Source organism: uncultured Thiothrix sp. (assembly GCF_937873765.1).
Lineage (GTDB): Bacteria > Pseudomonadota > Gammaproteobacteria > Thiotrichales > Thiotrichaceae > Thiolinea.
Genome location: NZ_CALMZC010000002.1, coordinates 1 through 57,671, shown reverse-complemented (window position 1 = coordinate 57,671; position 57,671 = coordinate 1). Strand labels below are relative to the sequence as shown.

Here is a 57,671-nt window from a genome sequence, read left to right as displayed (position 1 = left end):
TCAGTAGGCTTAAGCTGTAAATTAGTTAGTTTTTGCAGGTGCTGGAGCCGTCGCTTCAGTGGCCGGTGCTGCTGGAACAGGTGCACTAGGAGCCATTGGTGCCATTGGAGCAGCAGCTTTGCTTTGAGCTTCCATCATTTTACGTTGCTCTTCCATTTGCTGCTTCATATAAGCTTCGGTTTGTGCACGTTGTGCGGCCATTTGCTGCTGCATTTGTGCAAAATTTGGATTTTGCATCATCGGCTGTTGCATACCGTAAGGTGCATACATTGGTGGCATGATCGGCATCATCGGCTGTTGCATACCATAAGGCGCATACATTTGCGGCATCTGAGGCATCATCGGCATAGTGGTCTGTGGATAAGGATAATAACCACCCCAAGCTGGCATCCCACCCCATGGATTATAACCACCACCTGAGGTAGTACTATTGGTATAGCCATTTAAGTTGTTATAACCCTGTCCATAACCCGTACCTTGGCCATTAAAATTGCCATTGGTGTTACCGTTGCCACGGCCTACCACATCAGAGGCCATATCGGTATTGCCTTTACCTTTGAAGTTAATAGAAAAATCAACTTCACCGTCACCAGTACCTTTGCCTGTACCCCAACCATCTACATTGCCTTTGCTAGTGCCGTAACCAGTGCCTTGGCCAGTAGTATAGCCTTGACCTTGACCCTGGCCTTGAGCACTGCCTGTACCATTACCATTGTCAAAACCATTAAAGAAATCTGTAGCAGATGCAGTTGTTGCCGCTGCAAAAATAGCCATAGCCAGTGTCATTTTTGTAAAGTTCATGAACCAATACCTCTAGCAGGAATGCGTCAATACACAAGTAGTCAAAATCAAATATAGAGAACTATATATAAGAAGATATTAATATTCTAATTGTTCAAAAGCAAGTAAAACTTTCAATTAGCGTATCTAAAAATCTTGGTATGTTATTTGCATGAAAATTTGTGTGTCCATAAGCACTCATTAGCAGTAATCTTTTAATAAATCAATTTGAATTAATTATTGACAGCTTAAGCTTAAGCCTTTAACCTAAGTACATTAATTTTTTATTAATGATACGGTTAGTGCAAAGCGTTCTTAGGTTGACAAGTATGTGAGTTTACGAGATTATTTTTTTCGGATGTTGAAAAAATTAATGGATCAATGTGGGATAAATTTTAATAAGCTACTAGTGTTTTATGCTTCAAAGCGCTTTGGTAGTGTGTTTTAATAACCGTGTTTTTGATTGAATAGCGAAGGTAAATGCAATGAAAACCAAACTGAAATTGAGCGTTGCTTGTGGGATAGCTGCTTTATTAGTGGGCTTTAATGTTCAAGCACAAGAGAAAACTTTTAACATCGGTGGGGATGTTGAATTAGATTTGACTGCTAAAGGTGGTGATGCTGACACTAGTTACTATAACGGTGGGCGCATTAAGTTAAATGCGACTGGTGAGCTAAAGGGCGATGACTATTTCATTAAAGGTGTTGCACAACCTTTAGTACCATTTAAAGGTAGCGACTTAGGTTATGATGACGTTTATCTGCAAATGGGACGTAGCGGCTGGGATGTTCAAATCGGTCGTTTTGAAGGTGTAGATCTATTTCCAGTGGGTAAAGATACTGTAGCTGAGCACGCAGGTAGTATGTCACCTTATGGTACTAATGCAGCACGTGGTCGTAAAGACAGTGTCATTCATACGGCTGTACATTTAAAGCCAAATGATGCGATGAATTTTGAATTGGGTGTCATGGCTGCAAAAAATACTAGCGACTTTGATAAATTTGCGGCAGTACGCCCAGCTGTAACTTATAAAGCAGGAGCGGTTACTGTAAGGGCTGGCTTAGAAAGTGTTAAAAGTACAGTAGATGATGTTGAAACATCACACACTGGCTTCGGGGTTGGTGCTGGTTTTGATGTCGCTGGTGGTACTGCTAATGCTAGTCTTTCTAAAAAGAATGCAGATAACGATGGTACAGATGTAACCTCCGTTGCTTTGAATTTCACTCAAGGCCCATGGGGTGTTGGTTATGTGACTTCTAAAGAAGATTACACAGGGGCTGATGCAAAGTTAAATACTTTCTATGGTGCATATACTGTTCCTTTATTCGGCGCTAAAGATGCTACCGTCACTTTTGCAGCTAGTACCTCTAAAGCGACTGATGTGGGTGGCGTAGATGGCACTGATGATAAAGTCAATGCTGCTCGTGTGCGCTTTAACTACACCTTCTAAGTTGAGCTAGGGAAAGCCATCATGTTTGTTGTCTGTGGAGAAGCACTATTCGATGTGTTTACGACAGAGGTTGTTGATCAAGCAGCTTTTGAAGTACCGCTGAGTGCACGTGTCGGTGGTTCACCGCTGAATGTAGCAGTGGGTCTAGCACGTTTAAGCTGCCCAGTCGCGATGTTGACAGGACTTTCTACAGACTTCTTAGGTGAAAGGCTCTTAGCAAGTTTGCAATCAGAAGGGGTTAAAACTCATCTGATTGCGCGTAAGCAAGCACCCACTACTTTAGGTTTCGTCCAGCAGGATGCTGCGGGCGTACCTAGTTATGCTTTTTACGGTAACGGCGCGGCGGATCGTTTGTTAACTTTAGACGATATTAATGTCGATCTAGAGGGTACGGCGATTATTCACTTCGGTTCCTATTCCATCGTTGCACAGCCGACTGCCGATTCGTACTTTGCGCTTGCCCAGCAACATTCGGGCAAGCGCCTTCTTTCCTTAGATCCTAATGTGCGCTTGAATGTCGAGCCACGTTTAGAAATTTGGAAACAACGCATTGTTGAGCTTTTACCATTAGTTGATATGGTCAAAGTAAGCGATGAGGACTTGCACTTACTTTATCCTGAGCAGCGGCCCGAAACAATTGTGGAAAACTGGTTGCAACAAGGTCCGCAGTTAGTTGCTTTAACGCGTGGGGGTAATGGAGCTTCTTTATGGAGCCAACATGGACAAGTCGATGTGCCCGGTCAATCTGTAAAAGTGATTGACACCGTAGGTGCAGGTGACACCTTCCAAGCATCTCTATTAGATGCTGTTGCCAGCTTAAAAAATTCTAGAGCTGTTTGGTCTGAGCAGCTTAACAACGAAACCTTATTTAAGATGGGTTACACCGCTACAGTCGCGGCTGCAATTACCTGCTCGCGACGCGGTGCCAATTTGCCGACTCGTGCAGAAATTCAAGCTGCACTCTAATAACAAATAGAATTGTTAATCACCACCAAGGAAACCCAGTATTCATGAGCAGCACGGTCATTCCTGTTGATCCCTTTGATCTTGTCATTTTTGGCGGTACTGGCGATTTAGCAATGCGCAAGTTGCTGCCTGCTTTGTTTCGACGCGATGCTGATGGACAAATTCCAGCCGCTGCTCGTATTCTAGGTTTGGCGCGTACTGAGCAAGACACTGAAGCTTTCAAACTTGAGGCTCGTGACGCTTTACAGCAACATGTTGCCACTGAAGAGTTAAGCTCAGAAGCTGTTGAACGTTTCATCCATCGTTTAAGCTATTTGCATATCGATGTAACAGACTCGAGTGCTTGGGGTGAGCTAGTCAGTTACCTTAATGAACGCCCTGAGCATATTCGTGTTTACTATTTGGCGGTTGGCCCTGCTCTATTCGGTACGATTGCTCAAGGTTTAGCAAATGTCGGTTTGGCGACGGTCAAAGCCCGTTTAGTGGTGGAAAAACCGCTAGGTCATGATTTAGAAAGTGCGATTGAACTGAATCAAGCTCTCAGTAGTGTATTTAATGAAAAATCAGTTTATCGGATTGACCATTATCTTGGGAAAGAAACGGTACAGAACTTAATGGCGCTGCGTTTTGCCAACGCACTGTTCGAGCCATTATGGAATGCAACACGCATTGATCATGTGCAAATCACTGCGGCTGAGTCTTTAGGCGTAGGTAGTCGTGGTAGCTATTATGATACTGCAGGTGCTATCCGTGATATGGTACAAAACCATTTAATTCAGTTACTTTGTCTGTTAGCGATGGAGCCGCCCTATAAATTCGATGCGGATGCTTTGCGGGATGAAAAGCTCAAAGTGCTGCGCTCTTTACGACCTTTAACCGGGCGGAGTGTATTAAGCAGTACAGTGCGCGGGCAGTATATGGGGCATGGCTCAGATGCTGAGTCTTATTTAAAAGATGTGGGTAATCCAGATAGCAGAACAGAGTCTTATATTGCGATTAAAGCAGAAATTGATAACTGGCGTTGGTCTGGCGTGCCATTCTATTTGCGTACGGGTAAAAAGCTGCGTGCACAAATGACCGAAATCGCTATAGTGTTTAAAGAACCAGCCCATTCAGTGTTTGGTGATTTAGAAACACCGACCATGCCGAATGTCTTGATCATTCGTTTGCAGCCCGATGAAGGTTTGAAGCTCCATATTATGACCAAAGATCCAGGGCCAGGTGGCTTCCGTTTGCGGGATATTCCTTTAGACATGAGCTTTGCTGAGGGACGTCAAGGTAACTGGCGGATGCCAGATGCTTATGAGCGCCTGATCATGGATGTAGTGCGTGGTAATCAAACCTTATTCATGCGCGGTGATGAAGTCGAAGCGGCTTGGCGTTGGATTGATCCGATCATTGACGCTTGGGAAGCATCCGGTCTAAAACCAGAAGCTTATGATCCGGGCAGTCGTGGTCCAATTGCAGCCGTGGAAATGATGGCGCGGGATGGTCGACGTTGGCGGGAAATTGAGGCATGAACTTAATTGGCTATCCTGACCGTGCTGTACAAGCTGAACAATTAGCTCAGCTAGTTGCCGGTGAGCTGCAAGCTGCTATCCAAGCTAAAGCTAAAGCCACTGCTGCATTTGCAGGTGGGACTACGCCAGTACTTTTTTTTAAGGCATTGGCTAAACAGGCATTGGATTGGTCAAAAGTTGCTTTTACTTTAACGGATGAACGCCAAGTAGAGCCTAGCAACGAACGCTCGAATGCCCGCTTATTGCAAACTAATCTATTGAATAGTTTAGAGCCAGCCGCTAGCTTTCAGGCTTTATACCAGCTTGGGCAAACCGAGAGTGATTTAGCTAAGTTAGCACATACATTGCAGCAAGCGTTCTTACCTTTAGATTCAGTAGTATTGGGAATGGGCAATGATGGGCATTTCGCTTCTTTGTTCCCACAAGCACCAAATTTAGAGTCGGGTTTAGATCCCAATAGCGCTGCGGTTTTACTAGAAGTACAAACGCCTGACTTGCCAGAGGCGCGAATTTCGCTAAGTTTGGCTGCTTTATTGCAAGCTCAGCATGTACATTTACTTATTACTGGCGTTGATAAACAGCAATTATTAGAACAAGTGCAGGCTAACCTTGCTGCCCGACAGCCACGTCAGTGGCCGATTGAGGCTTTATTGCAGCAAGCTGGTGATAAATTGACGGTTCACTATGCGCCTTAAGGGCGCGGATCGAGACTATTATGAAAACCACAGTTCACCCAGTCATCGCCGAGGTGACAGCTCGGATTGAGCAACGTAGTCAGCAGACGCGTAATCTCTATTTAGCACGTATGCAACAAGCAGCGGTACGTGATAATCGGCATCAGCTGGCTTGCGGTAATTTAGCCCATGCGGTTGCTGCTAGCCCAGTCTCTGATAAGTTTAAAATTGTAGCCAGTAAAGCGCCTAATCTTGGAATTGTGACCGCCTACAACGATATGTTGTCAGCGCATCAACCTTTCGAGGCTTATCCCGCTTTAATTAAACAGGTTGCTCGTTCAGTCGGTGCAACAGCGCAAGTTGCAGGCGGTGTACCTGCCATGTGTGATGGGGTAACCCAGGGTCAGCCGGGTATGGAATTGTCGCTGTTTTCGCGCGATGTGATTGCAATGGCTGCTGGGATTGCCCTGAGTCATAATTTATTTGATGCCGCTGCCTTCTTAGGGGTCTGTGACAAAATTGTTCCGGGTTTAGTAATTGCCGCAGCAACCTTCGGTTATTTACCTTGTGTGTTTTTACCCGCTGGGCCTATGGTATCAGGGATTTCGAATGACCAGAAAGCTAAAGTGCGCCAGCAATATGCAGCCGGTCAAGTAGGGCGTGCCGAGCTACTAGAAGCTGAAATGCAGTCTTATCACAATGTTGGGACATGCACTTTTTATGGTACGGCGAATAGCAACCAAATGCTCATGGAGTTTATGGGACTGCAATTGCCGGGCAGCAGTTTTGTTAATCCTAACACGCTATTACGCGATGCTTTAACCGTGGCGGGAACGGAGCAAGTGCTAAAACTGACTGCAGAAGCAGGGCATTACACGCCCGCTTGTGAAGTCTTATCGGCGAAAGCTTTTGTGAATGGGATTGTTGGGCTAAATGCAACCGGTGGCTCAACCAATTTGGTGTTGCATTTAATTGCGATGGCACGTTCTGCAGGTTTGATCGTGTGCTTAGAGGATTTTTCTGATCTGTCGGCAGTCACACCCTTAATGGCACGGGTTTATCCGAATGGCTCGGCTGATGTTAACCATTTCCATGCTGTTGGTGGCTTGCAATTCGTGATTCGCGAGTTGCTGGCTGCCGGTCTTTTACATGAAGATGTGCATACTGTGGCCGGTTTTGGCCTGCATCATTACACGCAGGAGGCCAAGCTAAATGAGCAAGGCAAGGCTATTTGGGTGGAAGGGGCTGCGAGTAGTCATGATACCGACATTTTGCGCCCCTACACTGAAGCTTTCCAAGCCTCTGGTGGCTTAGTCAGTTTAACAGGGAATCTTGGCGAGGCAGTGATTAAGGTGTCGGCTGTCAAGTCTGAGCGCCGCATTATTGAAGCACCTGCCAAAGTATTCCATGACCAAGAAGAAGTGCAAGCTGCTTTTAAAGCGGGTGAGTTGACGGGGGATTTTGTGTGTGTTGTGCGTTTCCAAGGGCCAAAAGCTAATGGTATGCCCGAATTACACAGCCTTACCCCCGTTTTAGGTGTCTTACAAGATCGCGGGCAACAAGTCGCTTTGGTTACAGATGGACGTATGTCTGGTGCGAGTGGCAAGGTGCCGGCCGCGATTCATTTAAGTCCGGAAGCGATGGAAGGTGGTGCAATTGCCAAAATCCGCGATGGCGATTTGATCCGGTTAGATGCAGAAAGCGGCGAATTGAGCGTATTGGCGGCTGATTTTGACAGTCGAGCCAATGCAACTGCGAATTTAGACGCGAATGAGGCTGGTTTAGGGCGTGAGTTGTTCCAAGTCTTCCGCCAAGCGGTTGGGCCTGCTTCTAGTGGAGCCAGCTCCTTATTTGCTGCTGGAGTATAAATAGATGAAGGCAAATCTTACTAAAGATTGGCTAGCTTTGGAAATGCATGCCGAGCGTTTGAAGGCGCAGCATTTACGGGAGTTATTTGCGAATGATCCCGAGCGTTTCCAGAGCTTGGCGTTTAGTCTGGATGATTTATTAATCGATTTTTCTAAAGAAAAGATTGATAGCTTCGCCCTTAATGCCTTGGTGCAACTTGCCGCTGATGCGCAAGTGGAGGCACGCCGTGATGCAATGGTGCAGGGTGAAAAAATTAATAGTACCGAAAATCGCGCTGTTTTACATATGGCCTTACGCGATGGGATTCCCGCCGGTGTAACGGTCGATGGTCAAGATGTGCTAGCAGATGTCGAAGCAGTGCGTGAGCGCTTTTTAGAGTTTGCAGAGGCGGTACGTACTGGGGCTTATAAAACAGTAAGCGGCCAAACTTTTACCGATGTAGTAAACATTGGTATCGGTGGCTCGGATTTAGGCCCCGTGATGGTAACTGCTTCACTAGCGCCTTGGCATGATGGTCCACGTTTGCATTTCGTCTCGAATGTGGATGGTGCGCATATTGTCGATACCCTCACACCGCTGAATCCTGCCACTACTTTAGTGATTGTTGCTTCTAAAACCTTTACGACTGCAGAAACGATGCTGAATTTCAGTACTGCTTTGGCATGGCTAAAACTAGCCTTAGGTGAACAAGCAGGCCAACATGTCGCGGCGGTTTCGACTAATTTGGCCACAACGCGTACTTACGGGATTGATGATACTCGCGTGTTTGGGTTCTGGGATTGGGTCGGTGGACGCTATTCAGTGTGGTCGGCAATTGGTTTACCCGTAGCGATTGCATTAGGCAAACAAGCCTTTACTGAGTTCTTAGCAGGCGCGAAGGCGATGGATGAGCATTTTCGTTCAGCGCCTTTAAGTAGTAATTTGCCAGTTTTATTTGCCTTAATTGGGATTTGGCGGCGTAATTTTCTGAAATATCCCACGGTTGCTTTGATTCCCTATGATCAACATTTAGCACGTTTCCCCGCTTATGTGCAGCAACTAGATATGGAGTCGAATGGTAAGCGGGTACAACTCGATGGTACGCCGATTCAAGAGTCAACGGGAGCTGTGATTTGGGGGGAGCCGGGAACGAATGCACAGCATTCTTTCTTTCAGTTAATTCATCAAGGCAGTGATGTGATTCCTGTGGATTTTTTGGCAGCCGCCAATCCAAGCAGCCAAAGCGTTTTTGGCGATGTACAGCACCATCATGAAACGCTACTGACTAATGTCTTAGCACAGGCACAGGCCTTAGCTTTTGGGCGTAATGCTGAGGCTGTGCGTGCGGATATGCAGGCGGCAGGCTTAGCAGCTGAACAGATTGAGCAGTTAGTCCCCCATCGTACTTTCCCGGGTGACCGACCTTCGACTTCGATTATCTATCGCCAACTCACACCCAATACTTTAGGGCGTTTAGTTGCCTTATTTGAACATAAGGTATTTGTGCAAGGGGTAATTTGGGGTGTTAATTCGTATGATCAATGGGGAGTGGAGTTAGGCAAAAAGTTGGCCACGGCCTTAGCGCCTGCTTTGCGGGAGCGTACTGTTCCTGCTGATGTGGATGCTTCGACAGCGGGGCTTTTAAAGCATATTCACGCACTGCGTGCCTAAAGAGGATTAGCAATGTTTTCATTAAGAGACATGTGTCAGCAGGTTGCGGTGATTCCTGTATTAGTTGTGAAAGATACTGCACAGGCTAAGCCTTTGGCAGAGGCTTTGGTCGCAGGCGGATTAACGGTTCTGGAGGTCACTTTGCGCACACCCGCTGCTTTAGAGGTGATTCGCTTAATGAGCGAAGTACCGGGTAGTCAAGTGGGTGCGGGTACTGTGTTAACCCTAGCGGATGTGAAAGCAGCAAAAGCAGCGGGTGCTCAATTTGCAGTATCGCCGGGTGCAACTGCCGATTTAGTTAAAGCCGCTCTGGATGAAGGCTTGCCTTTATTACCGGGCGCTTCTACTGCTTCTGAGGTGATGCGCTTGATGGAGCTAGGTTTAGATACCTTAAAATTTTTCCCTGCTGAGGCTGCTGGTGGAGTTCCCATGTTAAAGTCCTTGCATGGCCCCTTGCCTAAGGTGATGTTTTGCCCCACAGGAGGCATTACAGAAAAAACCGCAGCCCATTATTTAGCACTACCGAATGTGATGTGCGTGGGTGGGTCTTGGGTCACACCGGATAATTTACTGCAAGCAGGCGATTGGCAAGCCGTGCAAGCCTTGGCACAGGCAGCTCAGGCTTTGAAAAAGGCTTAAAATTCGCTAATCATGCTGTTGAATCAACATTCAGCCTTGCTCAGCAAGGTTCTCTAAGAGGATAGGCGGATGCCAAACTTAGCCATTGCGATGATTGCTCATGATCGCACTAAACCCGATTTAGTGGCATGGGTGGGAAAGAATCTGGCACATCTGCAGGGGCGCTTGATTTATGCAACTGGCACGACAGGGCGCTTATTACAACATGCCTATCCTGAGTTGACGATTCATCCCTTGAAAAGTGGCCCTTTAGGTGGCGACCAGCAAGTAGGTGCTTTGATCGCTGAAGGTAAAATTGGTTGTGTTATCTTCTTGCAAGATCCAATGACACCACAGCCACACGATGTCGATGTAAAAGCCTTAGTCCGCTTAGCGACCTTGTATGAAATTCCTCTGGCTTGTAATCAAAGCACTGCAGATTATTTGATTTCTAGCCGCTATTTTACACAACCCGAATTAGCGCCGGATATTCTCTCGATTGAGGAGCGCTATGAAGCTTATCTACAGCGTTTAAATGCTAGTTTGGCTAATTGAAGCTTCGATTATTCACCGTATGGATCATGGAATAACAAACAAATGAAAAGTCCTTTTAAATTAGACAGGCGCACCAAGATTGTAGCCACTTTAGGCCCCGCTTCGAATGATGAAACTGTATTGCGCAAGTTGGTTGAAGCCGGTGTAAATGTATTTCGCCTGAATTTTAGTCATGGTAGCCATGAGGATCAACGAGCGCGTTTCAATCTTATTCGTTCGATGGAGGTTGAATTTGATCGCCCGATTGGCATTTTGATGGACTTACAAGGGCCAAAATTACGTATTGGCACCTTTGCTGAAGGCAAAATCACTTTAAACAAGGGCGATACCTTTAATCTTTATTTAGAAAAACGTGTAGGTGATCAAGAGGGTGTGAGCCTTCCGCATAAAGAGATTTTTGATGTACTCGAAGCAGGTCACGAGTTACTAGTAGATGATGGTAAAGTCCGCTTACAAGTAACTCAAGCCACTCCCTTAGTAGCGGTAACCACCGTTGTTGTAGGCGGTGTTATTTCTGACCGGAAAGGCGTGAATGTTCCGGATAAACAGTTGCCGATTAGTGCTTTAACCGAAAAAGATCGTGCCGATTTAGCGTTTGGCTTAGAGCTGGGGGTTGACTGGGTTGCTCTGTCTTTCGTGCAACGCCCAGAAGATATTATAGAAGCACGTAATTTAGTAACTGGCCGCGCAGGTATTTTAGCCAAACTAGAAAAGCCTTCTGCATTAGATCAATTGCATCGAATTATTGAATTAGCGGATGCAGTCATGGTTGCGCGTGGGGATTTAGGCGTGGAGTTACCACCTGAACGGGTACCAGCTATTCAAAAGCGCATTGTGGAGACCGCACGTTCGTTAGGCCGTCCCGTGATTGTGGCAACGCAGATGCTGGAATCTATGATTAATTCGCCAGTGCCGACGCGGGCGGAAGCTTCAGATGTAGCGACAGCAATTTATGATGGAGCTGATGCAGTCATGCTCTCGGCAGAAACAGCAGCAGGTCAGTATCCTATTGAAGCGGTTGAGGTCATGGGACGGATTATTATTGAAACTGAGCGTGATGTACGTAGTAATCATGCCCTGAAAACTTATCCACTAGAAGGTGAGCCAACCGATGCGGATGCGATTGCACGGGCAGCCTCTGATATTGCTACGGCACGGCGTTGTGTGGCGATTGTCACCTTTAGTAGTACGGGTTCAACCACCTTACGCGCCGCCCGTGCGCGCGGTTTAGTACCCATCTTAGGCTCGACGCCTTCACACCATGTTGCTCGTAAGCTCACTCTGGCTTGGGGCGTATACGCAGTGCAAACCCGTGATGTGGTGTCACTCTCGGATATGGTGGGGAAGGCAGCGCGGATGGTGCAGCGTAAAGGTTTTGCAGTGTTAGGGGATCGCATAGTAGTGACTGCAGGAGTTCCATTTGGTCAGCCCGGTTCAACTAATGTAATTCGCTTGGTTGAAGTTACAAAAGAGTATGATAAGCCTAGCGCATAGGCAGATAGCCGCAATGTTTTAACAGTGGAGGCTGTCAAGTTAGATACCAGAGGAGGTTAGCATGAGTGATATAGATAATAATTCAGGTCGTATGGACTTTTCCCGCCCAAATTTGGCGCGGGAATTAAGCCGCAACACTTTGGCTTTAGTGCTAGCAGGGGGAGAAGGTTCACGCTTAAAGAATCTGACTCACCGTCGTGCTAAACCAGCAGTGCCTTTTGGTGGCAAATACCGCATTATTGATTTTGCTTTATCTAATTGTGTCAATTCGGGAATTCGTCGGATTGGTGTTTTGACACAATACAAGTCGGATTCTCTTATTCGCCATATGCAGCGTGCATGGAATTTTATGCGGGCTGAGATTGGTGAGTTCGTAGAAATTCTCCCTGCCCAACAGCGCACGGAAAAGAAAGAGTGGTATCAAGGTACAGCCGATGCACTTTATCAAAACTTAGATATCCTGCATCGGCATGATCCTGAATATGTCATCGTCTTAGGGGGTGATCATATTTATAAAATGGACTACTCCGATATGCTGGTGAAGCATGTGCTTTCAGGGGCTGATTTCACAGTGGGTTGTATTGAGGTTCCCGTGGAAGAAGCAACTGGATTTGGGGTGATGTCGGTGGATACCGATATGCGTATCACCAAATTCACTGAAAAGCCTAAACAGCCAGAGCATATGCCGGGAAAACCCGGCGTTGCACTCGCGTCAATGGGTATTTATGTGTTCTCCCGCGAATTTTTATTTAGAACGCTAAGTGAAGACGCGTTGAGTGATGATTCTTCGCACGATTTCGGCAAAGATATTATCCCAAATCATATTCATACAGCTAAAGCACAAGCCTATGCTTTCCGTAATGAAAGAACGGGTGAGCCAGCTTACTGGCGTGACGTGGGTACAGTATATTCCTACTGGAAAGCTAACATGGAGCTGTGTGCGGTTGAGCCAGAGCTAAATCTGTATGACCGTTTGTGGCCTATTTGGACTTACCAGCCTCAATATCCACCTGCAAAATTCGTATTTGATGAAGATGGACGGCGGGGAGAGGCGATTGATTCTTTAGTCTCCGCAGGTTGTATCCTGTCTGGGGCACGCATGAAGCGTTCAGTGACTTTCTTTGCAGTTACGATTGGCAATAATTCTTTGGTCAAGGACAGTATTATTTTGCCGAAAGTGAGTATTGGAAGTAATTGTCGCCTCACTAAAGTGATCGTTGATAAAGGCTGTGTGATTCCAGATGGTACGGTGATTGGTGAGAATCTAGAAGAAGATAAAAAACGTTTTTATGTCACTGATGAAGGTATTGTGCTAGTAACGCTCGAAATGCTCGGGCAGTCTTTAAGTAGCCGCGATAAAGAACATATTTGGCGGATGGATACTTAAGCTTGCAACGCTTAGCCTTTTGGTTGGTGATCAGTGGTTTTTTTGCCTTGGGTGCTATTTTCGGCTCTTGGCAAGTCATGATGGCTGATTTGCAGCGTTCTTTTGAGTTAAGCTCAGGTCAACTGGGCTTAACCTTGACTTTAGGCGTGGTGGGATCTTTTCCTGCCATGCTTCTTACAGGGCGCTTAGCGGATCGTTGGGGTGCGCGCCGTTTAATGTTGATTAGTATCTTCTGCTCTGCTTTAGCCTATGCGTCCTTTCATTGGGTGAACAGCTATCCGTTACTACTGATTTCCATTATCTGCTTAATGGCCTCTTCAGGTGCTTTAGATGTAGGTATCAATGCGGCGGCGGTTAATTACGAGCAGAACACCGGTGATACGCGCATGAGCTTTTTTCATGCTGGATATAGCGGGATGGCAGCAGTAGCGGCTTTGACGACTGGTTTTCTCTTATTTACAGGTTTAGAGTTTCGCACAGTTTATTTGCTAGTCGCGGGTTTACTCATTCTCTTAGGCTTCATTTATGCCTTGAGTGCTAAGTTAGATCGTTTAATTAGTCACCATCAACAAGAGTCTCAGGCCGAAGTCACGCTTACAAGTCGTGCGGTTTTATTTAGGACTCCTATTTTACTTCTATTAGCAACTATCACGGGTCTAACCTTTTTCTCGGAAGGCACTTTAGAAATGTGGTCAGCGGTGTATTTACGCTTGTCTTTAGATTTGCCAACGATGATTGGGGCGGCAGGGCCTGCAGTATTTCATTTTGCCATGATGATCGGACGCTTAGGCTCAGGTTGGATTTTATTGCATTGGCGGCGGCGTTGGGTGTTAAGGGTTTCAGGGATCATGGCAGCCGTAGGCATTTTGCTTTCTGTGAGCACTTTATATCCGCTGATTATTCTGACGGGCTTCTTAATTGCTGGCTTAGCACTGGCAGCAGTTGTGCCCATTGTCTTTTCATTAGCCGGTGATATTGCTCCCAAACAAGCAGGGCAGGTGATTTCAGTCATTACTATTTTGGGTTATATCGGCTTTTTATTAGGCCCTTCTTTGATTGGTCATTTGGCTGATTTCATTGGTTTACGCTTAGCTTTGTTGGCGTTAGGAGTCGCTGGAATGGGTGTGGTCTTAATGAGTTTTAAAATTCAGCACTCTGCTTTGGATCAACGCTAAGTCTAAAGTAAAACTACCGAGTTCAGACTTAAAATAATGCCCTTTGAACCGCATTCCACGTGAGTTTCAGCCGTGTATTTTGTCCTTTTTTAAGCTTTTTCTGGTACAATAGCCGCCTCTATCTTGAACGGTCGAACAATAAATATGGCTGCTTTTGCCAAGGAAGTTATTTCGGTTAACCTCGAAGATGAAATGCGTCAGTCCTATCTGGACTATGCGATGAGTGTTATCGTTGGACGTGCGCTGCCGGACGTGCGTGATGGCTTAAAACCGGTGCATCGTCGTGTGCTGTATGCGATGAGTGAGTTGGGCAATGATTGGAATAAACCCTATAAAAAATCAGCACGTGTCGTCGGTGATGTGATTGGTAAATACCATCCACATGGTGACACTGCTGTTTATGATGCGGTTGTGCGCATGGCTCAACCCTTTTCCTTGCGCTATATGCTCGCGGATGGTCAAGGTAACTTTGGTTCGGTGGATGGTGACGCGCCAGCGGCAATGCGTTATACCGAAGTACGAATGTCTAAGATTGCGCATGAGCTATTAGCCGATATTGATAAAGAAACCGTTAATTTTGTCCCTAACTATGATGGCGCTGAACAAGAGCCAGCCGTTTTCCCGACCCGTGTGCCGAATCTCTTAGTGAATGGTTCTTCAGGGATTGCGGTAGGGATGGCGACCAATATTCCACCTCATAATCTTACCGAAGTGGTCAATGCCTGCTTAGCACTCATCAATAATCCAGAGTTGGAAATTGATGATCTGATGGAATATGTACCAGGGCCTGATTTCCCCACCGCAGGGATTATCAATGGCTCACGTGGGATTCGAGAGGCTTACCACACAGGGCGTGGGCGGATTTATGTACGTGCCCGTGCTGAAGTCGAGACTCATGAAAAGACAGGGCGTGAAACGATTGTCGTCCACGAACTGCCTTACCAAGTGAATAAAGCACGGCTCTTAGAAAAGATTGCTGAGCTGGTTAAAGATAAGAAAATCGAAGGCATTTCTGAGCTACGCGATGAGTCTGATAAAGACGGTATGCGTATGGTCATTGAAGTCAAGCGTGGCGAATCGGCCGAAGTGCTGCTGAATAATCTGTATAAGCAAACGCAGATGCAAACCGTGTTCGGGATTAACATGGTGGCTTTGGTCGAGGCTCAGCCAAAATTACTCAATTTAAAACAGATTCTCGAAGCGTTCTTACGGCATCGCCGCGAAGTAGTGACTCGCCGCACGATTTTTAATCTACGCAAAGCACGTGAGCGCGCACATATTTTAGAAGGTTTAGCCGTTGCGCTTTCAAACATCGATGAGATTATTGATTTAATCAAACGTGCAGCCAGTCCTGTCGAAGCGAAAGAGGGCTTAATGAAGCGTGGTTGGAGTCCGGGGATTGTATCGGAGATGCTCATGCGCTCAGGTGCAGAACTGTCCCGACCTGATGATTTAGATGCTGCTTTAGGTTTGCGTGAAGGCCAATATTGGCTCTCTGAAGAACAAGCCCAAGCGATTCTTGATCTGCGCCTGCATCGCTTAACAGGCTTAGAGAAAGATAAAATCCTTGAAGAGTATCGTGAGCTTCTAGAGCGGATCGCGGATTTACTGGATATTTTAAGTAATCCTGAGCGTTTAATGCAGGTGATTCGTGATGAATTGCTAGAGCTGCGTGAGACTTATAGTGATAAGCGCCGCACTGAAATTAATGTAATTGGTGAAGATTTAAGTCTGGAAGATTTAATCGCTGATGAAGAGGTAGTCGTTACGCTATCGCATGAAGGCTATGCAAAAGCGCAGCCTTTAGATACTTATCGTGCCCAACGCCGTGGTGGACGTGGCAAAACGGCGACGACCATGAAAGAAGAGGATTTCATTGAAAAACTCTTTGTCGCCAGTACGCACGATACGATTCTGTGTTTCTCTAGTCGGGGGCGCATGTATTGGCTCAAGGTTTATCAATTACCCCTTGCTAGCCGTAATTCACGTGGGCGACCCATGGTCAATCTATTGCCTTTGGAAGAGGGCGAGCGTATCAATGCGATTCTGCCGATTCGAGAGTATGCAGAAGACAAGTTTATCTTCATGGTGACCTCGAATGGCACGGTGAAAAAGACACCACTTAAAGAATTCTCGCGGCCACGTAATACGGGGATTATTGCGATTGATTTACGCGATGATTACTTAGTCGATGTGGCTCTCACCAATGGCTCGAATGAAGTCATGCTATTTACTTCAGCCGGTAAAGCGATTCGTTTCCCTGAAAGTGATGTGCGCGCAATGGGACGGGGTGCTGCCGGTGTACGTGGGATTAAATTAGAAGATGATCAACAGGTTAATGCTCTGATTATTCTGGGTGAGGGTGAGATTCTAACGGCAACCGAAAATGGTTATGGTAAACGTACTCGGGTGGATGAATTCTTAGCACAAGCTCGTGGTGGCATGGGCGTGATTGCCATTCAAACCTCTGAGCGTAATGGACGGGCTATTGGTGCGGTACAAGTCACTGAGGGTAATCAGATTATGCTCATTACCAATGGCGGGGTGTTAGTCAGAACGCCCGTCGCACAAGTGTCTTTAGTCGGGCGTAACACGCAAGGTGTGACTTTAATTCGCTTAAATGAAGGCGAGAAATTAGTACAAATTGCTCCGATCTTTAGCACCGGTGATGAGGATCCTGATTTAGAAGATACCGAAGGTGACAGCAGCGAATAAGCTAGTTTTAGAGGCATCTATAGCTCAATAGATGCCTCGGGTTTCAATTAAGTCCTTTCAAGCAGCTTTAGCTATAGGCTGGTCTAATGTACTAAAATCTACCCCTAGCATATGCAACAGATTTAAAGTCATCCTTGCTGTAGCACCCCACAACAGTTCGCCATCATATTCTTTGAAGTAAACTACTGGAACATTAGTGCCTTTTAATTCACGCAAATGCAGTTCATGATTACGCGGGTCAGCTAACCAAGTTAAGGGAATCGTAAATGCACGGTCGACTTCACTGTGCTGCAGTTGTAGAGAGTAAGGCCAAGGTACTTGAGCAACGACAGGAGTGATTTTGAAATTGCTAATGCTATGGTGAGCGCTTAAATGCCCTAGAATGCTCACATCTTGCGGGTTAATCCCAATTTCTTCTTGAGCCTCGCGTAGAGCGGTACTGTATAAATTAGGGTCATGTGGGTCACGTTTTCCGCCTGCAAACGCTACCTGTCCACTATGTCGGTCACGTTCCGAACACGCGCGCCGAATATACAATAACTGCCATTCATCCCGTAGGCGCACAAACGGTACTAAGACCGCAGCCTCGCGAAACTGGTCGCTGATTAAATTGCTGGGTACATCAAAACTACGCTGAGGGTTCACTGCTTGTAAGCGCCTACTAATGTCCTGCGCTGTTAATTTATTTAAAGCCTGCATGCTTAATCCTAATAAGTGGGTGCTAGTTCTAGTTGTTCTAGACCGTTGTGATGGTCGATATAGGTCTTAGGTGTAGGGGGAGGCTGGTACATATTCCAAGCCGAGGATGCTACTGTTACACTGCCTACGCTTTTTCTTACCCTTCCAATGGGTACTTATTCCTATTGTATTTTGTTAAGGATCAACTTTATGAGCCACATTGAAAATGTCCGCCTCCAAACTACTGCTAATGTGTATTTTGAGGGTAAATGTATCAGCTATATCTTTTTTACAGCCGATGGCACACGTAAAAGTGTAGGGGTTATTTTGCCTGCTACTTTAACTTTTGGTACTGCTGCTCCGGAAGTGATGGAGATTCAGCAGGGACATTGCCGTGTGCGCTTGGCAGGCTCTGAACAATGGCAAGACTATACAGGTGGGCAAGCATTTTCGGTGGGTGCGAATACTTCATTTGATATTGAAGTCATTGAACCTACCCACTATGTCTGCCATTACAGTTAATTATCGCAGAGCCACTGCATCCTTGCAGCTAAACCTTTAGTAAGGATGCAATTATTTTGCCACCACCTCTAAATTTTTCTCTAAAAACTTAATAATTTCTGGCTCATCCCATTCTAAGCCTCCAAAGTACATATAGCGCAGCTGTCCTTTGCGATCAATGACATAAGTGCTAGGGAAAGCTTTCAATTGCCAAGGTTCAGTGGAGCTACTGGTACTATCCACCAAAACCGGATAGTCCGCAGGTAGATGCTCTAAGAAGGCTTGAATATCTTTTGGTTCCTCACCCACATCGACACTCAGCACGACGAACTCCTTTTGAGAGAATCGCGTCTGCAAATTATTCAATGATGGAATTTCTTTGATACAAGGTGGGCACCAAGTAGCCCAGAAGTTTAGAAGCACGATTTTGCCACGATAATCCTTTAAATCCTGCATTTTTCCATTGAGGTCAGTCAAACGCAGTTCAGGTGCTATTTCTTTGGTTGGATGTTCTTGTAGCGTTTGCTCATCGGTTGTTTCTGTTTTAGCCACAGATAGTTGGCTAGCAGCTTCACCTAGTTTATCGAGCGCTTGAGTGAATTGAGCTGGAAATACACTAGCTTGTAAAGCTTCTTCTTCTGAACTTGCCTCACGCTGCAGATATCCGGCTGCAACATCATTCACCACTTCGGCATAGACTATGCTGCCTGCTTTTTCAAACGCAGCAACTAAACCTTCAAGCGCTGTTAAATTAAGCTTTTTAGTGGGCTGGAATAGATAAATCGGTAGCTTTAGTTGATAGGCAGCTTCAATAAATTGTGGATCTGCTTGTTTAGTTTTACCCAGCGTTAGTTCAGGATAGGCAAGGATCAGCCCCGCTAGCTGCTTAGAGCTACCGCGTGCGTCTTGCCAAGTTTTTAAACTTTCTACGGCTGCTTTGGCTTGCTCGCCAGTGCTGAAAATATAAAGTTTATTCTCGGTTTTACTAGGTAAGGATTCCTGAATTAATTCAGCCAGTTGGGCTGAGGACAGTTCTTTAGGTGTTTGAGAAGTCTTGCTTGTGCCCTGTAAAGGCGTTAGCCAAATTTCTAAATCAGCCGCTGCCAATTGTTTGGCTAAACTAAAGTCTACAGTTTGTGTTTCAGTACTAGAGATCCACAGGATGCGGCGTGGAGCTTCACCAAAACGATGAATTGAGGTTTCTAATTGCCCTGATAAAGTGACTTTTACGCTTTCATCAGCTTGTTCAATCGCAATAGCAGGTGTTAGCGATTGGCTGAACAGAAGTACAGCAATTGCTAACCAGTAATTTATTCGGATCATTTACTTTTCTATAGAGTTATGCAGCCCAGCAGGTAGCCTAGAGTAGGCTACCCTATGGAATTGTAAATTATCCCTGATGCCTGCAGGGAGTAAATTAAGAGTTATTGTGCTTTACTGACTTTTTCAGGTAGCACGTCAGAATTACAGAGTTCTTTGACGTTCTTCTCAATTTCAGCAATTTTATCAGCACGTTCTTTGGCACTTAGAATTTTTTCTTCGTTCTCGGTGGAGCGCCAGCGAATGACCGGATTGGATAGTAATTGCTTCAGAGAGGATTTTTGCTGTTCACAGAATTGACGATGCTTCTCTGCATTTTTAGCGCCTTCATCCTTAGCTCGTTCCATTTCATCTTTAGACGGGTCTTTATCTTGCTCCTCAGACTTAGTCATCGCATCAGTTTTGGTGGCATGGGTTGCTTTACCAGTCGATAAGCTAATATCTTGAGCAATATCTTTGGCTTTAGATAAATCAGGCGGTGGAGTTTGTGTGTAATGCACAGCGCCTGAAGCATCAGTCCATTTATAAATCTCCGCCTGTACGTTCGCTATCATGCAGGATAACAGAGCAGATAGTGCACAGAGTCTAATTACTGTTGTTTTCATAATGCATATACCTCTGCGTGACTTCCTTTGATTTTTAAGTATATTAGAATTTTCTAAATATCTTATGCTATATTTGATGAGTTTAAATTATTCTAGCGGGTAATTATCACATGAAGTTAGCTCAGATATACATGCTAATCGTCGGATTTTTTATTTTTAATAAGTATGCTTTATCGGATGACTTAGCGCTAAAAACCATGCAAGTCTCTGAACAAATTGTTCCAGAGCTTCTATATTTAGACGGACATCTTGAGGCTGTCAATGAATCGACCGTATCGGCACAAACCAATGGTGTCATTGAAGAGTTGCCCTATGATGTAGATGATCGTGTCGAACGGGGGAGCGTGATTGCAAGAATTCGCTCTAAAAATCAGCAAGCCGGTGTACAGCAAGCTAAGGCTGGCATTAGCGAGGCGACTGCGGGGGCTAATCAAGCCAAAGCGAGTTTAGGTCAAGCTCAAGCAGGTTTATCAGAGGCTAAAGCCGGTTTAAGCCAAGCTAAAGCGGAAGAGCAGCGTGCACAAGCAGCTAGTCAACAAGCCAATGCTAACTTGCAACAAACGCAAGCGGGGGTACAAGAGGCTCAAGCTTTGCTGAAAGAGGCTCAAGCCGATTTCAATAGAATCAGCGAGATTTATGCACGGCGTTTAATTCCACGTGCCGATTATGATCGTTCAGAAGCTGCGCTTTCAACTGCAAAAGCACGGGTTAATTCGGCCCAAGCTCAAGCGGCGGCGGCTCGAGCACAAGCAGAATCAGCCAAAGCCCAAATTGCCTCAGCACGTTCCTTGACAGAGGCTGCCACTGCACGTGTAGGTTCAGCCGATGCTGCTTTAGCGGCTGCTTCGGCGACTGTCGATGCATCCAAAGCCAATCAAGAAGCCGCCAAAGCCCAAGCCACTCAAGCGACTGAGGTATTGGCTTATACCAGTTTAATTGCTCCCTATAGCGGTATTGTGACCAAGCGCCATGTGCAGCTGGGTGAAACGGTCAATGTGGGCACTCCAATCATGACTGGACTTTCGTTGGATGAGTTACGGGTGGTGGTAGAAGTACCGCAACGGATGATTAATCAAGTACGTGCACGTGGTAAAGCGGTAGTGCAGGCAGATGATAGCGGTGATTATCTCCCCGTCAAATCAATGACAATTTTTCCTTATGCCGACCCGAAAACCAATGCTTTCCAAGTACGAATTAATTTAGAAACAGGACAAGAAAAACTCTATCCCGGGATGTTTGTAAAAGTAGGCTTTGTGATGGGTGATGCGAAAAGTCTAGTGATTCCCAAACAAGCTGTGGTGGTTCGCAGTGAAGTCATTGGCGTGTATGTGCTCAATGCGCAAGGCTTACCCTCTTTGCGCCAAATTCGCTTGGGAAAAGATGTGGATAGCCAACAAGTGCAAGTGCTAGCGGGTTTATCGGCTAGTGAAGCAATTGCGCTCGATCCAGTGCAAGCAGCTATTTATTTAAAAAAACAGCGCGAGTCAGCCTTAACTGAGGGCAAAGCGCATGAATGAACAGCCCTTAGGTATTTCTGGACGAATTGCTAAACAATTTCTCACCACACAAATCACGCCTTTATTGGCATTAGTAGGCTTGTTGCTAGGTTTATTTGCAGTCATGGTGACCCCACGTGAAGAAGATCCCCAAATCAACGTGACCTTTGCGAATATTTTCATTGCCTTTCCGGGGGCGAGTGCGCAGCAAGTCGAAGATTTAGTCTCTACTCCAGCTGAACAAGTCCTCAGCGAAATTGAAGGTATCAATCATATCTACTCCGTGTCGAATCCGGGCATGTCAGTGGTCACCGTTGAGTTTAAGGTTGGGGAAAATCGCACTGAGGCTCTAGTACGTTTATACAATAAAATAGCAGCTAACCAAGATTGGTTACCTAGTAACTTAGGTGTACTCACCCCGTTGATTAAGCCGAAGGGGATTGATGATGTGCCGATCGTGACTTTGACTTTATGGACAGAAGATCCAGAGCGTGGCTCATTTGAGCTTAAGCAAGTCGCCCATGCGATTGAAGCTGAGTTGAAGCGTGTACCCGGCTCTCGCGATATTTATACGATTGGTGGAGCTGAACAAGTCGTTAAAGTTCTATTAGACAGCGAGAAATTAGCAGGTAGTAATATTTCACTGGATGACTTACGGCGTGCCCTTCAAGCCAGTAATTCTGCGCGTGATGCGGTCAATCTTGTTAATAACAATGAAGAGATTCAAGTCATTGCAGGAACTTTTCTCACTCATGCTGACGAGGTGGGGGAGTTAATCGTTGGCGTCAATGCGGGTAAGCCAGTCTACTTGCGTGATGTGGCCCGTGTCGAGCGTGGTGCCGATTCACCAGAAACTTATGTCAGTTTTGGCACAGCCAAAGGTGCTAAAGAAAAAGGTTTAACTGTGGGGGTGCGTACTCCTGCAGTCACAGTAGCGATTGCCAAGCAGCCGGGTACCAATGCCGTCGATATTGCGAATAAGGTGATTGAGCGTTTTGAAAAATTGCGTGGAACCGTTGTCCCTGAAGGTGTGAATGTGACGGTTACACGTAATTATGGGGCGACCGCTCAAGAAAAATCTGAAAAACTGATTGTCAAATTGATGATTGAGACAGTTGCTGTTGCTACCTTGATTTGGTTGGTTTTGGGCTGGCGTGAAGCTTTTATTGTTGGAACGGCAGTGGTGATCACTTTAGCGATTACCCTGTTTGCTTCTTGGGCTTATGGTTTTACTCTGAATCGCGTATCGCTATTTGCGTTGATTTTCTCTATCGGTATTTTGGTTGATGATGCGATTGTAGTGGTTGAAAATATTCATCGGCACATGCAAGAGGGTGGCAAGAAGCTATTAGAGGTCATCCCCACCGCAGTGGATGAAGTCGGTGGCCCGACGATTTTAGCAACTTTCACAGTGATTGCAGCTTTGCTTCCGATGGCGTTTGTTTCGGGCTTGATGGGACCTTATATGAGTCCAATACCAATTAATGCCAGTATGGGGATGCTGATTTCTTTAGCTGTTGCTTATATCTTGACGCCATGGATGACCGGTAAAGTCTTAGGCAAAGTAAATTTCAGCCATCATCAATCCAGTAATGACAATAAGCTCAAGTCCTTTTTTACGCGCTTAATGAGTCCATTTTTAGATGATAAAAAAGGTGGGCGGTGGCGGATTGGTTTGTTAGCGGTTATCACCTTATTGATTTTCCTATCAGCCTCATTAGTAGTCGTAAAATTAGTCGTGCTGAAGATGTTACCGTTTGATAATAAGGGCGAGTTTCAAGTGGTCGTGGATATGCCAGAGGGTAGTTCCTTAGAACAAACGTCCCGAGTACTGAATGAATTAGCCGATTATTTACAGGGTGTTGAGCAAGTCATTGATTATCAAATCTATGCGGGTACGGCAGCCCCCATTAACTTTAATGGTTTAGTGCGCCAGTATTATTTACGTGAAGGCGCTGCGGTTGGGGATATTCAGGTCAATCTCACGGACAAACATCATCGCTCGGAGAAAAGCCATGAAGTTGCTTTAGCGGTACGTCCACACTTGCAGAAAATTGGTGATCAATACGGAGCGAGTGTCAAGGTAGTCGAAGTACCACCCGGACCACCTGTCATGTCCTCTTTAGTCGCCGAAGTTTATGGGATGGACTATGCCGGTCAACTGAAAGTGGCTAAGCAAGTGCAGAAAACCTTTGAGACTACTGCTGATATTGTCGATATTGATACTAGTGTGGAAGCCGCGCAAAAGCGTTTAGTGGTGGAAGTAGATCGGCAGAAAGCAGCACTCTTAGGTGTTGCCCAAGATTCCATTGCTTCAGCGATTGATACTGTGCTACGTGGTGAGGATGTAGTTTTTTTACACGGGCAAGGTATCAAATATGCAGTACCCATTCGTGTCGAGTTTCTGCCTGAGTTGAAAGATAAAATGAGTTCGGTATTAGCTTTGCGGGTGCGCAGTAGTTCAGGGGCGCTAGTGCCCATGTCTGAGTTGGTCAAAGTACAACAGGCCGCCCGCGAGCATTCGGTTTATCACAAAGATCTCTTGCCGGTGGTGTATGTCATGGGCGACATGGCCGGAAAAACCGATAGCCCCTTATATGGTATGTTTGATATTTCTAAAGGCTTAGATGCGATCACGGTCTATGGGGATGCTTTGCGGCAATTCTTCTTTAGTGCGCCGGATGATCCTTATTTCTATAGCATCAAATGGGATGGTGAATGGCAGATCACTTATGAAACTTTCCGCGATATGGGCATTGCCTATGGTGTAGGGATGATTTTGATTTATTTGCTAATTGTGGCGCAATTTCGCTCTTATATGGTGCCATTGGTGATTATGTCGCCAATTCCTTTAACCGTGATTGGCGTGATGCCGGGACATGCTCTATTGGGTGCGCAATTCACCGCAACTTCAATGATTGGCATGATTGCTTTAGCGGGAATCATTGTGCGTAACTCGATTCTGTTAGTGGATTTTATTAATGAGCAAGTGCGTGCCGGTATGGGTTTAAAAGAAGCCGTGATTAATGCCAGTGCAGTACGAACTAAACCGATTGTTTTAACCGCTTTAGCGGCGATGGTGGGTGCTTTCTTTATTGTCGATGACCCGATCTTTAGTGGTTTAGCAGTCTCGTTGATTTTCGGGATTCTGGTGTCAACCCTGTTAACTTTGATCTTGATTCCGCTAATGTACTATATGTATGCGAAAAACCGAGTTGGGCAGATTTTGGCAGGATAGTAACAGGCTTAGGTGGAGCAAAATGCTCCACCTAAAAACAGTCTTACATGCGCTCAAATACAGCAGCAATACCTTGACCGCCACCAATACACATAGTGACTAAGGCATATTTGCCATTGATGCGTTGTAATTCATACAGTGCTTTGGTTGCAATGAAGGCGCCAGAACAACCGATAGGGTGACCTAAAGCGATTGCGCCACCGTTTGGATTGGTCTTATTCATGTCTAAGCCTAAGCCTCTAGAGACTGCAATGGCTTGCGAGGCAAATGCTTCGTTAGACTCAATCACGTCCATTTGATCTAAAGACAAGCCAGCTTTTTTCAGAGCTTGCTTAGACGCTGGGATTGGGCCTTCACCCATCACATCATTCGGTACACCCGCAACAGCATAAGATACTAAACGTGCAATCGGTTTTTGACCGGCATTGGCAGCGACATCGGCTGCTGCTAAAACGAAGAATGCAGCACCGTCATTGATACCAGAGGCATTACCAGCGGTAACAGTGCCGTCTTTCTTAAACGCTGGACGCATTTTGGCCAAAGTTTCAACAGTCGTATCCGCTTTAACGTGTTCGTCCGTATCAAATATGACTTCACCTTTACGTGTTTTCAGCGTAATGGGCAAAATTTGAGATTTGAAGCGACCTTCTTTGATGGCATTCGCAGCGCGGCGCTGTGATTCAGCGGCTAAAGCATCTTGCTCTTCACGAGAAATGCCCCATTTAGCGGCTAAATTCTCTGCAGTGATACCCATGTGACCCACGCCGAATGGGTCAGTCAAAGTAGCAACCATCATGTCGACCATTTGTGTGTCGCCCATACGTGCGCCATTACGCATAGCCGTTGACAGATAACCAGCACGTGACATGACTTCAACGCCACCACCCACACCATAGTCATAATCGCCGAGCATAATGCCTTGAGCGGTGGTGACAATTGCTTGCAAACCAGAGCTACACAGACGATTGACTGCCATGGCGACAGATTCCATAGACAGGCCAGCTTGGATAGAAGCTACGCGTGCTACATACGGGAAACGTGATTCAGTAGGGATGGTGTTGCCTACTGTTACATAATTGATTTGCGCAGGATCAACACTAGAGCGTTGTACTGCTTCTTTCATGACTTGACCAGCTAATTCTGCTGGCTCCATGCCGCTTAAACTTCCGCCGAAAGCACCAATTGCGGAGCGTACAGCACTTAATACAACAACATCACGACTCATTAGACTTCTCCTTGCATGGGTTATTCTGACCCGTCCTCAACGCTCGCACAGCATAGCCGAAAAACTTGCGCATTGCAGCAACTTAAAAACGCTTAGTACTGACGAGCATGACTTAGCTCACACCAATAATCTTCGAATATCGCTGAGCATTTTGGCAAGAAAAGTCGTAAAACGTGCACCGTCAGCACCGTCAATCACGCGATGATCATAGGAGAGCGACAGTGGCAGTATCAAGCGTGGCGCAAATTCTTTACCATTCCAAATGGGCTGCATATTCGATTTGGATACTCCTAAAATCGCCACATCGGGCGCATTAATAATTGGAGTGAATTTAGTACCACCAATCCCGCCTAGACTAGAAATCGAAAAGCAGCCACCTTGTAAATCAGCCGGTTTCAAGCGACGTTCACGCGCTTTAGTGGAAACTTCCTTGAGATCATCAGAGAGTTGCAGAAGGGATTTTTTATCTACATCGCGAATAATGGGTACGACTAAACCATCGGGTGTATCGACTGCAATCCCAAGATGATAATACTTTTTCTGAATCAGCATTTCGCCTGCGGGATCGAGCGAAGTATTAAAGCGTGGGTAAGCTTTTAAACCGGCCACCACTGCTTTCATAATAAAAACCAAAGGTGTGATTTTAGAAGCTTTGATTTTTTCCTGTTCAAGATTCAGTTCTTGGCGAAAAGCTTCTAAATCGGTGATATCGGCTTGGTCAAATTGTGTGACATGCGGCACATTCAACCAATTGCGATGCAGGAATTCACCAGTGAGTTTATTGATCCGGTTCAAACGCACGGTTTCGACCTCACCCCATTGGCTAAAGTCAATTTCCGGCATGCTTGGAATCACCATACCACTATTAACTGTTGCGATATTTTTCGCTTGTAAGCCAAATCCCATCACATCTTTGATATAGCTTTTGACATCTTCTTGCGTAATTCGTTGTTTACGTCCAGTCCCCACCACACGACTTAAATCAACGCCTAATTCACGCGCAAACTTACGTACCGAAGGGGTGGCGTAAGCTTTTTTAAAAGCCTCATGGTCAATCACGCTAGGTAGAGTTGGGCGTTTAGCTACAGGGGAAATTGAAGGGGGGGTGTTCACTCTAGGCGCAAGTGGTAGATTAGATTTTCCCGAGTCGAGTGCTAAAGCAGGTGGTGGTTTGGCTGGGTTTGTTACAGTTTCCAAGTTCAGAATTAGGCTGCCTGTAGAGACCCGATCACCTTGCTGGACGCGCAACTCTTTGACAGTGCCCGTAAGTGGCGAGGGAATTTCCATTGAAGCTTTATCCGACTCGACGGTAATCAGTGAGTCTTCCGCTTGAATGCTATCACCGACTTTTACCAGCACTTCAATGATTTCTACTTCTTTAAAGTCACCAATATCTGGGACACGAACTTCTTGGATCGCCATGATGTCGCCTCCCTATACATATAAGGGGTTAGGTTTATTGGGGTCGATTTGATATTTCTCCATTGCCTCCACCACTTTGACTGCTGGCAAGGAGTTTTCATCGACTAAGGATTTCAAGGCAGCCAGCACAATGTAATAACGATCAACTTCAAAATATCTGCGTAATTGAGCGCGGGTATCACTGCGTCCAAAACCATCCGTACCTAAAACTTTATAGTGCATTGGAATCCAAGCACGGATTTGGTCGGCGTAACTGCGAATATAATCGGTAGCCGCGATGGCAGGGCCACGTCGGTCTTTTAAGCATTGAGTAAGATAAGGTGTGCGTGTATCTTCCAACGGATGGAGTAAATTCCAGCGCTCAATATCGCGGGCTTCTCGAGCAATCTCATTGAAGCTAGTAACACTCCAGATATCTGCATCCACCCCCCATTCTTTATCCAAGATTTCTCCAGCCGCAATCACTTCCCGCAAGATCGCGCCCGAGCCTAAGAGTTGCACCTTCTTGCGCTTTTTGCCGCCACCGCTGAAGAGATACATGCCTTTGATAATGCCTTCTTCCACGGCATGCGGCATAGCAGGGTGATGATAATTTTCATTCATGGCAGTGATGTAGTAGTAAACATCTTCCTGATTTTCATACATGCGTTTCATTCCATGCTGAATAATCACCGCAAGTTCATAAGCAAAAGTCGGATCATAAGAAATACAGTTTGGAATTAAACCTGCTTGCACTAAGCCATGCCCATCTTGATGCTGTAAACCCTCACCCGCAAGGGTAGTGCGTCCTGCTGTACCACCAATCAAAAAGCCTCGGGCGCGACAATCCCCCGCTGCCCACGCTAAATCGCCAATCCGCTGGAAGCCAAACATGGAGTAGTAAATATAGAAGGGCACCATGCACACGCCATGTGTACTATAAGCAGTAGCGGCTGCAATCCAACTAGAAATCGCCCCCGCCTCATTAATACCTTCTTCCAGAATTTGTCCTGATTTATCTTCTTTGTAGAACATCACTTGATCTTTATCTTGTGGCTCATACAACTGACCGACCGAAGAGTAAATCCCTAATTGGCGGAACATGCCCTCCATACCAAAAGTACGTGCTTCATCCGGTACAATTGGCACGATATGCCGTCCAATATTTTTATCACGGGTCAGAATGGTAAGTAGGCGTACAAAAGCCATGGTCGTGGACATTTCCCGATCACCACTGCTATCCAATAATGTTTGGAGGAGACTTAACTCGGGGACTTTTAGTGGAGCTGCATGCGTTTGGCGCTGTGGTAAATAGCCACCTAATGCTTTACGCCGCTCATGTAAGTATTTGATTTCTTCACTATCAGCAGCAGGGCGATAATATTTCGCTTCCGCTGCCTCCTCATCGCTTAAAGGAATATTGAAACGATTTTTGAAAGCAATCATTTCCTCATTCGTGAGCTTTTTCTGCTGATGGGTACGGTTTTGCCCCTCGCCCGCAGCACCCATCCCATAGCCTTTTACGGTATGCGCGAGAATAACCGTAGGCTGGTTTTCGTGATGCACGGCTGCATAGTAGGCTGCATACACTTTATGTGGATCATGCCCACCCCGGTTTAAGCGCCAAATATCTGCATCACTCATGCGGGCGACCATTTCGCGCAATTCGGGATAAGCCCCAAAGAAATGCTCGCGCACATAAGCGCCATCTTTAGCTTTATAGTTTTGGAATTCGCCATCCACCACTTCGAGCATACGTTGCTTAAGTTTGCCATTTATATCTTTAGCCAGTAGCGGATCCCAATACGACCCCCAGATCACTTTAATGACATTCCAACCTGCGCCTCGAAAAACAGCTTCTAGCTCTTGCACGATTTTGCCATTGCCACGTACAGGGCCATCTAAGCGTTGCAGATTGCAATTCACTACCCAAATTAGGTTATCCAACTTTTCGCGCCCGGCTAGTGAAATAGCGCCTAAAGTTTCTGGCTCATCGACTTCACCATCGCCGACGAATGCCCAAACATGGCGATTTTCAGTATCGGCAAGCTTGCGGTCTTGCAGATATTTCATGAAGCGTGCTTGATAAATCGAAGTGATCGGCCCCAAGCCCATCGACACGGTGGGGAATTGCCAATAATTCGACATGAGCCACGGATGTGGATAGGAGGATAAACCCTTGCCGCTGACTTCTTGACGGAAATTATCTAAGTCTTCTTCAGTAAAACGGCCTTCCAAAAAAGAGCGTGCATACATTCCCGGGGCTGCATGCCCTTGGATATAAATCACATCACCACCATTTTGCGGAGAGGGTGCATGCCAGAAATGATTCATGCCTACATCATATAAGGTGGCTGCTGAGGCAAAAGTGGCAATATGCCCACCCAGCTCGGTACTTTTCCGATTGGCACGTACCACCATTGCGACCGCATTCCAACGAATCCATGAGCGCAAACGTAATTCGAGTGCCGGATTACCGGGGGTATATTGTTCTAAATGGGGCGGAATGGTATTGATATAAGCAGTATTTGCGGAATAGGGCAGGTTAGCGCCGTTTTGCCGTGCGGTGCTAATCAGTTGCTCGAGCAGAAAGTGTGCGCGTTCTAAGCCTTCGCTTTCAATCACCGCTTCGAGGGAGTCGACCCATTCAATGGTTTCTTGTGGATCAATATCTTGCGGGGTTTTGTCTAAGCTCATGGTAGAACTCCTTGCCAGCCGTAGCGCACATTAGCAGTTGCGCGAAATGATGTTTAAGGTTTTGAACATAACATTATCCTTTTTGAAAGGAAAGCTGCCTTGAACCCATGAAATAAATAAATTTATAAATCAATGTCTTATAAAAAACAAATTAAATTGATTGTAATTTTCTACCTATTTTCAGCTGCATCCGGTAAGCTCAACGCCATGAGTGATGAAATTGAGATTATTCCTCTCGCTAATCGGTTTCGTGGGTTTTTGCCGGTAGTGGTGGATGTAGAAACTGGCGGATTTAATTTTCGTAAAGACGCTCTGCTGGAAGTAGCAGCGGTGATTTTGCGCATCGATGAAAAAGGTGAGTTATCTCGGCATCGCACTTATCATTGGCATATCGAACCTTTCCCCAATGCCAATCTTGATCCGAAGTCTTTGGAGGTGAATGGCATTAAGCCATTTAGTCCTTTGCGCTTAGCTATTCCTGAAACACGGGCTCTAGATGAGTTCTTTAAAATCGTGCGTCGCGAAGTGAAGCTGAATCGTTGTAATCGTGCGATTTTAGTTGGGCATAACGCACCTTTTGATCTCAATTTCGTCAATGCAGCTTCTGAGCGCAATGACTGTAAGCGCAATCCGTTTCATCCCTTTAGCACGCTTGATACGGTTACTTTAGGTGCAGTAGTCTATGGTCAAACGGTGTTAGCCCGGGTTGCCCAAGCCGCCGGTATGAATTGGGATGGGGAGCAAGCACATTCAGCCGTCTATGACGCCGAGAAAACGGCGGATATTTTCTGTCATATCGTCAATACTTGGCAGACGTTCGATGCGGCCTTCAAAGCAGTCGAAAACTAAATGAAACCCTATGCAGCCTCTTGTGATGAAAATCGCGAGCCGATTTTAGTGGTACTCAACGATTTATTACATGATTACCAATCTTTGCTCGAAATCGGTAGTGGTACAGGTCAGCATGCGGTGTATTTTGGTGAGCAATTTCCACGACTGACTTGGCAAACTAGTGATCAGCTTGAATATCATGCAGGCATCAAGGCTTGGTTGCAGGATGCGAAGCTTGCCAATGTTTTAGACCCTTTGCTCTTAGATGTACGTCAAGTAACTTGGCCTAATCTCACAGTCGATGCCGTTTTCTCAGCAAATACTTTGCATATTATGAGCTGGGAGGCCGTGCAAGCTTGCTTTGCCGGGGTTGGACGCTTATTAATCAGCAATGGCTTATTTATTGTCTATGGCCCCTTCAATTATGCAGGTCAATTCACTAGCACAAGTAATGCACGCTTTGATCAATGGCTCAAACAGCGTGATCCTGACAGTGGGATTCGCAATTTTGAGGATTTGAATCTACTCGCGGCTAAGGCTGGTATGGAGTTGCAGGCAGATTATGAAATGCCGGTTAATAATCGGATTTTGGTTTGGCGGAAGACAAGGACAACTATTGGCTGACTGTCTAGTAGTGCTCTAAGCTTAATCTAGTTAAGTAATCTGTAGCCAACTACTAAGCAAAAGCTTAGTAGTTTTCCTAGCGCTGTCATTTAAAGGGCTTTGACTGTAATATTTAAAGTTTTGGTTTGATTCGCAGCTACATCTTCCACAGTCCAAAGCCCAGTCAGCTCATCAAAGACATCTTTAGCATAAACACTTTGTCCATCATCACTGACGTATACCAACCCTGCTGGTAAGGCATCTTTAACCTGTACAGCAGTAGCTGGGTTAGCGCTTTCATTGGTAATGCTTAGGGTATAAATAAACTCCTCACCGCGCCCGACTGAAGATTTACTAACAGTTTTAGTCAGTTTTAAATCAACCTTCTTTGGTAAGGGGGCAAAGCCAAAGTCAATAGAATGGTTATTTTCCCCCGGTTGCCCTACCGTAAAGTCAACCCCCTGTTCTGCAGCTGCATCTGAGTCACGCACATCGACTAAAGGATGATTAGTGGTATCAATTTGCACATTTGCCACGGTAGCTTCGTAGGTATCTGTGGTGGACGGTACTATTCCCGGTGTTAAGGTGCACAACATACCTGTTTTTAAGAAGGGCGCATTGCCATTTTCAGCATTAGAAAAATAATAAGTACCATCACTAGCCGTCGTAGTTTTAGCGGTATTTACACCACAACTTAATGTGATTTCCACATTAGCTAACCCCGCTTCACTCGGATCTTGAATACCGTTTTTATTATTATCCGACCACACGCGGTTACCAATTTGCACAGGCGCAGGCAAACATAAGGCTTCAATATCACCTAAGCCGGCTGACTTACTAAAGGATTCTGGGCTAGAGCTGTCATATGCTACATAAGCCCCAGTCGGTGCACCGTTATTATTATCCATCCACACAAAACCAGAACTTTGGTCATAGCCCACCCCTAATGAGTTAGGCGGGGTTAAGGCACTCATAATAATAGGACCAGTCCCAATTTGTGCTAAGCCACCTTGAGAAATTTCATAGTGACGAGCAGTAGTCCCGTAGATAGGTGCACCCCCATCCCCCCAATAGAACTCCCCATCATCTAGTGAGGTGTTGTGGTAACGGGTATCCGCATTGTTTAAGTCATAATTAGTATCGGGATGAACATAGCCAGAATTACTAGCGCTACGACCTGCACATACGCCTAAATTATTCGTGTGATCATTGCTTTCCCACATATAAGATTGGGTCGCGCTGTCATAGCCCACACAAACAATATCACCAACCGTATTCGTGGTGTAATTCAAGGCAGCTATCACTGTAGGCGTAGTCCGCGAATAGGGTAAATCAACGCCCCATTGGTCAGCTAAACGCCCTCGGAAACCTAACACTATATCATTCCCTACGAATTCAATATCTGTCAGCATTTGAGAGTTATCGGTTACCCAGTTACGTGGTGTCCCTTTGGCAAAGCGGGAGACAGCAATTTGATCCATACTGTTTAACCAAGGGTCAAGCTGCGTTTTATAAATACCATAGCGCTGTTTGCTCCAGTCATAATTCAAGACCTCTGACCACGCATTGGTAGTCGTGTCTAGGGAGTAAACATAAGCCCGTAATTCATCGCGTGCGGTGGCTAAGTTTGCTGCACGGCTAATCTCACCCGAACAAATTGCCCCGACATACAATAAACCATGATGGTATTTCAGACCGAAGGGGCGCACGTCATCCGGCGCATTTTTACAACTGGCTTGATTAGTCGGAAATGCCCATTGTCCGACTTTGACTTGTTTAACTGTATCAATTCCGATGATTTCTTTAGTGCTTAGGTTAGTTACAAATAAGGTTTGCCCATCTTCCGACAAGTCTAAATCGCCTAAACTACATTTGCCGACTTGATTGAAAGTAGTGGTATCATATTGATTGAGTAAATCATTACCATGGCTCCCACAGACAGTAACACCTAAATCTGTTTCCACGTTTACCCATGCTTCTGGTTCTTGAGTTGGCATACCTGTTTTAGGGTCGATTGCAAGTCGATAAATTTGCCCACGTCCACCCGGCCCATAACCTGATTGCATCTTGTGGTAAGCGGCTGCATAGAGATAATTATTCTTTCTGTCCCAAGCGATCCCGTAAATTGATCCAACTTTATTGGCAATAGCGACTGAGCGTGGTTTTTTATCAACAGGTTGCCAGAAAGCCAAATCAGATTGATGAGGATTAGTATCTTTGCCTGTAGCGTATTGCCCCCAACCTGCGTTAATGGAAATCAGCGTATTTTTAGTTTGGTTAGATCCCATTAACTGATCACCTAATACGAAGCGCGAGGTCACCAATTCAGGTGCAGCTTGGCAGTATTGTAAGGGATTACTCACTCCAAATTTGACATCGCAACGGGCAGCCGCTGTTTCAAAACGTACAGTGGTTTGGGAGTCAATCCCTTGGGTGCTAGGTTTGTCGGTGTCTGCCAAACCGGAAAATTCTAATCGATAGGCTGTCCCATTACTGACACCAGCTAGCACATAAACCCCATTATCACCCGTTACTGCCGAACTCACTGCTTGATTGTTGGCATCAAAGGCTTTAATGGTAATACCGGCTACCCCCGGTTCTAGTGAATCTTGTTGCCCATCGTCATCATAATCACGAAAGACTAATCCACCGAACTCGTTTTTACTGATATCGCAGACTGTATCGGTTGCATAAGCTGGAATACTAAGCCATAAGCTGAGTAAGGCCAGCCCGAGGCTCATACGTTTGATAGATTGTTTCATAATAATTTATGCATAAGCCCTATTATTAGTTTTTATGGCTTATCTTAAGCAACTCTAGCCTGATGATGCCTGAATCTAGGCTAAGTTATGTTAATGAAATCTGTAGGAAATAAGGTAGATAAGACTAGTGTTCAACACGAGAGCCTAGAGCGAGCTGTTTATAAAAGTTTAGTTAAATCACTACTGGCTAGAACGAACGTATACTCTCGTAAAGCTTGTCCACAGGGTAGGATCAAGTCTGGGTGAAGTTCATATAGAGGATAAACTACAAAGCTACGCTTACTTAATTCAGGATGCGGCACTATCAAATTAGCCTCTTGAATAACCGCAGCACCAAACAGCAATAAATCCAAATCTAAAGTCCTTGGCCCCCAACGTAAATTGGGATCGCGTACTCGCCCGTGTAAGCGCTCAGTTTCTAATAAAACAACTAATAATTCTTGAGCATTCAAGCTTGTGCTTAGGCAGGCTACTGCATTGATATAATCAGGCTGACCTACTGGGCCAACCGGCTTGCTTTGATAAAAACTAGAAACATCTGTGACTTGAATAGCCGTGTGTTGGTTTAAAGATGTAAGCGCTGATTGCAGAGTGGCGCGTGAGTCGCCCTGATTACTCCCTAAACCAATATAGGCAACAGTGTTCATTCAGAGGCCGCTGGGTTAGTTTTTTTGCGCTTAGTACGCCGCTTTTTACCACCATTTTTGCACAGGCCTAAGCGGTCTTCGGGTGACGCTTCTTGAAAATGGGTCCACCAAGCGGCATCCTCAGCGACCCTAGTTTCGCCGGCTGCTGCCCGTAGGTAGAGAAAGTCATAAGCAGCCCGGAAGCGTGGATTACTTAACAGAATATTTGCGCGGCGTAAATCACGATGGTGGAAGCGCGATTGTAAGCCCCAAATTTCACGGGTGATATTACTAAAGCGGCGCGGGATCGCGGTCACTTTCACTTGATCACGCAGCACATCAGTCGCTGCAATGTGCAAAGCTTGCAATTCTGGATGGCCTTTAAGTTGCGCTTGCACCATTTGCGAATGGACTTGCTCCCATAAAAGTACCGCAAACAAGAAGGCAGGCATCACCGATTTACCTTCAGCAATACGATTATCAGTATTGCTTAAAGCGGACTGGATGAGTTTCCGATAAATCCCTTGATCATCTTGCGCAAGACTTGCGGCAGTAATTGGTAAGAGGATAGGCAGCAGCTTATACTGTTCTAATAGGCAAAAGGTTTTCCAGCCTTGGCCGCTATGTAACAGCTTTAAAAGTTCATCAAATAAACGAGCAGGAGCCACATCATTAAGGAGTGGTACCATCGCTTCGATCAAGTCACCCGTTGGGCCATCTAATACGAAATCCAATTTAGCGACAAAGCGTAAAGCACGCAGCATGCGTACCGGATCTTCACGATAACGCTGCTCAGCATCGCCGATTAAATGCAAACGCCGCTTGGCTAAGTCCTGCATACCACCGACATAATCGAGTACATCACCACGAACTGGATCATAGAACAGGGCATTGATGGTGAAATCACGCCGCCAAACATCTTCTTCTAAAGTCCCATAAACATTATCGTGCAAGATACGACCCTGTTCATTCACTTGACCTTGAGAGCTTTCATCATGTGGTGCGCGGAAGGTAGCGACTTCAATATAATCCCGCCCATAATAAATATGCGCCAGACGAAAACGCCGCCCGATCAAACGGGCTGAGGAAAAGAGTTTGCGCACTTGCTCAGGATTAGCGCTAGTAGCAATGTCGAAATCTTTAGGAGTTAAGCCGAGTAAGAGATCACGCACGCAACCACCTACTAAATAGGCTTCAAAGCCCGCTTTTTGTAGCTTGCGGATAATGGCATCAGCACGTTCGCAAATTTGCTCTTCTTGTATTTTATGCTCAGACGCGTGGATGCGCACGGGTTGTGCTGATCCTCTCAAGTTGTCGGAAGCTCCCTGTTTTAGCCCAGTCGCAGACATTAATAGCTTAAAGATGTTGCCAAAGACCGCAATAATAGCACTGCTAGAGCTTCACCACTAACCCCTTGAAGGAATTTAAACTAAAGTTTTTGCCATGAGTAGGGCATGCTCACGCCCATTTTTAGCAGGATAATAGTTTTTACGTAAACCGACTTCATTAAAACCTTGCGCTAAATACAAATGAATTGCGGCTGTATTCGAGGGGCGAACCTCTAAAAAACAATCCTGTGCACCTAAGCCACTAGCAATTTGTTCGGCTGTTGCCAGTAAGCGTCTGCCTAAGCCGCGCTTTTGCTGGCAAGGTTCAACCGTGATATTTAAAATATGTAATTCACCCACCGCAATGGATAAGACACAATAGGCGAGAATTTGCTGATCCAGCTCATAAATATAAGCATGATAAGTTTTGTGTTTGAGGCAATCTTGGAAAATCCCTAAAGTCCAAGGATAAGGATAAGCGCGCTCTTCAATCGGCATAATCCGCTCAAGATCAGCCAAGTTCATCGGACGCAAAGGTAAAAAAGGACTGAATTCAGGCATGAAACAATTTACGCTTTAACGCCTAGGCTAGCTAAAAAATCCCGAGCTAATTGTAAATCCTGCCAAGCTCGCCGCTTTTCAGTGGGTTGGCGCAGCAAATAAGCAGGGTGATAAGTTACAATCACGGGCACGGTACTATTGGGTAAGGTATGCACACTGCCCCGTAAGCGGCCTAGTGGGGTAGTCGTTTGTAATAAATTGTGTGCCGCAATTCTTCCAACCACTAAAATCAGCATTGGCTGAATTAAAGCAATTTGCCGCTCTAAATAGCCACGACAAGCAGCGGCTTCTTCCGGTTTTGGGTCACGATTATTCGGTGGACGGCATTTAAGAATATTAGCGATATAGATGTCTTCACGTGCAATATCGATAGCTGCGAGCATATTCGTTAGGAGCTTGCCCGATTTACCCACAAACGGTAGGCCTTGACGATCTTCTTCTGCCCCCGGTGCTTCGCCAATGATCATGCACCGCGCTTGCTGATGACCTGTACCAAACACTGTTTGGGTGCGGGTTTTGTGCAGTTCACATAACTTACAAGCCGCAACGGCAGCTTCTAAGTCTAGCCAATTGAGTTGGCTGCAATTAGGCGCATGACTAGCAATCACTGGCTTAGCAGGGTTTGGTATGACTTTAGGTTTAGCAGGTTCAGCAAATAACTCACTGAGCGCTCTCGGTGAACTAGCAGGTTTACTGATGGATGTTAGTGGCTCTAGTGTTTCACTAGTCAGTGTGGCAGGTAGTTCTGGATTCGGCGTAGTTTCATCGTCCACAGCCAAATCTTTGGGTATCCACAGGGGAATACCCATTGCCTTTAGATAACGACTGCGCGTCGGCCAATCCAAAACTAATTACACTCCATCATGTTGTGGATGGGCGCGATATTGACTAGAAGCAAGTTTATTCAGGCCATCAACATAAGCTTTGGCCGAGGCAATCACAATATCGGTATCCGCGCCATGTCCATGCACTAGTCGGCCTGCTTGCTCTAGGCGAATGGTGACTTCACCTTGTGAATCCGTACCGCTGGTAATCGCATTCACGGAGTAGAGCTGCAATTCAGCTTCTTCACGAGTAATTGCTTGGATTGCTTTATACACAGCATCCACAGGGCCACCGCCCAACGCTTCCGATCGCTGCTCAATGCCACGTACTTTTAAAGTCACGGTCGCAACGGGCGCTTCACCGGTTTCTGAGCAAACTTTTGAAGAAACCAACTCATAAGCCGCTTGTTCTTGTGCAGAGCGTGACTCTAGGATCAACATTTGTAAATCTTCATCGAAGATTTCGTGTTTGCGATCCGCTAAATCCTTAAAACGCGAGAAAGCAGTATTGATTTCTTCTTCGGTTTTTAACTCAATGCCTAAATCCTGTAAGCGGGTGCGGAAAGCATTCCGGCCTGAGTGCTTGCCAAGGACAATCTTATTATCTGACCAGCCTACGTCTTGAGCACGCATGATTTCATAGGTTTCCCGATGCTTCAATACGCCATCTTGATGAATCCCTGATTCATGCGCAAACGCATTCGCCCCGACAATCGCTTTATTCGGTTGCACGGGAAAGCCGGTGACGCTCGAGACTAAGCGCGAAGTGGGGACGATTTGAGTGGTATCAATCTGGGTTTCTACCGAGAACACATCGTGACGAGTACGAATCGCCATCACAATTTCTTCTAAAGAGGCATTACCCGCACGCTCACCTAAACCATTGATCGTACATTCCACTTGGCGAGCACCTTGCATCACTGCAGCTAAAGAGTTGCCCACCGCTAAACCTAAGTCATTGTGGCAATGCACCGAGAAGACCGCTTTATCCGCATTCGGAATGGTCTGAAGCAAACGTCCGACCATATCACCGAAGACATGCGGAATTTGATAGCCAACGGTATCTGGGATATTAATGGTGGTTGCACCGGCGGCAATCGCTGCTTCAATCACGCGACATAAAAATTCAAATTCAGAGCGCCCGGCATCTTCACAAGAAAACTCAACATTATCCGTGTAATTACGGGCTTTTTTTACCGCATACACGGCTTGCTCGACGACCTGATCGGGTGTCATACGCAATTTGTTTTGCATATGAATCGGGGAGGTCGCAATAAAAGTATGAATGCGCCCAGAGTTCGCACCTTTCAATGCCTCAGCAGCTCGTTCAATATCGGCATCTAAAGCGCGGGCTAAGCCACAAACGGTACTTTCTTTAATGAGGCCGGCAATTGCTTTGACCGACTCGAAATCGCCGGGGCTGGCTATCGGGAACCCAGCCTCAATGACATCCACTCGCATTTTTTCTAGCATTTTGGCGATGCGGATTTTCTCAGCTTGAGTCATGGATGCGCCGGGGCTTTGCTCGCCATCCCGTAAAGTGGTATCAAAAATGATTAAACGTTGTTTAGACATGGGTGTCTCCAGAGATTCTGCTAGACCTAATGATAAATTAAAACAGAGGACGCGTGTTAAGCTCGCGAGGCTTCAGTTAGCTTTATTCTGCCTATATAGGCAGTCGGTAGAGCAGAACAGTAGGCAGGAAGCAGCGGCGGCTTAGATAGCCAGTCGACAAATCAAGTGTCAGGCTGCGTGTATTCATTGAGTTTCAAATCTAAAAAGATGCTGGAGAAACTACAGTAAATCTAAGCGAAGCTCAAGTTTTCTCAGTGATTTTTGTGTTAGCTTAAAGTTTGAAACGGGAGCCTCTAACGACGAGAGACTCCCGAAATGATCAAAGCTGTGGTGGGGTAGGTGGAGTAATTTGACCTTCTTTTTTGCGTCTTTGCATGCGGCGATAACGACGTATTCCCCAAATGATAGGCCCCGATAAAGTATAAGCCACAAACACGGTGAATAGGACTTTAGGTGGGTCGATAGTGGTTAGGGCAAACAACAATAAGACCGCAATCATCACCACAAAAGGCACTCGATTACGCAAATCGATTTCTTTAAAACTGTAATAACTGACATTGCTGACCATCAACAAGCCTGCTGTAAGTGTCATCAACAGTGCAGGAAACTGAAAATTATTCCCAGAAATACTTAAGTCATTGAACACCCAAACCATGCCAGCCAGCAAAGCAGCCGCCGTGGGGCTGGGTAAACCAGTAAAGTATTTCTTATCACCTTTGCCAAGATGCGTATTAAAACGGGCCAAGCGTAAAGCCGCACAAGCGACATAAACGAAAGCCGCTAGCCAACCCACTTTACCCCAGCCCGTACCCATTTCCCCGAAATGGACTAAAGACCATTGATACATGGTTAAACCGGGAGCGACCCCAAAGGAAATCAGATCCGACATGCTGTCATATTCAGCACCAAAGGCCGTCTGGGTATTGGTTAAGCGGGCAACACGCCCATCTAAACCATCTAAGACCATAGAAATAAAAATCGCAATGGCGGCTGCTTCAAAATGGCCTTGCATAGCCGCAACGATGGCATAGAAGCCACTGAACATGGCAGCAGTTGTGAACAGATTAGGGAGTAAATAAATACCCCGACTGCGTGGGCGCTCGGGGGTAGCGTTAGGCTCAGAGCTAACAGCCTGATTTTCTGGTTCCATTGCTTTATTTCCTAGTAGTTTTGTGATTATCGTGCTTGAGCGGAAAAGTATTATGGCAAGCGTGGGATAACAGGGTCAATTGCTGTTCTGCGTGTTAATGAACAGGTAATCTAAAGCAAAAAGCCGCTTTGAAAGCGGCTTTAGTTAGAAAAAGCAGGTTTTGCTTAGGCTTGAGTGAAATTTAAACCTAACTGCTTGGCTAAATTATGAATTAAAGTGTTTGCACCTGCTAATTGCTCTTGCAGTTTTAAACCCTCCTGCATATGCACCAATAAATTCTCAATAGCACTGATATGCTTTACCCGCAATTCAAGAATTTCTACACCCGTTTTAATGGGCGCTATTAATTGCACCGCGTGTTGACTATCTTGCTGAATCACTTCATTGATTTGGCTAATCGAGCGGATCAGGTACTCACAACTATCCACTTGCACTAATTGTCGGCCTTGATCTAATCCGATCCAAGTTTCAGACATATCATGCCCACGTGCATTCAGTTGGCGCATTTGATTACGTAAAGCTGCAATAGCTTCGCGCTCTGCACTAATTAAGGTTTGATGAGCAACTAGTCTTTGTTGTAAATCAGTATACGCATCAACAATAGGAGCTAGCCCTGCACGATCTAAAGACTTCAATACAGCTAGTCTTTCTGGTGCATTCGCAGTAGTTTCTACTAAAGCTGGTTCTGCGTGCAGCTCTGGCTGATCGGGGTGTTCAGCAGATACTCCCTCTAGTCTTGTAACGGGATCAGCGGTAATTTCTGGCTCTGATTCTGTCTGTAAAGCAGCCGTTAGTTCTGGTAGTACAGATTCATGCTCAGTTGGTTGTGCAGTGAAAGCCTCTGGTACAGGCGTCAATTGAGTAGGTTCTGGTGGTTGTGTGCTGGTGAATATAGCATCAACTACCTTATCGCTCTCCTCAACTAGTTCTGTATGCTTAGACGGAATGGTGGTAGGTTCAGTGAGCGTGGTAAGGGGATTAGCAGTGTCAGTTGTAAAACCAACTTGCAGAAAATCATCGGTTGGAACAGGGTTCAGGAGGGGGGCTTGGGGGCTTAACCCCATGTCGGCAAAAAGTTTTTCGCGCGCGCTTAAATTAGGACTGGACTTAGTTTCAGGAAAAGCTTCAAAAGGATTATTCTCAGGCATAGCGGCTACTTCTTTATAGTTATTTGGGATTTGGTTGAAGTAAGTCTTTACACAACGGGAGTCAAAACTGTTATCTTCGGTTTTGACTCTAAAAGAGGCCGCTGCGCGGGTCAAGTCAAGAGGATAGTTGGTCGCTTAAGGCTTTAGTAAGCGATAGCCTTGCGCTTCTAAGCGACCAACTTCAGCCACACCAGAAGGAATCACATCTTCTACTTTAGCGTCGTAAAGATCAGTAAGTTTGATTTCACGCCCGACTAAGGTGTTGTAGCAGATTTGGAATTTCACACCCTTGGCTTTGAGATTCTCTAATTGTGTGGGGAGCTTAGCCTCATTTTCCAATTCGAGGTCTTTGGCTAGCTTTAGCAGGCCTAAACCTTCGCCATTCATCACCACAATAGCTTCAGCTTTTTTGCCAGTACTATCCAAGGCTTTAATATAGTTATTGATATTGGCCAAAATACCGAGGTATTTTTTCTCGTCACCGTCGACAGAGACATGTACTACCACTTTTTCTGCACCCGCATAATAATCAGTAGGGACTTTAGGTGCAGGTATGCCCGGGTCAAAACCCTCAGCGAAACTGAGTGGACTGATGAACGATAAACTTAAGCCTAAACCGATAACAAGCTTCTTCAACATGAATGATCTCCTCCTAGCAATTTAGAATTAAGCTAGCATCTTGAATAGAGATTGCAAATATCTCTTTAGCTGGCCTAGCCTTAGTCACTAAAGAGATGAGCGGATTGGTGTGCTTAAGAGATATTTAGGCGCGTCGCCAAGTGGTAGCACCGGCTTTATCTTCAAGCAGGATTCCTTTGGCTTTCAACTCATCGCGAATTCGATCTGATTCAGTCCAGTTTTTAGCGGTGCGAGCGGTTAAACGTGCTTGGATCAAAGCTTCAATCGCAGCATCCTCCAAACCATCTATCGCTTCACCTTTAAACCAGTTTGCAGCGTCACGTTCCAATAGACCTAAAATACCCGCAAGTTTTTTCAGTAAAGCGCCCGTTTCAGCCGCAGCCGTTTGATTCTGCTCCATGCGTAAGCGATTAATTTCGCGTGCCAGTTCAAATAAAATTGCGATGGCCTCCGGTGTGTTGAAGTCATCATTCATCACCGTGCGGAAACGCTGTTCTAGCTCTGTATTCTCAGGCGCTGCTGCTTGGGGCAAATCGCGTAATGCGGTATACAAACGGGTTAAGGAGGCACGAGCATTATCAAGTTGCTCAGTACTGTAGTTTAAGGGGCTGCGATAATGGCTATTCAACATGAAATAGCGAATTTCTTCCGCTTTATAGGTCTTAAGTACATCGCGAATCGTGAAGAAATTATTCAAGGATTTTGACATTTTTTCGTCATTAATCCGAATAAAGCCATTGTGCATCCAGTAGTTTACATATTGGTGACCATTGCAGGCTTCACTTTGTGCAATTTCGTTTTCATGATGCGGGAATTGCAAATCATGCCCACCGCCATGAATATCAAACTGTGTACCTAGTAAAGTGCTCGACATGGCTGAGCATTCAATATGCCAACCCGGACGACCTAAACCCCAAGGGGATTCCCACGCAGGTTCACCTTCTTTCGCCGCTTTCCATAAGACGAAATCTAATGGGTCATCTTTCACTTCATCAATCGCAATGCGCTCGCCCGCACGTAAATCCTCTAGCTTGCGGCCTGATAATTTGCCATAGCCTGCAAATTTGGACACATCGTAGTAAACATCACGATTGCTACCCACATAGGCATAACCTTTCTCAATCAAGGTGCTAATCATGCTGAGCATTACTTGAATGTTTTCAGTTGCACGCGGTTCATAACTTGGTGAGAGAATACCTAAAGCCTTTTCATCCTCATGCATGGCATCAATAAAGCGCTGCGTGAGGGTGGTGAAAGGTTCAGCATTTTCATTCGCCCGCTTAATGATCTTATCGTCAATATCAGTGATATTGCGCACATAAGTCACTGCATAGCCTGCTGCTTGTAAATAGCGATAGACCATATCAAACACGACCATGACGCGTGCATGCCCTAAATGACAATAGTCGTACACCGTCATTCCGCAGACATACATGCGGATTTTGTTCGCTTCTAAAGGAATAAAGTCTTCTTTGCGATTGTGTAAACTATTATAAATTTTTAGCATAGGAGAATGATTTTATTGACAATTGAGTTAGTCGATCAGTTTACTTAGGATGGTAGCACCATGGCTTAAGGTCTTGTGGACAGGGCAGCGATCTGCAATTTCGAGTAAGCGTTGTTTTTGCTCATCATCTAAATCGCCAATCAGCTTAATATCACGCTCAAACACACTTTCTTTATTGCCATCGCGGCTATGACGTAAGGTAACCATTGCGTCTTGCAGCGGCCATTTCTTACGTTCAGCATACATGCGAATCGTCATCGCCGTGCAAGCCCCTAAAGCAGCTTTCAAGTAAACATAAGGAGTAGGGCCTTGATCAGTACCACCTAACGGGATGGGCTCATCAGCAACAAGTTGATGATTACCTGCTTTGATATCACAGATGTAACCATCGCCCCCGCGTAAATTGACGGTGACGCTATGCGGATCCTTGGCATTACTATTCATGATATTGTCCCTCGAACGCGGTCAGTTGATGGCTGGTTATGGTCTGTTGCACTCGCATGGTAGCGGAAAGGTGTTTGTCCTGCTAGGGTTAGCGCAACAGCAAATCAGTTATCTGGGCTAAATAATGAACTATCTACCGACTTATAAACTCGTCTTAAGTTTATTCCTGAGTGTATGGCTCTTGAGTGCTTGTACCACTGCAAGTGTGCCTTTGGGGTCGGACAAACTAGAACCTAGCCTCATTCAACAGCCGGTATTTCGGGCGAGTGATGGTACGGAGCTAGTTGCACAAAGCTGGCTGCCTCAAGGTAAGGTGAAGGCCAATTTACTGCTTTTGCATGGCTTTAACGAGTATCCCGGTGCTTTTGCTGAAGTGGGAGCCTATTTTGCTAAACAGGGGGTAGCGGTCTGGGCGTATGATCAACGCGGCTTTGGGCGTTCACCTTATCGTGGCTTATGGTCAAGCGCAGAGCGTATGGCGGAAGATGCACGAGAGTTTACTAAGCTCTTACGTAAATTACACCCCCAGCAGCCTCTTTATATAGCGGGGACCTCCATGGGTGGGGCTGTCGCTTTGCTAGCTGCAGGTAGTGGTGACTTAGCCGCAGATGGCATTATTCTGCTCGCACCGGCTGTGTGGATTAGCGAGACCCAACCTTTTTATCAGCGCTGGTCTTTGGAGTTTGCTAAACGCTTTACGCCCGCTTGGTCACCAACGGGCGAAGGCTTAAATATTCGCCCGAGTGATAATACCGCCATGCTCAGACGTATTTGGAAAAGCCCGTGGATGATTCGCAAATCACGCATTGACACGGTAGCAGGTTTGGTCGAACTAATGGATAAAGCCTATGCCTCGGCGGATAAGGCTAAACTTCCCGTTCTACTTTTATACGGGGAAAAAGATCAGCTAATTCCGAAGAAACCGACTGATATGCTCTGGGCGCGGTTACCGAAAATTGGAAAAGCTCAACAAATCCGTTATCCGAATGGCTGGCATATGCTGATGCGTGATTTACAAGGCTCAAAAGTGATTGCTGATATGGTTCAGTGGATAGGAAAAGCAGGTTAACTTGAGTGGATTGTGTATTTTTTATACGATTTTATGCTAAGGTGGCAGTTAATAAACCATTAAAATGAAGTGCCTCTGGGGACGTATGACAACAAGCAGCTTAATAAAAATATCAGCTGACGAACTAAGTGCTCAGCATGTCACATGGTATAGCTATGCGCGCATGCTACGACGCTATCGCTGGGTTTATTGGGTTTGTTCTGTACTGGCAATTTTAATCATTGCTAAATTGTATAGCTTCACATGGGAGCGTGGCTTAGATCAAGCCTTGCTGATAAGCTTACTTTGTTTAATTTTTCTAACGACAAGTTTTAACCTGTTCATTGATTCTAGTTTTCCGCTCGCCAAGTATGGAGCTGAGCAAGAAGCGCGTAAACTCATAGACTATAACTTCTATCTCACTAGTCTAAATAGTGCACTCTGGGGTTGTTTAAGTTTGGTGATTATTTATCATCAGCATACGGTTGATTATGAGTTGTTAGCGTTATTGGGAGTGTTGGTCTGTTTGAACATTCCACGTGCAGCTATTTTACAAGCAGTGTTTTATGTTCAAACCGCTATTATTACTTTGCCGGGTATCTTTTTCATGCTGTTGCAGGGGCGTTGGACTAGTGCAGTGGTCATGTTGTTTGCTGCTTTGACAGTCACGATTACTATCAATGCCCTAGCAATGTTGCTTAAAGCTCATCAGGATCACGAGCACTATCTATTAGTCGAAATGCGCCAGCCCCAGAAGAATAATCTTCTCAATGCAGCCGAATTCGATGTGCTGCTTAAGCTAGAGTGGCAATATGCAGCACGTGAGCATCAATATTTGTCAGCGCTTAAATTAGAGTTAGAACCTGCCGGCTCCAAACAGCTACCACATTTTATTAGCGTGATTAAAACAGCCTTATATCGTTCCTCAGATTGTTTAGCTCATGTAGATACTTGTGTATTCAAAGTTTTATTGCCAAATGCTTCTGCAGAGCAGGCTTTGTTAACTGCTGAACGTTTGCAAGGACGCTTAGCTCAAGCGGATTTAGATACAGAAGAGGATCTTCAACTCAGTGTAGGTTTAGTCACGGCTAGTCCACCATTAGGCAGGCGCGATGCTAAAGCTAGCTCTGTTTTAGAAACTTTTAATACTCAATTAGATGCTGCTTTAGAGGAAGCTAAGCAAGAACAAGGACGCTTCATTGTAAAGGCGTCTAAATTATGAATATGCTAATCTTCTTTAGGTAAATGCTTCAAGGCATAATCAATAAAAGCTCTGACTTTAGGATTAAGGTAGCGATTGCTCGGATATATAGCATGAATTTCAACTGCAGCCGCTGCCCAAGCTGGCAAGACTCTGATTAACCGCTGAGTTTGTACATAAGGTTTGGCGATTAATAACGGCAATTGTGCAATCCCTAAGCCAGCTACGGCAGCTTCTCCAACTGCAAAACTATTATTGATTTTCAAAGAAGTTTGCTGATGCACTAGCTTAAATTGCTCTTGCCCATTGCTCAAATCCCAATGACTGGGATAGCGTTGTTCGCCCGAAAATACTATCAGGGAGTGTTGATTTAACTCCTGAGGATGCTGTAAAACAGGGTATTGTGCTAAATAGTGTGGTGAGGCAAACAAACCATAATGTAGTTCTCCGAGTTTACGAGCAATCAAACTAGAATCATTTAAAGGCCCTAAGCGAATCACTAAATCAAAGCCTTCGCCTACAATGTCCACTAACCGTCCAGTGAAGTCTGCTTCTATGCGCATTTGAGGATATTCTTGCAGATAACCACTGAGCCAGTGGCTCACTACCATCATGCCAAATTCAATCCCACAGCTTAGTTTGAGAGTGCCTTGCGGTTCGAATTGTGAACTTTGCAGGGTTTGTTGGACATTTTCTATAGCTTGCAAAATGTCGAGCGCGCGCTCATATAGCTCCCGACCCGATTCGGTGAGGGAAATAGAGCGGGTAGTACGTTCAAGTAAGCGCACACCTAAAGCTCGCTCTAATTGTGTCACGCTGCGTGAGACATAGGCTTTTTGTTTGTTGAGGCTATCAGCCGCACGAGTGAAACTACCTAGCTGCACCACTTTGACAAAAATTTGTAGGCTATCAAAATCCATTGTTGCTTTATTAGTTAACAGTATTTCTCAAATTCGTTAATTTATCCTTTTTTACGAGATAATCATACTGTGCTCCTATTAATCAACCTAGGAGCTTGAGATGAGTTTAAAAGATCCAAATTTAGTTCAACAACCTAAACGTGTAGCCATTGTGCTTGCTAATTCGAGTGTTTCCACAACTACTGGTTGGCCAGTAGGCTTTTGGTGGAGTGAACTGACCCATCCGTATTATGTTTTCACGGAGCAGGGGTATCAGGTCACGATATTCAGTCCCCAAGGTGGAGCTTGTGTAGCGGATGCTATGAGTGATCCGAATGATCAAAGTGGCTACAGTAAAACCGATTTGATCAGCCAAGGCTTTATACATACGCCAGAGTTAAAAGCTTTAGTTGATCATACCCGAGCCATCAGCGAACTATCTTTAGATGAGTTTGATGCTTTATTGGTAGCCGGTGGGCAAGCACCCATGTTTAGCTTTGAACAAGAGCAGGGTTTGCAAACTAAGTTTGTTGAATTTTATGAAGCGGGTAAAGTAGTAGCCGCTTTATGTCATGGTACAGCTTTACTAGCTTTTGCCCGTTTAAGTAATGGTGAATATTTAGTGAAAGGAAAAACCGTCACTGGGTTTGCGAATGTTGAAGAGGATTTTGCCGATCAAGCGGTTTGGAGTTATGGTCTATTGTCACGTGATCAACATATTATGCTATGGCGCATTGAGGATAAGCTCAAAGCTTTGGGCGCTAATTATGTGCAAGCCGGGTTGTGGCGCAGCTTTGCCATCCGTGATGGTAACTTAGTGACCGGGCAGCAAAACTTTTCAGGTGAAGCGACTGCACGTTTGGTCATCGCTGCTTTGGGAGGTGTTTAGTCATGAAAATTGCTTTTTTAGGTTATGGGCAGGTAGGTGCACCTTTAGCTGATCATTTGCAGCGTTTAGGCCATCAAGTGTCTTTGGCAGCTAAGGATGCTGAATCCGCTAGTGTGCTTAAAGCGCTTGAGCGAAATCCTCATTTGCGGGTAGCTGAGCCAAACAGCGCCGTGGGTCAGGCAGAAATTATCTTTCTAGCCACACCCTATGCAGCGAATGAAACTGTATTAGCTAGTGTGAGCACAGAGTTAGCGGGTAAAGTTTTGATTGACTGCACCAATCCGGTCGGTGCACAGCTCAGCCATGGCCTAAATAACCAACAATCAGGTACACAAGTCATCCAAAACCAATTACCAACTACAGCGGTGGTAAAAGCTTTTTCTATTTATGGCTTTGAGAATTTTGAAGATAATCAGTTTCCCAACGCGAGTCTGAAGCCAGCGATGTTATTTTGTGGAAATAGCCAAAGCGCTAAACAGCAAGTCGCACACTTAATTGCAGAACTGGGTTGGGATCCGGTGGATGTGGGTGGTTTAGAGCAAGCCCTGCATTTGGAGCATATGACTTTGCTTTGGATTCGCTTGGTGCGTTTACAAGAGCGCTCAGCACATTTAACTTGGGCGCGTTTAGAACGTTAAAAATGTTATTTAGTTTTAAAGCTTTGTAAGCTGCTGTTGATAGGCTAGCTGGTGGGTTTTACTGAGCCACACCAGCAGTCAAGTCTTTAAATCACCCCAGCTGCCTTTAAAGCAGTTTGCTGGGTTGCATCAAGCCCAAGTAAATTTTGCAGAACACTAGCGGTATGTTCACCTAATAAAGGTGGAGGTTTATCTGCATTTAAAGCCTGATTATCAAAACGAATCGGATTACTGACTAATTTCACCTGACCTGCTTCAGGATGTGGTAATTCAATTTCTAGTTGGCGATGTTTAACTTGTGGATCGGCAAAGACGCGATCCAAGGTATTAATAGGGCCGCAGGGTACGCCCACTTTTTCTAAAGCTAATAACCAGTCGTCGGTGCTACGTTGTTTAAGCACAGGGATTAGTAAGGGTACTAAAGTTTGACGATGTTCAACCCGTTTAGCATTCGTTAAAAAGCGTTCGTCTTGAGCTAATTCAGTACAACCGGCGACTTCACAAAAGCGCTGGAATTGCGCGTCATTACCTACAGCGAGAATCAAGTGTCCATCTTGAGTCGCAAAGGCTTGATAAGGAACAATATTCGGATGTGCATTGCCTAAACGCTCAGGCACTTGACCCGAGGTCAGATAATTCAAAGCTTGATTAGCGAGCACACCCACTTGCACATCCAGCAATGCTAAATCGATATGGGTTCCAATCCCTGTTTGCTGGCGTTGGAATAGGGCAGCAAGAATAGCATTTACCGCATACATTCCGGTGAAAATATCGGCAAAAGCGACACCGACTTTTACAGGGCCACCACCTAGTTCAGTATCGGGCTGACCGGTTAAACTCATTAAGCCACCCATGCCTTGAATCATAAAATCATAACCTGCACGTTGGGCATAAGGACCGGTTTGACCGAAGCCGGTAATGGAGCAATAAATTAGATCGGGTTTGAGGTTTTTTAAGCTGTCATAATCTAGCTTATATTTTTTCAAGCCACCCACTTTGAAGTTTTCCAAAACCACATCGCAGTGTTTGACTAATGCATGCAATAAGGCTTGTCCTGCGGGTTTAGCCATATCAATAGTCACGGACTGCTTGCCGCGATTAGCACAAAGATAATAAGCCGCTTCCTTCGAGTTCTCTAACCAAGGCGGCCCCCAACGGCGTGTATCATCCCCTTCATTCGGTTTTTCGATTTTGATGACTTCAGCACCGAGATCTGCAAGCTGTTGACTGCACCATGGCCCTGCTAAAATGCGCGAAAGATCGAGAACACGAATACCTTGTAGTGGTTTTGGGGACATGAACACACCTGTTAAAACGAGCGAAACAAGGGATGTTCGCCCCGACTATTTGAGGAGTCAAGAAAACGTTTAAGAAAAAGCCTGAATACCAGTCTGGGCGCGACCCAAAATTAAGCCGTGCACATCATAAGTCCCTTCATAAGTATTCACGGTTTCCAGATTGACCATATGACGCATCACACCATATTCATCCGAAATCCCATTGCCGCCGTGCATATCACGTGCCACTCGCGCAATATCCAAAGATTTTCCACAATTATTGCGTTTGATTAGAGACACCATTTCAGGTGCCCAACTCCCTTGATCCATTAATCGCCCGACCTGTAAAGCTGCCTGCAGACCTAAAGTAATTTCAGTTTGCATATTCGCAAGTTTCGTTTGCACTAACTGAGTCGCGGCTAAGGGGCGGCCAAATTGGATACGGTCTAGGGTATATTGCCGTGCAGCCTGCCAACAGAATTCAGCCGCACCTAAAACACCCCAAGCGATCCCAAAGCGGGCTTTATTCAAGCAACCAAAAGGGCCGGCTAAACCAGAGGCATTCGGTAGGAGGTTTTCTTCAGGCACAAAGGCTTCATCTAAGACAATTTCACCAGTAATGGAAGAGCGTAAAGACAGTTTGCCGTGAATTTTCGGGGTACTAAAACCTTTAGTTCCACGCTCAACAATGAAGCCACGAATCTTATTACCATGTGCCTCAGATTTTGCCCAAACGACCGCAATGTCCGCGATAGGACTATTGGTGATCCACATTTTCTGCCCGTTTAAGCTATAGCCGCCTTCGACTTTTTTGGCGCGCGTAATCATCGAACCGGGGTCTGAGCCGTGATTCGGTTCGGTCAAGCCAAAGCAGCCGACGATTTCGCCCATGGCTAAGCGTGGCAGATATTTACGTTTTTGCTCTTCGTTGCCGTAGCTTTCAATCGGGTACATCACCAGTGAAGATTGCACACTCATAGCTGAACGATAGCCAGAATCAACCCGTTCTACTTCACGAGCGATTAAGCCATACGCCACATGGCTTAAACCAGCGCCACCATATTCTTCAGCCACGGTCGCGCCTAACATACCTAATTCGCCTAATTCATACATGATTTCACGATCAAAGCGCTCTTCCCGCGAGGCACTGAGTACGCGCGGTTGGAGTTTTTCTTGGCAATAGGCATGGGCAGCCTCCCGAATTTGCCGTTCATCATCACTAAGTTGCTGATTAAAGAGTAAAGGGTCATCCCATTGAAAGGTTTGCATGCTGATTCCTCCAAATACTGCTGAAGTCTAAAGGTAATTATGCTATTTATTATAATAAATAGGAAAAATCAAGTTTTCTTTCAACTTTAAACTAAGTTTGGGTTAGCATGACAGTGATCAGAAAAGAATGAAGCCAAATGAATAAAAGTGTTGAAATTGAACTGACAGATAAGTTGCTAGCCAGTGGTGGTTCAGCGAAGCGGGTCAAACGAGCTGATCAGATTGTGGAGGCTGTCAAGCGTTGGGTGGTGGTGAGTAATATTCAGCCCGGTGAGCGCCTGCCGAATGAAAAAGCTTTAATGGAGCTATTTGATTGTTCTAAAGGCACGGTGCGTGAAGCGCTTAAGTCTTTAGAAGTGCAGGGCTTAATTAGCATTAAAACCGGCCCAAATGGTGGCGCGGTGCTAGTGCAAGTCCCTTATCCTTTGGCTTCGCAAATGCTGCGTAATTATCTGCATTTTCAGCACCCGACAGGGCCCGATATTTACGAGCTACGCAACTTGGTCGAACCTGAAATAGCTCGGTTAGTGGTCGGGCGTTTAGCAGAAACAGATTTAATTGAGCTAGAACGCCTAACCAGCTTATGTGCCCCCGTTGCTGACAGCATGGAACAACGCTTAGAGCAACGAATTGCGGAATTAGATTTTCATAGCCTGTTAGCCGAGCGCTGTGGCAATCCCCTGTTAGGGTTTATTGGGCGCTTCTTAAACGATTTGCTCAAAGATTTAGTGATTTTCAAAAAAGTACAATTACCGGAGCAACGCGAATTTTCTAAATCGAATCTACATTATCATCAAGAACTAGTTGCCGCATTTCATATGCAAGATGCGATGGCAGTAGAGCGTTTGATGCGTGAGCATATGAAATGTGCACATGCTTTTAATTTAGAATTAGAAGCGCAATTATCTAAGCAGTTGCTGGTTGCAACATGAGTTTGCACTATGCTTAAAGCATGGGTCTAGGAGATGATTGCTGTTGCTATGCACCAACATCAGTATTTTCCAGCAAAAACCACGTGAAATCCTTAATGATGCTGAGCATTTGCAAGTTTATAATGAGGTCAGCCAATTTATTCAACAGCATTTACCTTAAGTCCAAATTCTTGAAATCTAACTGGTTACAAGTATTCTTAAGTAGCTATTGCTAATATCAACTTCAGTTAACTTCAGGCTAGTCGTGCATGTATTGGTTTCGTAGCCATTGGTATTATTGGTATACCGGCAGAAGGAAAGTTGCCATTATCAGCATAGGCTTAAACTTTGTGCTGCTGACCCTAATCCTCAATGGTTTTTTTAGTTTTTCAATTTGGGCTGTGCTTTTGGCCTTGTTATTGGATGCGGTGGGTTTCATAGTGATCGCCATTTATGTAATTTCCCTACGCTCTTTTGTTCCTTTAGCCTTAGTTGATCAAACCGATGCTTTAGTCCTGCATTATTTCGTCCTGCCGATTTGCATTGCTTTTGTCTTGAGCCGCTTTGTAACTTTTTTGGTGGCAAAAGTGTTTAGTACTATTTAATATAAATGCTGTTGCATAATGCATTGGATAAGCAGCTCTGAAATGCAGCAAGCCCGTCTTCGCCGTGAGTTATTAGATGATGGTATGCTTTGCTCTCTAATTTGTCTCTAATTGTAGATAAGTTTGGTACACATTCTTAGCATGTAAGTCGTCAGAAAGTTTTAGGAAATGAAAGTGTTGATCAGCAGATAAACGCTTTACAGCGTCACCTAAATCTTCCATTTCTTCAATAGACTGACCGACTTCATCCACTAACCAATCTAAATAATCGCCCGTATTGTTTTGTGCATATGACCAAGGACTAGGATTGCCATGCCCCGGAATCACTTGCTCCGGTTTTAGGTCTGCGACTTGATTAAAAGTTGCTTGCCAAGCTTTTACCTTAGAAATTTCTGGCAGCACGCCTAACATCCGGTCATTGAATACGATATCGCCAGCAAAGACTATTTTTTCCTTAGGCAACCACAGCACTGCATCACCCGGAAAATGCGCATCACCCAAATAGCGCAAGGACATTTCTACGCCACCGATCTTCAAGGCTTTTTCATTACCAGTGAAGATTTCATTGGCATATTCGACTTTAAAACTGTCGGGTTTGACGCCTAGCGCATTGGCTAGACGCATACGATTAGCCATTTCTTGGTTTTTCTGATTGTCAATGGTTGTTGCTAAGACACTAACCGGAATGCGTTGGGCGAGAAAATGGCTATTGCCCATCCAATGATGATCTTGTACACCGATATTAATGACTCGCTTAATCGGCTTGTCGGTGACTGTTTTGACAGCGCTTTCCAACATTTTGGCACTGCTTTCCGTCGCGCCAGAGCCAACTAATACCACACCCTCATCGGTGATAATAAAGCCAGAGGTATTATTTAAGCCTTGGTTGTCTGCGCTGCGCTGATCCAATTCGCCCACAATGGCATACACATTGTCGCTGACTTTTTGTGTGCTAGGCTCAAAAGCATAACTGTTGGAAATCAGTGTCAAACCCAACGCAACACTCGTTATTTTCGCAAAAACCATGTTTTCATCAGCCCTCCAGACCAGACTTTAACGTAATCTCTAATGCACTCGATACGCGCTATGACAAGCCACACATTGCTGAGTCACTTTGCTCAAATCACCCAACGCACGTTTCACATCACCCGTAGCGCCTACATCCACCACATTCACTGCAAATTGGCTAGCGGCTTTATGCATGGCTGTACCAATTTCCTGCATTTCTTTGGGCATCATCTGCGCCATGTGCGACGCGCCATGATTATCCAATGACGACAAACCCAAACGCTTTTCAGCTACATCTGCCGCCTTGTCATAGTCAGCCACCGCCATAAATGCTTGAATCTCACTAATCGCTAGCAAATGATCACGCATATTCGTCATCATGTGTTGCTGCATCATCTCGGGAAAATCAACTTTCTGGCGTTTGTCATCCTCGGCAAAACTAACTGGAGCAAGGAATGACAATAAGAGTAAAAGCTTTAAATTCAGTTTCATAGCCGTTATTTTGGGAAGTTGTAAAATCTGCAGCTTGCCAGCTTGATGAGGTTACTGACATGATAGCGATCATGTTGAGTCCATTCTTTATAGCTTTACAAAACTTTGCCGATGCTAAAGAGCGTAAACTGGCTGAAGGTCAGGTGCTATTCCAACAAGGAGATAAAGTCGAGGCTTTATTCTTGGTGGTAGGTGGGGAAATACGCCTAATTCGTTATCAAGCCGATGGTAGCAGCATTACCCTGCAACGTACTCAAGCAGGCAGCGTGTTGGCTGAAGCATCTTTATATTCTAATCACTACCTTGTCATGCGCTGGCACAGCAGCTCACAACAGTTTATGTGCTACCCAAAACTGCAGTACTGCAACACTTACAAACTGATTCGGAACTCGCCCAACACTGGAGCAGTTATCTAGCCCGCGAAGTACAGCAAGCGCGGTTTCGCAGTGAGTTATTATCTTTAAAAACAGTTGCTGCGCGTTTGGATGCTTGGCTAAATTGGCAGGGACAAACCTTACCTGCTAAAGGTGAGTGGAAAACTTTAGCGGAGCAGTTGGGAGTAAGTGCCGAAGCTTTATATCGGGAGCTGGCTAGGCGTTAATAAACTTGAACAAGATAAATGTTCTTTTAGTGGTTTTGTCTATTTAGCTCTAGGGGCTTTGTTATACTGGCTAAAAATTGAATCATTACTGACTCATTTATCTTCGAGGTACAGCATGTCCAACATCCGTTTCATTGTCCAAGGCTCGCCAGACACCGCAGCCGATACCGCTTATGAACTCCAGCAATACTTAGAAACTGCGTGGCAAGTGCAGGTAGAGGCTACACCTGCTGATACATCAACCTTGAATGCCACCGATGCGAACAGTAGAGGCATCGAGTTTGGTTCTGATGTCAGCCAAATTCTATTGATGCTATCTGGTATCAAACTGGCAATAGATAGTGCTCATGGCTTGCTCGAAACCAGGAAGAAACTGGAAGAATTAGCTGCTTGGGCAACACCTATCTTGACCCGTGACCACGAATACATCTGGCTGGAAGTCAACGGCATCCCCTACCCGGTCAAAGCCGAAAATCTGGATGACATCATCAAAGCCATGCAAGTACAGGAATAATCCCCATGAAAACCACATCAAGCGCGGAGCTACGTTTAACCTTCTCCAATCCGCGCTTGATGGTGCGGGACGATAACACCGACCGGGTAGCGGCTGATACCCAAATGGTGTTTACCTTAAATGGTATGGCAGTCGCCCAAAGTGAGCCATTTCCGTTTGTTGCGCCCATCGGCTTGCTGGAAGCGGATGACATCAAGTGGTATCTGGAAAGCTACTACATCTGGCCTGTCGGCTTATTCAAAGAACGGGCAGAACGAATTGAACGGTATTTTCCGCAATGGGGTGACAAACTGCTGATAGCGATAACGGCTTCACCTTCAGCACAAGCTGTTTTCCAACAATGGCTTGACGCATCATCAAACCATGAACCTGTTTTCAGCCTGCATGTGCAAGTCAGCGATACACCCGAATCCAAAACAGCCGCCAGCCGTTTGCTGGGGTTTCCGTGGGAATTGTTACGCTGTCACGATCAATATTTGCTTACCCGTAATCCCCCTGTGCGGATTCGGCGTAATTTGCCAAGTTTAGATACACCCTCTGTTATTTCATACGCTCAAAACCAGACTGTTCTTCGTGTCTTAGCGGTGAGTCCGCGCCCTTCTCAAGCGGGCTACATTGACCACCGCGCCAGCATCAAGCCATTAGTGGAGGCAGTGGAAAGTTTGGGAAAACGGGTGGAACTGGTTCGTGTAAATCCACCGACATTTGAGCAACTGAAAACAGAACTTCGTCAGGCGTAAGCGGCTGGCAATCCCTTTCATGTGCTGCATTTTGACGGACATGGTGTGTTTGATACCAAAACGGGCAAAGGTGCATTGTGTTTTGAACATCCATTGGACAATAAGAAATTGCTACCAGAGTTTGTGAAACGGATTTACGCCGATGATTTGGCATCACTCCTAACCGAATTTCCCCTGCCATTGGTATTTCTGGAAGCCTGCCAAACCGGACAAAGTGAGGCAGAGAAACAAGAACACACCGACCCTAACGCATCGGTAGCGGCAGCCTTGTTACAAGCGGGTGTGGCTTCTGTCATTGCCATGAGCCATAGCGTATTGGTGGAAACGGCGCGGCGGTTTGTCAACGCGTTTTACCAACAACTGGCAGAGGGGCAACGGATTGGATCAGCCGTATTAGCGGGTAAACAAGCCCTGATGCAATCCACTGACCGTATCAATATTGCCGGAGCAGGAACGTTGCAAATGCAGGACTGGTTTGTGCCAGTGCTGTATCAGCGGGAGGACGACCCACGCTTATTCAGCCATGCGCTACAATTGCCCGATGAAACAGAACCGGAATGGTTGTTGGGTGATTTACCAGAAACGCCCAAACACACTTTCATCGGGCGTAGCCGTGACCTGCTAAAACTCGAACGCTTACTGGACAGGCAACTTTACGCCGTCATCCGGGGTATGGGAGGTATCGGTAAAACAGCCGTGGCGGTAGAACTGGCTCGCTGGCTGGTGCAATGCCGCCGTTTTGAGCGTTGTGCCTTTGTGAGTGTGGAAACCTACACTCATGAGCGTGCTATTGTGGACATTCTTGGCAAGCAGTTGATGGATGAAAAATACAGCGTAGCGGAATACGGTGATGATCTGGATGCAGCTTTGCAGCCGATCATGCAAGTGTTGCAAACCCAGCGAACCCTGCTAGTCATCGACAATATGGAGTCGTTGCTGGCAGATGTCGGGAATACTGAACCTGTATTAGCTCTAGCTGATAAGCTGCTGAAATCCCACCCCCAAACTCGTTTACTATTCACAACCCGCGAACCGCTTCCCACCCCATTCAACAATAACATCTGCGATATTGAACTCGGCGCATTGAGCGTGACAGATGCCAAGGCGTTGGTGATGCAGGTAATGAACAACGAAGGCTTGAGCCTGCACCCTGATGATCAGGGCAATACGCCGCAGGAAGTGGATGATCTGGTGGGTGCTGTCGGTTGCCATGCGCGGGCGTTGGTGCTGCTGGCGCGGAAACTAGCACAAACTGGAGTAATAGCCACTACTGAAAATTTACGTCAGATAATCATTGCGCTGGAAAAGAATCATCCAATAAACCGTGAGAATTCATTGTTTGCGAGTGTAGAGTTATCTTGGAGGCGACTACCTCCTCTATCGCAAAAATTACTTAAAGGATTAGCAGTTTTTCATGATGGTGGAACTTTTGGTTTGCCGCACGTTTTAGGGGTTGATAATAACTTGATGTGGCAATTACAAAATGAACTATTGAAAACAGGTTTGGTTTCGATGGTGGTCATGCACCAGAGGAGTTGAAGAGCCACTAAAGCGGTAGTAACTTAA

50 protein-coding genes are annotated in these 57,671 nt (G+C 45.7%); 27 read left to right on the top strand and 23 right to left on the bottom strand.

The window, feature by feature from the left end:
• Positions 1-21 precede the first annotated feature (21 nt).
• Positions 22-801, bottom strand: coding sequence for a hypothetical protein (locus Q0307_RS00625; RefSeq protein WP_298654941.1), 780 nt, complete (start codon positions 799-801; stop codon positions 22-24).
• Positions 802-1,265: 464 nt separating this feature from the next.
• On the opposite strand from Q0307_RS00625, the gene Q0307_RS00620 reads away from it, so the two are divergent.
• From Q0307_RS00620 to gyrA, 12 genes are all read left to right on the top strand, one after another.
• Positions 1,266-2,231 carry a carbohydrate porin gene (locus Q0307_RS00620; RefSeq protein ID WP_298654938.1) on the top strand — a complete coding sequence of 322 codons (966 nt, stop codon included), beginning with the start codon at positions 1,266-1,268 and terminating at the stop codon, positions 2,229-2,231.
• Positions 2,232-2,252: 21 nt separating this feature from the next.
• Positions 2,253-3,197, top strand: coding sequence for a carbohydrate kinase (locus Q0307_RS00615; protein WP_298654935.1), 945 nt, complete (start codon positions 2,253-2,255; stop codon positions 3,195-3,197).
• A gap of 44 nt (positions 3,198-3,241) precedes the next feature.
• Positions 3,242-4,717, top strand: coding sequence for a glucose-6-phosphate dehydrogenase (gene zwf, locus Q0307_RS00610; RefSeq protein WP_298654933.1), 1,476 nt, complete (start codon positions 3,242-3,244; stop codon positions 4,715-4,717).
• Positions 4,714-5,412, top strand: coding sequence for a 6-phosphogluconolactonase (gene pgl, locus Q0307_RS00605; protein ID WP_298654930.1), 699 nt, complete (start codon positions 4,714-4,716; stop codon positions 5,410-5,412). The genes zwf and pgl overlap by 4 nt, the downstream gene beginning before the upstream one ends.
• 20 nt (positions 5,413-5,432) lie before the next feature.
• On the top strand, positions 5,433-7,259 hold the full coding sequence (gene edd, locus Q0307_RS00600; protein WP_298654928.1) for a phosphogluconate dehydratase: 1,827 nt from the start codon (positions 5,433-5,435) through the stop codon (positions 7,257-7,259).
• Positions 7,260-7,263: 4 nt separating this feature from the next.
• The gene (gene pgi / locus Q0307_RS00595) at positions 7,264-8,910 is read left to right on the top strand and encodes a glucose-6-phosphate isomerase (protein ID WP_298654925.1); all 1,647 of its coding nucleotides are present in this window, start codon (positions 7,264-7,266) and stop codon (positions 8,908-8,910) included.
• A 12-nt stretch (positions 8,911-8,922) separates the two neighbouring features.
• On the top strand, positions 8,923-9,549 hold the full coding sequence (gene eda / locus Q0307_RS00590) for a bifunctional 4-hydroxy-2-oxoglutarate aldolase/2-dehydro-3-deoxy-phosphogluconate aldolase (RefSeq protein ID WP_298654922.1): 627 nt from the start codon (positions 8,923-8,925) through the stop codon (positions 9,547-9,549).
• A 69-nt stretch (positions 9,550-9,618) separates the two neighbouring features.
• Complete coding sequence (locus tag Q0307_RS00585; RefSeq protein WP_298654919.1) at positions 9,619-10,083, top strand: methylglyoxal synthase; 465 nt, start codon at positions 9,619-9,621, stop codon at positions 10,081-10,083.
• Positions 10,084-10,125: 42 nt separating this feature from the next.
• Positions 10,126-11,577, top strand: a complete 1,452-nt coding sequence (gene pyk / locus Q0307_RS00580; protein WP_298654916.1) for a pyruvate kinase — start codon at positions 10,126-10,128, stop codon at positions 11,575-11,577.
• 91 nt (positions 11,578-11,668) lie between these two features.
• Complete coding sequence (glgC, locus tag Q0307_RS00575; RefSeq protein WP_298655027.1) at positions 11,669-12,964, top strand: glucose-1-phosphate adenylyltransferase; 1,296 nt, start codon at positions 11,669-11,671, stop codon at positions 12,962-12,964.
• Complete coding sequence (locus Q0307_RS00570; RefSeq protein WP_298654913.1) at positions 12,946-14,139, top strand: MFS transporter; 1,194 nt, start codon at positions 12,946-12,948, stop codon at positions 14,137-14,139. Before glgC ends, Q0307_RS00570 begins: the two co-directional genes overlap by 19 nt.
• Positions 14,140-14,283: 144 nt before the next feature.
• Entirely contained in the window at positions 14,284-16,854 is a 2,571-nt protein-coding gene (gene gyrA, locus Q0307_RS00565; protein ID WP_298654910.1) for a DNA gyrase subunit A, read from the top strand.
• 57 nt (positions 16,855-16,911) lie between these two features.
• Here gyrA and Q0307_RS00560 read toward each other — a convergent pair whose 3' ends face one another.
• The gene (locus tag Q0307_RS00560; protein WP_298654907.1) at positions 16,912-17,553 is read right to left on the bottom strand and encodes a CoA pyrophosphatase; all 642 of its coding nucleotides are present in this window, start codon (positions 17,551-17,553) and stop codon (positions 16,912-16,914) included.
• Between the two features lie 189 nt (positions 17,554-17,742).
• On the opposite strand from Q0307_RS00560, the gene Q0307_RS00555 reads away from it, so the two are divergent.
• Entirely contained in the window at positions 17,743-18,054 is a 312-nt protein-coding gene (locus tag Q0307_RS00555) for a pyrimidine/purine nucleoside phosphorylase (RefSeq protein ID WP_298654903.1), read from the top strand.
• A 51-nt stretch (positions 18,055-18,105) separates the two neighbouring features.
• Here Q0307_RS00555 and Q0307_RS00550 read toward each other — a convergent pair whose 3' ends face one another.
• Positions 18,106-19,356 (bottom strand): TlpA disulfide reductase family protein, encoded by a 1,251-nt coding sequence (locus Q0307_RS00550; RefSeq protein WP_298654900.1) that lies wholly within the window; start codon positions 19,354-19,356, stop codon positions 18,106-18,108.
• Between the two features lie 101 nt (positions 19,357-19,457).
• On the bottom strand, positions 19,458-19,958 hold the full coding sequence (locus Q0307_RS00545; protein ID WP_298654898.1) for a DUF4124 domain-containing protein: 501 nt from the start codon (positions 19,956-19,958) through the stop codon (positions 19,458-19,460).
• 110 nt (positions 19,959-20,068) lie between these two features.
• On the opposite strand from Q0307_RS00545, the gene Q0307_RS00540 reads away from it, so the two are divergent.
• Entirely contained in the window at positions 20,069-21,475 is a 1,407-nt protein-coding gene (locus Q0307_RS00540; RefSeq protein WP_298654895.1) for an efflux RND transporter periplasmic adaptor subunit, read from the top strand.
• Positions 21,468-24,692 (top strand): efflux RND transporter permease subunit, encoded by a 3,225-nt coding sequence (locus Q0307_RS00535; RefSeq protein WP_298654891.1) that lies wholly within the window; start codon positions 21,468-21,470, stop codon positions 24,690-24,692. The genes Q0307_RS00540 and Q0307_RS00535 overlap by 8 nt, the downstream gene beginning before the upstream one ends.
• Positions 24,693-24,735: 43 nt before the next feature.
• Here the strand turns inward: Q0307_RS00535 and Q0307_RS00530 are convergent, their stop codons facing one another.
• From Q0307_RS00530 to aceE, 3 genes are all read right to left on the bottom strand, one after another.
• On the bottom strand, positions 24,736-25,917 hold the full coding sequence (locus Q0307_RS00530) for an acetyl-CoA C-acyltransferase family protein (RefSeq protein ID WP_298654889.1): 1,182 nt from the start codon (positions 25,915-25,917) through the stop codon (positions 24,736-24,738).
• 117 nt (positions 25,918-26,034) lie between these two features.
• Entirely contained in the window at positions 26,035-27,339 is a 1,305-nt protein-coding gene (aceF, locus tag Q0307_RS00525; RefSeq protein ID WP_298654886.1) for a dihydrolipoyllysine-residue acetyltransferase, read from the bottom strand.
• Positions 27,340-27,351: 12 nt separating this feature from the next.
• Positions 27,352-30,015 carry a pyruvate dehydrogenase (acetyl-transferring), homodimeric type gene (gene aceE, locus Q0307_RS00520; protein WP_298654883.1) on the bottom strand — a complete coding sequence of 888 codons (2,664 nt, stop codon included), beginning with the start codon at positions 30,013-30,015 and terminating at the stop codon, positions 27,352-27,354.
• Positions 30,016-30,222: 207 nt separating this feature from the next.
• On the opposite strand from aceE, the gene rnt reads away from it, so the two are divergent.
• Together rnt and Q0307_RS00510 are read left to right on the top strand one after the other, a co-directional pair.
• Positions 30,223-30,864: a ribonuclease T gene (gene rnt, locus Q0307_RS00515; RefSeq protein ID WP_298654880.1), complete on the top strand. Its 642-nt coding sequence runs from the start codon at positions 30,223-30,225 to the stop codon at positions 30,862-30,864.
• On the top strand, positions 30,865-31,470 hold the full coding sequence (locus Q0307_RS00510) for a DUF938 domain-containing protein (protein ID WP_298654877.1): 606 nt from the start codon (positions 30,865-30,867) through the stop codon (positions 31,468-31,470).
• Between the two features lie 89 nt (positions 31,471-31,559).
• Here the strand turns inward: Q0307_RS00510 and Q0307_RS00505 are convergent, their stop codons facing one another.
• The 11 genes from Q0307_RS00505 to Q0307_RS00455 all read right to left on the bottom strand — a co-directional run bounded on the left by Q0307_RS00505 (position 31,560) and on the right by Q0307_RS00455 (position 44,013).
• The gene (locus Q0307_RS00505; protein WP_298654874.1) at positions 31,560-34,211 is read right to left on the bottom strand and encodes an SdrD B-like domain-containing protein; all 2,652 of its coding nucleotides are present in this window, start codon (positions 34,209-34,211) and stop codon (positions 31,560-31,562) included.
• Positions 34,212-34,369: 158 nt separating this feature from the next.
• Positions 34,370-34,858 carry a 2-amino-4-hydroxy-6-hydroxymethyldihydropteridine diphosphokinase gene (gene folK, locus Q0307_RS00500; protein ID WP_298654872.1) on the bottom strand — a complete coding sequence of 163 codons (489 nt, stop codon included), beginning with the start codon at positions 34,856-34,858 and terminating at the stop codon, positions 34,370-34,372.
• Positions 34,855-36,147: a polynucleotide adenylyltransferase PcnB gene (gene pcnB, locus Q0307_RS00495; protein WP_298654869.1), complete on the bottom strand. Its 1,293-nt coding sequence runs from the start codon at positions 36,145-36,147 to the stop codon at positions 34,855-34,857. Before pcnB ends, folK begins: the two co-directional genes overlap by 4 nt.
• A gap of 114 nt (positions 36,148-36,261) precedes the next feature.
• Entirely contained in the window at positions 36,262-36,726 is a 465-nt protein-coding gene (gene rimI / locus Q0307_RS00490) for a ribosomal protein S18-alanine N-acetyltransferase (RefSeq protein ID WP_298654866.1), read from the bottom strand.
• An 8-nt stretch (positions 36,727-36,734) separates the two neighbouring features.
• Complete coding sequence (locus Q0307_RS00485) at positions 36,735-37,571, bottom strand: uracil-DNA glycosylase (protein ID WP_298654863.1); 837 nt, start codon at positions 37,569-37,571, stop codon at positions 36,735-36,737.
• 6 nt (positions 37,572-37,577) lie between these two features.
• On the bottom strand, positions 37,578-39,125 hold the full coding sequence (locus Q0307_RS00480; RefSeq protein ID WP_298654861.1) for a 2-isopropylmalate synthase: 1,548 nt from the start codon (positions 39,123-39,125) through the stop codon (positions 37,578-37,580).
• A 319-nt stretch (positions 39,126-39,444) separates the two neighbouring features.
• Positions 39,445-40,275, bottom strand: a complete 831-nt coding sequence (pssA, locus tag Q0307_RS00475) for a CDP-diacylglycerol--serine O-phosphatidyltransferase (protein WP_298654858.1) — start codon at positions 40,273-40,275, stop codon at positions 39,445-39,447.
• 164 nt (positions 40,276-40,439) lie between these two features.
• Positions 40,440-41,423 (bottom strand): hypothetical protein, encoded by a 984-nt coding sequence (locus Q0307_RS00470; protein ID WP_298654855.1) that lies wholly within the window; start codon positions 41,421-41,423, stop codon positions 40,440-40,442.
• Positions 41,424-41,558: 135 nt separating this feature from the next.
• Complete coding sequence (locus Q0307_RS00465) at positions 41,559-42,062, bottom strand: DsrE family protein (protein ID WP_298654852.1); 504 nt, start codon at positions 42,060-42,062, stop codon at positions 41,559-41,561.
• A gap of 124 nt (positions 42,063-42,186) precedes the next feature.
• Positions 42,187-43,569, bottom strand: a complete 1,383-nt coding sequence (gene cysS, locus Q0307_RS00460; protein WP_298654850.1) for a cysteine--tRNA ligase — start codon at positions 43,567-43,569, stop codon at positions 42,187-42,189.
• Between the two features lie 27 nt (positions 43,570-43,596).
• Entirely contained in the window at positions 43,597-44,013 is a 417-nt protein-coding gene (locus tag Q0307_RS00455) for an OsmC family protein (protein WP_298654847.1), read from the bottom strand.
• A gap of 124 nt (positions 44,014-44,137) precedes the next feature.
• Here Q0307_RS00455 and Q0307_RS00450 point away from each other — a divergent pair, with 124 nt between their 5' ends.
• Together Q0307_RS00450 and Q0307_RS00445 are read left to right on the top strand one after the other, a co-directional pair.
• Positions 44,138-45,082 (top strand): alpha/beta hydrolase, encoded by a 945-nt coding sequence (locus tag Q0307_RS00450; protein ID WP_298654844.1) that lies wholly within the window; start codon positions 44,138-44,140, stop codon positions 45,080-45,082.
• A 163-nt stretch (positions 45,083-45,245) separates the two neighbouring features.
• Positions 45,246-46,283, top strand: a complete 1,038-nt coding sequence (locus Q0307_RS00445) for a hypothetical protein (RefSeq protein ID WP_298654842.1) — start codon at positions 45,246-45,248, stop codon at positions 46,281-46,283.
• 5 nt (positions 46,284-46,288) lie between these two features.
• Here the strand turns inward: Q0307_RS00445 and Q0307_RS00440 are convergent, their stop codons facing one another.
• Positions 46,289-47,182 carry a LysR family transcriptional regulator gene (locus Q0307_RS00440; RefSeq protein ID WP_298654839.1) on the bottom strand — a complete coding sequence of 298 codons (894 nt, stop codon included), beginning with the start codon at positions 47,180-47,182 and terminating at the stop codon, positions 46,289-46,291.
• A gap of 100 nt (positions 47,183-47,282) precedes the next feature.
• Between Q0307_RS00440 and Q0307_RS00435 the strand changes: the two genes are divergently transcribed.
• The gene (locus tag Q0307_RS00435) at positions 47,283-48,050 is read left to right on the top strand and encodes a type 1 glutamine amidotransferase domain-containing protein (RefSeq protein WP_298654836.1); all 768 of its coding nucleotides are present in this window, start codon (positions 47,283-47,285) and stop codon (positions 48,048-48,050) included.
• A 2-nt stretch (positions 48,051-48,052) separates the two neighbouring features.
• Positions 48,053-48,688 (top strand): NADPH-dependent F420 reductase, encoded by a 636-nt coding sequence (locus Q0307_RS00430; RefSeq protein ID WP_298654833.1) that lies wholly within the window; start codon positions 48,053-48,055, stop codon positions 48,686-48,688.
• Positions 48,689-48,774: 86 nt separating this feature from the next.
• Here Q0307_RS00430 and Q0307_RS00425 read toward each other — a convergent pair whose 3' ends face one another.
• On the bottom strand, positions 48,775-49,986 hold the full coding sequence (locus Q0307_RS00425; RefSeq protein ID WP_298654830.1) for a CaiB/BaiF CoA-transferase family protein: 1,212 nt from the start codon (positions 49,984-49,986) through the stop codon (positions 48,775-48,777).
• Between the two features lie 69 nt (positions 49,987-50,055).
• Positions 50,056-51,234 (bottom strand): acyl-CoA dehydrogenase, encoded by a 1,179-nt coding sequence (locus Q0307_RS00420; protein ID WP_298654827.1) that lies wholly within the window; start codon positions 51,232-51,234, stop codon positions 50,056-50,058.
• Between the two features lie 137 nt (positions 51,235-51,371).
• Between Q0307_RS00420 and Q0307_RS00415 the strand changes: the two genes are divergently transcribed.
• On the top strand, positions 51,372-52,166 hold the full coding sequence (locus tag Q0307_RS00415) for an FCD domain-containing protein (RefSeq protein ID WP_298654824.1): 795 nt from the start codon (positions 51,372-51,374) through the stop codon (positions 52,164-52,166).
• Between the two features lie 248 nt (positions 52,167-52,414).
• Positions 52,415-52,750, top strand: a complete 336-nt coding sequence (locus tag Q0307_RS00410) for a hypothetical protein (protein ID WP_298654822.1) — start codon at positions 52,415-52,417, stop codon at positions 52,748-52,750.
• A gap of 96 nt (positions 52,751-52,846) precedes the next feature.
• Here the strand turns inward: Q0307_RS00410 and Q0307_RS00405 are convergent, their stop codons facing one another.
• Positions 52,847-53,776, bottom strand: coding sequence for an MBL fold metallo-hydrolase (locus tag Q0307_RS00405; protein ID WP_298654820.1), 930 nt, complete (start codon positions 53,774-53,776; stop codon positions 52,847-52,849).
• Positions 53,777-53,815: 39 nt separating this feature from the next.
• Positions 53,816-54,250 carry a hypothetical protein gene (locus Q0307_RS00400; RefSeq protein WP_298654818.1) on the bottom strand — a complete coding sequence of 145 codons (435 nt, stop codon included), beginning with the start codon at positions 54,248-54,250 and terminating at the stop codon, positions 53,816-53,818.
• Between the two features lie 59 nt (positions 54,251-54,309).
• On the opposite strand from Q0307_RS00400, the gene Q0307_RS00395 reads away from it, so the two are divergent.
• The 4 genes from Q0307_RS00395 to Q0307_RS00380 all read left to right on the top strand — a co-directional run bounded on the left by Q0307_RS00395 (position 54,310) and on the right by Q0307_RS00380 (position 57,644).
• Entirely contained in the window at positions 54,310-54,666 is a 357-nt protein-coding gene (locus Q0307_RS00395; protein ID WP_298654816.1) for a cyclic nucleotide-binding domain-containing protein, read from the top strand.
• A gap of 300 nt (positions 54,667-54,966) precedes the next feature.
• Positions 54,967-55,365, top strand: coding sequence for a hypothetical protein (locus Q0307_RS00390; protein ID WP_298654814.1), 399 nt, complete (start codon positions 54,967-54,969; stop codon positions 55,363-55,365).
• 5 nt (positions 55,366-55,370) lie between these two features.
• Entirely contained in the window at positions 55,371-56,105 is a 735-nt protein-coding gene (locus Q0307_RS00385; protein WP_298654812.1) for a hypothetical protein, read from the top strand.
• Between the two features lie 21 nt (positions 56,106-56,126).
• A complete protein-coding gene (locus Q0307_RS00380; RefSeq protein WP_298654811.1) occupies positions 56,127-57,644 on the top strand; it encodes a CHAT domain-containing protein in 1,518 nt (505 codons plus the stop codon).
• Positions 57,645-57,671: the final 27 nt, after the last annotated feature.

Bases quoted from the DNA above. Each gene is read 5' to 3' on its own strand.
- Q0307_RS00625 (WP_298654941.1), bottom strand. From the start codon at position 801: ATGAACTTTACAAAAATGACACTGGCTATGGCTATTTTTGCAGCGGCA.
- Q0307_RS00620 (WP_298654938.1), top strand. From the start codon at position 1,266: ATGAAAACCAAACTGAAATTGAGCGTTGCTTGTGGGATAGCTGCTTTA.
- Q0307_RS00615 (WP_298654935.1), top strand. From the start codon at position 2,253: ATGTTTGTTGTCTGTGGAGAAGCACTATTCGATGTGTTTACGACAGAG.
- zwf (WP_298654933.1), top strand. From the start codon at position 3,242: ATGAGCAGCACGGTCATTCCTGTTGATCCCTTTGATCTTGTCATTTTT.
- pgl (WP_298654930.1), top strand. From the start codon at position 4,714: ATGAACTTAATTGGCTATCCTGACCGTGCTGTACAAGCTGAACAATTA.
- edd (WP_298654928.1), top strand. From the start codon at position 5,433: ATGAAAACCACAGTTCACCCAGTCATCGCCGAGGTGACAGCTCGGATT.
- pgi (WP_298654925.1), top strand. From the start codon at position 7,264: ATGAAGGCAAATCTTACTAAAGATTGGCTAGCTTTGGAAATGCATGCC.
- eda (WP_298654922.1), top strand. From the start codon at position 8,923: ATGTTTTCATTAAGAGACATGTGTCAGCAGGTTGCGGTGATTCCTGTA.
- Q0307_RS00585 (WP_298654919.1), top strand. From the start codon at position 9,619: ATGCCAAACTTAGCCATTGCGATGATTGCTCATGATCGCACTAAACCC.
- pyk (WP_298654916.1), top strand. From the start codon at position 10,126: ATGAAAAGTCCTTTTAAATTAGACAGGCGCACCAAGATTGTAGCCACT.
- glgC (WP_298655027.1), top strand. From the start codon at position 11,669: ATGGACTTTTCCCGCCCAAATTTGGCGCGGGAATTAAGCCGCAACACT.
- gyrA (WP_298654910.1), top strand. From the start codon at position 14,284: ATGGCTGCTTTTGCCAAGGAAGTTATTTCGGTTAACCTCGAAGATGAA.
- Q0307_RS00560 (WP_298654907.1), bottom strand. From the start codon at position 17,553: ATGCAGGCTTTAAATAAATTAACAGCGCAGGACATTAGTAGGCGCTTA.
- Q0307_RS00555 (WP_298654903.1), top strand. From the start codon at position 17,743: ATGAGCCACATTGAAAATGTCCGCCTCCAAACTACTGCTAATGTGTAT.
- Q0307_RS00550 (WP_298654900.1), bottom strand. From the start codon at position 19,356: ATGATCCGAATAAATTACTGGTTAGCAATTGCTGTACTTCTGTTCAGC.
- Q0307_RS00545 (WP_298654898.1), bottom strand. From the start codon at position 19,958: ATGAAAACAACAGTAATTAGACTCTGTGCACTATCTGCTCTGTTATCC.
- Q0307_RS00540 (WP_298654895.1), top strand. From the start codon at position 20,069: ATGAAGTTAGCTCAGATATACATGCTAATCGTCGGATTTTTTATTTTT.
- Q0307_RS00535 (WP_298654891.1), top strand. From the start codon at position 21,468: ATGAATGAACAGCCCTTAGGTATTTCTGGACGAATTGCTAAACAATTT.
- Q0307_RS00530 (WP_298654889.1), bottom strand. From the start codon at position 25,917: ATGAGTCGTGATGTTGTTGTATTAAGTGCTGTACGCTCCGCAATTGGT.
- aceF (WP_298654886.1), bottom strand. From the start codon at position 27,339: ATGGCGATCCAAGAAGTTCGTGTCCCAGATATTGGTGACTTTAAAGAA.
- aceE (WP_298654883.1), bottom strand. From the start codon at position 30,015: ATGAGCTTAGACAAAACCCCGCAAGATATTGATCCACAAGAAACCATT.
- rnt (WP_298654880.1), top strand. From the start codon at position 30,223: ATGAGTGATGAAATTGAGATTATTCCTCTCGCTAATCGGTTTCGTGGG.
- Q0307_RS00510 (WP_298654877.1), top strand. From the start codon at position 30,865: ATGAAACCCTATGCAGCCTCTTGTGATGAAAATCGCGAGCCGATTTTA.
- Q0307_RS00505 (WP_298654874.1), bottom strand. From the start codon at position 34,211: ATGAAACAATCTATCAAACGTATGAGCCTCGGGCTGGCCTTACTCAGC.
- folK (WP_298654872.1), bottom strand. From the start codon at position 34,858: ATGAACACTGTTGCCTATATTGGTTTAGGGAGTAATCAGGGCGACTCA.
- rimI (WP_298654866.1), bottom strand. From the start codon at position 36,726: ATGCCTGAATTCAGTCCTTTTTTACCTTTGCGTCCGATGAACTTGGCT.
- Q0307_RS00480 (WP_298654861.1), bottom strand. From the start codon at position 39,125: ATGTCTAAACAACGTTTAATCATTTTTGATACCACTTTACGGGATGGC.
- pssA (WP_298654858.1), bottom strand. From the start codon at position 40,275: ATGGAACCAGAAAATCAGGCTGTTAGCTCTGAGCCTAACGCTACCCCC.
- Q0307_RS00470 (WP_298654855.1), bottom strand. From the start codon at position 41,423: ATGCCTGAGAATAATCCTTTTGAAGCTTTTCCTGAAACTAAGTCCAGT.
- Q0307_RS00465 (WP_298654852.1), bottom strand. From the start codon at position 42,062: ATGTTGAAGAAGCTTGTTATCGGTTTAGGCTTAAGTTTATCGTTCATC.
- cysS (WP_298654850.1), bottom strand. From the start codon at position 43,569: ATGCTAAAAATTTATAATAGTTTACACAATCGCAAAGAAGACTTTATT.
- Q0307_RS00455 (WP_298654847.1), bottom strand. From the start codon at position 44,013: ATGAATAGTAATGCCAAGGATCCGCATAGCGTCACCGTCAATTTACGC.
- Q0307_RS00450 (WP_298654844.1), top strand. From the start codon at position 44,138: ATGAACTATCTACCGACTTATAAACTCGTCTTAAGTTTATTCCTGAGT.
- Q0307_RS00445 (WP_298654842.1), top strand. From the start codon at position 45,246: ATGCTACGACGCTATCGCTGGGTTTATTGGGTTTGTTCTGTACTGGCA.
- Q0307_RS00440 (WP_298654839.1), bottom strand. From the start codon at position 47,182: ATGGATTTTGATAGCCTACAAATTTTTGTCAAAGTGGTGCAGCTAGGT.
- Q0307_RS00435 (WP_298654836.1), top strand. From the start codon at position 47,283: ATGAGTTTAAAAGATCCAAATTTAGTTCAACAACCTAAACGTGTAGCC.
- Q0307_RS00430 (WP_298654833.1), top strand. From the start codon at position 48,053: ATGAAAATTGCTTTTTTAGGTTATGGGCAGGTAGGTGCACCTTTAGCT.
- Q0307_RS00425 (WP_298654830.1), bottom strand. From the start codon at position 49,986: ATGTCCCCAAAACCACTACAAGGTATTCGTGTTCTCGATCTTTCGCGC.
- Q0307_RS00420 (WP_298654827.1), bottom strand. From the start codon at position 51,234: ATGCAAACCTTTCAATGGGATGACCCTTTACTCTTTAATCAGCAACTT.
- Q0307_RS00415 (WP_298654824.1), top strand. From the start codon at position 51,372: ATGAATAAAAGTGTTGAAATTGAACTGACAGATAAGTTGCTAGCCAGT.
- Q0307_RS00410 (WP_298654822.1), top strand. From the start codon at position 52,415: ATGTATTGGTTTCGTAGCCATTGGTATTATTGGTATACCGGCAGAAGG.
- Q0307_RS00405 (WP_298654820.1), bottom strand. From the start codon at position 53,776: ATGGTTTTTGCGAAAATAACGAGTGTTGCGTTGGGTTTGACACTGATT.
- Q0307_RS00400 (WP_298654818.1), bottom strand. From the start codon at position 54,250: ATGAAACTGAATTTAAAGCTTTTACTCTTATTGTCATTCCTTGCTCCA.
- Q0307_RS00395 (WP_298654816.1), top strand. From the start codon at position 54,310: ATGATAGCGATCATGTTGAGTCCATTCTTTATAGCTTTACAAAACTTT.
- Q0307_RS00390 (WP_298654814.1), top strand. From the start codon at position 54,967: ATGTCCAACATCCGTTTCATTGTCCAAGGCTCGCCAGACACCGCAGCC.
- Q0307_RS00385 (WP_298654812.1), top strand. From the start codon at position 55,371: ATGAAAACCACATCAAGCGCGGAGCTACGTTTAACCTTCTCCAATCCG.